The organism is Fusobacterium perfoetens ATCC 29250 (genome assembly GCF_000622245.1).
GTDB lineage: Bacteria > Fusobacteriota > Fusobacteriia > Fusobacteriales > Fusobacteriaceae > Fusobacterium_B > Fusobacterium_B perfoetens.
In genome coordinates this window covers 514322-571914 of sequence record NZ_KK211416.1, presented here as the reverse complement: position 1 = coordinate 571914, position 57593 = coordinate 514322, and the positions used below count along the sequence as shown (strand labels likewise).

Below are 57593 nucleotides of genomic sequence, written 5' to 3'. Positions count from 1 at the left end.
CATATTGGGATATGTATGCAAGAGGAGCCATAGTAGGCTTAACAAGAGGAGCTAATAAGAATCATATAATAAGAGCTACTTTAGAATCAATAGCATATCAAACAAGAGATGTATTAGAAGCAATGCAAGAGGATTCAGGCTTAAAATTAAATCATCTAAAAGTAGATGGAGGAGCAGCAGCAAATGATTTCTTAATGGAATTTCAAGCAGATATATTAGGAACATCAGTAAGAAGACCAGAAACTTTAGAGACAACAGGATTAGGAGTAGCTTATTTAACAGGATTAGCAGTTGGATTCTGGGAATCAAAAGAGGAAATAAGTTCACAATGGAAACTAGAGAAAGAATTTTTACCAACAATGTGTGAAGAGGAAAAAGAGAAGAAATATAGAGGATGGAAAAAAGCAGTAAAAAGAGCAATGGAATGGGATGAAGAATAAAAAAATAAAATATATAGGGAGGAAAAAGTTTATGGAAACATCAGGAAAAATCGAACTTAGAGGATGGGGAATAGTTATCATAGGTTGGGCAGCTTTTATGTTAGCTAATTTATCTAACTTTGCTTTTGGTATTATTCTCCCAGATATGAGACAAGAGATTGGATTTGGATTAGAAACTTCAGGATGGCTTAGTGCAGTAGCTTGGATAGGAAAAGGATTATTAACAATTCCAATTTCATTATTTATCACAAAAGCAAAACCAAAAAGAATTTTACAAATTATTTTCTTAGTACTTGGAAGTGGAATGTTGTTACAAGGTTTTGCAACAAATATTGTGATGTTATTTGTAGGAAGATTATTTGTTATGGGAGTAGCAGCAGGAATTTTGTCAGTATTAGTTTTATTTAAAATTCAATATATTCCTAAAGATAAAATGGGATTCATAAATGGAATTGAAACTTTTGCTGGACCAGCTGGACAAACTTTAGGAACAATAGCAATACCTTTCTTACTAGCTATAATGACTGGTTGGAGAAGTGTTATGATACTTATGGGATTTGTAGGAATAGCATTATCAATATTATGGACATTTGTATGTAAAGATAAAAACGAAAATAAAGTGGAAGAGGTTAAGAAAGAAAAAAAATCTATATTAGCTCCATTAAAAGAAGCTATAAGTCAAAAAAATGTATTATTACTAGCTCTTGGATGGCCTGGAACATCATTAACATGGATAGCAATCTATACATTTTGGCCAACATATGCAGTTGAAACTTTAGGATTAACATTAGTACAAGCAGGAATGGTATTAGGATTTTTACCAGTAGCTTCAATGATATCTTCATTATTATCACCAATAATTGCTAAAAAAATAGGATATGATAAACCAATAATTTGTTTATCTGGACTTGTATTACCAATTTCTTACTTTGCAATGTTACAAACATCAAATATACCATTATTATGTTTAGCATCATTTATATCTGGATATGCAGCTTATTCTTTTGTACCATTAGCATTTACAGTTTTATATAAAATACCAAATCTTTCTTCAGAAGCTGTTTCATTAGGAACTGGATTTATATTTACATTAGTTGGATTAGGAGGAGCTTTAGGAGGAAGTTTAGCGGGAATTTTAGGAAGTACATTTGGATTATATAAAGCAATAGCTCTTACATGTTTAGCACCATTTATATTCTTTATATTAACATTATTCTTAGATGAAACTGGTGAAAAAGCACAAATGAAAAAAGCTCAAGAGGTAGATAAATAAAATAAAAAATAATTTTTTATACTAAATATAAAAAAACAAATAGGAGGTATTAAAAATGGCAATATTATTAACACAAGAGGAAAAAGATTTGTATGAAAAAGCACTAAACTATGGGAAAGAAAAATTATATCCACTAACATTTGATGTGGACAAAAGTCCAGAATTAAACAGAGAAATGATAAAAGATATGGCAAAAAATGGATTTTGTGGAGTAGGAATTCCTAAAGAAATGGGAGGAAAAGGATATAACTATTTACAAACAGCTCTAATATATGAAGGACTAGCATATGGAGATGGAATGATGGCTTTCCAAATGCAATTACATAATAACATTTCTATGGAAATTGCTACATTCTATGAAGGAATAAGTGATGAAGTAAAAGCAATAGTTCCAGGACTTGCAGATGGAAGCAAATTAACAGCTTTTGCTTTAACAGAATCAGCTTCAGGATGTGACCCTTCAGCAACAACAGCTTATGCAGAATTAAGAGAAGATGGATATCATATTTTTGGTAAAAAAGATTGGATATCAAATGCTGAAAATGCTGACTACTATAACGTAATGATAAAAGATGGAAAAGATTCTAAAAATATGATTATGCTTTTAGTAGATAAAGGAACAAAAGGATTAAAATTCCTAAAAAATAGAGAACGTTTAATAGGAAATGGAATGTCTTGTGGAAGTCTTGAATTTGATGATTGTGTAGTACCAGTAAGTAGATTACTATCAGCTAACGGATTTAAAGAAGCTTTAATAGCAATAGACGTAGCAAGAGTATATACTCCAGCAATTGCAGTGGGAGTTGCTCAAAGAGCATTAGATATTACTGCTGAATATCTAGCAACAAGAGAATCTTTTGGAACACCTATTTTAAAAAATCAAGGAGTACAATGGGAACTTGCAGATTTAAGTGCAAAAATAGAAGCAGCAAGATGGCTAGTATATAGAACTGCTAGTGTTATGGATTCAGGGGAACCAGTAGCAATAACTGCAGCTAAAAATAAATATTTTGGAACAGAAGTTGCAATGGAAGTTTTAGTAAAATGTGCTCAATACTTTGGGGCAGAGGGATTTATGAAAGATTCAAGAATCAGTAAACTATTATATGTAGCTAAAATGCTTCAAATAGTAGATGGAACTACAGAAATTCAAAAAATAGTTATTGGAAGAGATATTGCAAGAAAATATTTAAAAAAATCTAAATAATAAAAATAAGGCTTGGGAAAAAATATAAAAAAGTTAACTATGATGGAGGAATATAATGAAAGTAGATAGAAAAATAATGACAGCTGATGAAGCTGTAAGATTAATAAAATCAGAAGATACAGTAGCAATAAATGGATTTGGTTCTTTAGTTTATCCAGAAGAAGTAACAGCAGCTTTAGGAAAAAGATTTTTAGAAACAGGAGAACCTAGAAATCTAAATTATATAGCTGGAGCAGGATTAGGAGAAGCTACAGAAGGAAGATTAATAGATGGAATCAGTTATGAAGGATTAGTAAAAAAAGTTATATGTTCTCACTTTATTAAAATGGTAGGATTAAAAACTCTAGCTAAAGAAAATAAAATAGAAGCTTATAACTTACCATATGGAGCAATTTCTCATATGTTTAGAGCTGCTGCAGGAAGAAAACCAGGAGTTCTTACAAAACTAGGATTAAAAACTTTTGTTGACCCTAGAAATACAAGAGGAGCTTTAAATGAAATTTCTAAAGATACTTTAGCTGAATTAATGGTAATAGATGGTGAAGAATATCTATTCTATAAAGCACCAAAAGTTGATGTATCTATCATAAGAGGAACAACAGCAGATATAAATGGAAATATCACATTTGAAAAAGAAGCATTCTACTTAGATCCATTTACAACAGCAATGGCAGCAAAAGCAAATGGAGGAAAAGTAATAGTTCAAGTTGAAAGAATATCAGGAACTAGAGCAAATCCAAGACAAGTAAAAATACCTGGAGCAATAGTAGATGCTATAGTTGTTGCACCAAATCAATGGCAAACAATGATTGAACAATATAATCCAGCTTATACAGGAGAATTAGTTGTACCTGATTCACAAATTCAACCTATGTTAGATGAAGTTACAAGACTAAGTGTAGGTGGAGGTAAAAAAGAAAGAACATTAGTTCATAAAATTATAGCAAGAAGAGCAGCTATGGAATTAAAAGAAAATGCTGTAGTTAACTTAGGAATAGGAATTCCTGAATTAGTACCAGCTGCTGCAAAAGAATTAGGGCTTTCTGGAGAAATGGATTTAACAATAGAAGCAGGATTAGTTGGAGGAACTCCTTCTGGAGGATTAAGTTTTGGAGCTGTTATAAATCCAGAAATGTGCCAAGATACAGCATATCAATTTGACTTATATGATGGTGGAGTACTAGATATTACATTCGTTGGAGCAATGCAAGTTGATAAAAAAGGAAATGTAAATGTAAGTAAATCAGGAGGAAACATCATAGGAGTTGGAGGATTTGTAAACTTAACTCAAAGTGCTAAAAAATGTGTTTATTGCTTCCCATTCTCAGGTGGAGGAAATAAAATGGAAATTGTAGATGGAAAAATGCACATTTTACAAGAAGGAAAATATCAAAAGTTCTGTGAAAAAGTTGATGAAATTAGTGCAAGTGGAGAATATGCAGTAGAGTCTGGTCAAGAAGTATTATATGTAACTGAAAGATGTGTATTCAAATTAACTCCTGAAGGACTAGAGATTATAGAAATAGCTCCAGGATTAGATATAGAAAAAGATATCATTTCATTAATGCCATTCAGACCTTTAGTATCTAAAGACTTAAAAGAAATGGATAGCAGATTTTTCTTATAATCTAAGTTAGGTATATTGAATTTATATATATTTAAGAGGGCCTTATTTACTTAAGACCCTCTTAAGAAATTTTATTTTAAATAAATAATTTAAATATATAAAATTATATATTTAAATCATTTATTTAAAAATAACTTTTAATTATATAAGGAGGAATAGATGGATTTTCAATTTACAAAAGCACAAGAAATGTTACAAAAAGTAGCTAGAGAATTTGCCGAAAATGAAGTAGGACCTTTAGCAGCTGAAGTAGATAGAACAGGAATATATCCAAAAGAAACTTTTGAAAAAATGGCTAAAATAGGATTTACTGGAATAGGAACACCTATTGAATATGGTGGGTCTGGAGGAAATGATATAGATAAAGTTATAGTAGTAAATGAAATTGCAAAAAAATGTGCAGCAACTGCAGCAATTTTATCTATTCATACAATCTTTGCTCAAGGAATTCTTAAATTTGGAACTGAAGAACAAAAGAAAAAATATTTACCAATGATGGCTGAGGGAGGATGTTTAGGAGCTTTCGCATTAACAGAACCTAATGCTGGTACAGATGCAGGAGCAGCAAAAACAACAGCTATTTTAGATGAAGAAACTGGTGAATATGTAATAAATGGTACTAAATGCTTTATCTCTGGTGGAGCTCAAGCTCAAGCTGTTTTAGTTTTTGCTCTAACAGAACCAGCAAAAGGATTAAAAGGAATGTCAGCAATTATTGTTGAAAAAGGAACTCCTGGATTTACATATGGAAAAATTGAGGAGAAAATGGGAATCCATGGTTCAGAAACTGCTGAATTAATTTTTGATAACTGTAGAGTTCCAAAAGAAAATTTAGTAGGAAAATTAGGAAAAGGATTTAATATAGCTATGACTTGTCTTGATGGAGCAAGAATAGGTGTAGCGGCCCAAGCATTAGGAATTGCAGAGGGAGCTTTTGAAGAAAGTGTAAAATATGCTAAAGAAAGAGTTCAATTTGGAAAACCAATAGCTGAATTACAAGGAATTCAATGGTATTTAGCAGAAATGGCAACAAAGATAGAAGCAGCAAGATGGTTAATATATTATGCAGCTAGTTTAAAAAATAGTGGAAAACCATTTACAAAAGAAGCAGCTATGGCAAAATTTAATGCTTCTACAGTAGCTAGAGAAGTTACTAATTTAGCTTTACAAATTCACGGAGGATATGGATATATGAAAGATTATCCATTAGAAAGAATGTATCGTGATGCAAAAATTACAGAAATTTATGAAGGAACATCAGAAGTACATAAAGTTGTAATTTCTAGAGCTGTTTTAAGTTAGGAGGAATAAATGAATATAATAGTATGTTTAAAACAAGTACCAGATACTAATGAAGTAAAAATAAATCAAGAAACAGGAACATTAATAAGAGATGGAGTACCAAGTATTATAAATCCTGATGATAAAAATGGTTTAGAAGAAGCTTTAAGATTAAAAGATGAATTTGGTGGAAAAGTGACAGTTATAAGCATGGGACCACCACAAGCAAAAGAAGCTTTGAAAGAAGCAGTGGCTATGGGAGCAGATGAAGTTTATTTAGTTTCAGATAGAGCTTTTGGAGGTTCAGATACTTGGGCAACAGCAACTATATTAGCTGCAGCTATTGAAAAAGTAGGAAATTATGACCTTATAATTTGTGGAAGACAAGCAATAGATGGAGATACTGCACAAGTAGGACCAGAAATAGCAGAGTTTTTAAATCTTCCTCAAGTAACATATGTAAAAAATATAGAAGTAAAAGGGGAAAAATTATTAGTAAGTAGATTTACAGAAACAGGAGATTATTTAATAGAAACAGAAATGCCTGTATTATTAACAGCAATAAAAGAATTAAATACTCCTAGATATCCAACTGTTAGAGGAATATATAAAGCATATGAAGAATTAAAAGATGAAGATATAAAAATATTAACATTAGTTGACTTAAATGTTGATACAACTCAAATAGGACTAAAAGGTTCTCCTACAAATGTATATAGATCTTTTGTTCCAACAAAAACTAAAGAAAGTAAAATTATGGAATGTAAAGATAAAAAAGAAGTTACAAATATTTTAATGACAGAATTACATAATTTGAATTTAATATAGGAGGATACAATGTCTAGAGCAAAAGTAAATCAAAATATAGACCTAAATAGTTATAATAATGTATGGGTTATTGGTGAACAAAGACAAGGAAAAATACAACCTGTAACTATAGAATTAATTGGTGAAGGAAGAAAATTAGCAAATCAATTAAATAAAAAATTAGCTGTTGTAATACCAGGAAATAATATAGATAATTTAGCAGAAGATTTATTACATTATGGAGTAGATATAGTTTATTATCTAAAACATGAATTATTAGAAAATTTCTCTACTCAAGGAATAACAATAGCTGTATCAGATTTAATTTTAGATAGAAAACCTGAAATAGTATTAGTTGGAGCAACTTCTATAGGAAGAGATATAGCTCCAAGAATTGCTGGAAGAGTTGGAACAGGATTAACAGCAGATTGTACAAAATTAGAAATAGATTTAACTGATAATAAAATATTACAAACAAGACCAGCTTTTGGTGGAAACTTAATGGCAACAATAATTTGTCCTAAAAATAGACCACAAATGTCAACAGTAAGACCAGGAGTAATGGAAAAAGCACCTTATACTGAAGAAGTAAAAGGAACAATAGAAGTAGTAACTCCAAACCTAAAACCAGAAATGATTCATACAAAATTAGTAGAAATATTAGAATTAAAGAAAAGATTGGTAAATTTAACAGATGCTAAAATAATAGTTTCAGGAGGAAGAGGATTAAAGAAAGCAGAGGGATTTGAACTATTAAGAAAATTAGCAGATAAATTAGGTGGAGAAGTAGGAGCTTCAAGAGCAGCAGTAGACAGTGGATGGATAGACCAATCTCATCAAATAGGACAAACTGGAACAACAGTAAGACCAACAGTATACATAGCTTGTGGAATATCTGGAGCAATTCAACATTTAGCAGGAATGAGCGAATCAAAATATATAGTAGCAATAAATAAAGACCCACAAGCTCCAATATTTAAAGTATGTGATTATGGAATAGTTGGAGATTTATATGATGTAATTCCAGAAATGATAGAGTGGATAGATAAAAAATAATAAAACTTAATAAAAAAGACTATTGTAAATTTGCAATAGTCTTTTTTTATAATTATTTAAAAGCTTTCGCTCTCACTTCTTCAACTTCTTCAGGAGATTTTACCATAGTTTCTCCAAGTCTAATATTACCTGTTTTAGTAACTAAGAAATCTCCCTCATATCTCATTCCACCGAAATTCATATATTTTTCAAGTTCTTCATAATTTATATATTCAGGGAATTTATTTTCATTTTTCCATTTTTTTATTAATTCAGGAATAAAGTAAATTCCAGGCTCAACAGTGAATACAAAATCTTCTTCTAACTCTCTACCAAGTCTTAAAGAGGCAAGTCCAAATTGAGTACTTTTAGCTTCTCCATTATATCCTACAATTACTTCTCCAATATTTTCCATATCATGTACATCAAGTCCTAACATATGTCCTAAACCATGAGGCATAAATAAAGCATGAACACCTTTTTCTACAATTTCATCAACATTTCCTTTTAATATATTTTTCTCAACTAAACCTTTTGCTAAAACTTTACAAACTTCCAAATGAATTTCTTTATAAGTTATTCCAGGTCTAATTAATTCACTAGCTTTATCAAACATAGAAATTAAAAGATTATAAAACTCTTTTTGTAATGGAGTAAATTTACCAGATACAGGGAAAGTTGTAGTCATATCTCCACAATATCCACTTTCTGTTTTAGCTCCAGCATCTATTAAAAGTAAATCTCCCTCTTTTAAAGTATTTCCATGATAATGGTTATGTAAAGTTTGACCATTGACAGTACAAATAGTTAAGAAAGAAAGAGTACAATTTTTACTTTTAGCTACATTTTCAAGAGCAGCAGCTACTTCATATTCTTTCATACCAGGTTTAGCAATTTTCATAGCTTTTAAGTGCATTTCTCTAGTAACATTAACAGCTTTTATAATTTCTTGAACTTCTTCAGGAGTTTTATAATTTCTTTGCTCTACTACTGCATAACTTAATTTTTCGGAAACATAATCATTTACTTCATTAGGTTTTATTTCAAGCCAATCAGCAATATTTATAATATTATTAGGTAAATATTGGTTGATATAATGGATTTTTCTACCACTGTGTTTTACTTCATATAGGAATCTTTTTATATCTTCATAAGGAAGAAGATTTTCAACACCGACTAATTTACATTGGTCACCTAAAGAAATTTGAGGACCAGACCAAATTATATCATCCATTGTAAGTTCATTTCCAAATATATATTCTTGTTCTTTATCTATATCAATAACTCCAATAAGATTTTCTTTGTTTAATCCAAAATAATAAAGAAAAGTAGAATCTTGAACAAATGGAAAAGTGTTGTCACGATAATTTGCTGGAGAAAGAGAATTTCCACAAATTAGGATAATTCCATCTTCAAAATTATTTCTTAAAGCCAATCTTCTTTTTTCATAAGTACGTCTAGCAAACATATAATCCCCCCTACTAAATTAATCTTTCTATAATTATAATCTTTTTAGATTAAAAAATCAATAAAATAAAAAAGAATGAAAAAATAAAACTATTGAAAATAAAGGAAAAAATCAAAAAATAATAAAAAGTGTTGACAAAAATTGGCTAATATAGTATACTTATTCTTGTCAGGAGGATGACAAATGCCTGGATGGCGGAACAGGTAGACGCACAGGACTTAAAATCCTGTGGTATCTTGATACCGTGCCGGTTCGATTCCGGCTCTAGGCACCACTTAAAAGATTAATCTTCTAGTTAGCTAGAAGATTTTTTTATGCCTAAGAAAATTATAAACAATTTTTTATCTGACATATTTGTGACATTGTTGCTAATTATAATTAATATATCATAATATTTTCCCAAATTAATTATCATAAAAAAGAAGCAATTTTCAATTTTGAAGATTACTTCTTTTTTATTTTATAAAAAAACTTTTTTAATATTGAAAAAATATAAATATATGATATAATAAAACACAGTTAAAGTAAAAAAAGGTGAAGAAGATGGATATTTTAATAATTATGTGTATAGGAGTTTTAGTAGGAAATAAACTTTTTCCACGTCAATATAAAAGTTTTAATGAGAAATTACAATTTATTTGTACTATTTTATTAATTTTTTCTATGGGTGTAACACTGGGAAAACGAGATAATTTTTTAGAAGAATTAACTACTTTGGGATGGCAAAGTTTTATATTTTGTATTTTTCCTTTATTATTATCATTGGTAGTTGTTTTTTTATTAACTTATTATTTTATAGAAAAAAAGAAATAGGAGGAAATAAATGGTTTATTGTGCAATGATAGCTTTATTTTTTGGAGTAATATATGGAGTTTATGGATTTGATATTCACTTTATTTCTTACATAACTAGTAGGTCAAATTTTATTTTATATTGTTTAATGTTTTTAGTTGGTATCAGTATTGGACTTCATAAGGGGATATTAAATGATTTAAAAAAATATCATTTAAAGGTATTTATTATTCCGTTTGGAATAGTAGTTGGGTCTATAATAGGTGGAATTTTTTGTAGTTGGATAACAGGTTTCACTTTAGGGGAAAGTACGGCAGTAGTAAGTGGCTTAGGATGGTATAGTTTATCAGGGGTTACAGTTGGGAAATTAGCAGGAGCTGAACTTGGAAGTATTACTTTTTTAAGTAATCTTATGAGAGAGATATTTTCATTCTTTTTAATACCAGTTGTAGCTAAATATCTAAATTTTTATAGTTGTATAGCCCCAGCAGGAGCTACAAGTGAAGATACAACTCTTCCAATGATGATAAAATATACAAATGAAGAAACTGTTGTGTTATCTGTATTTAATGGAATTATTTGTTCTGCGTTGGTTCCTATATTAATTTCTTTTTGTTATAATAATATGTAAAAATATAAAAACTGTTACATCTTTTAATTTAAAATTAAAAGTTGCAACAGTTTTTCTTTTATATAATATAATTTTGAAGTAAGTTAAAGAAATATCCAACTATTATAATTCCAATAGTACAAATTCCTACAAATATTTTTAATAATTTTGGTTTTATAGCTTTTCTTAACATTATTAAAGATGGTAGAGATAAAGTAGTTACAGCCATCATAAAGGATAAAATACTTCCTAAATTGGCTCCTTTAGAAAATAATGCTTCAGCAATAGGAATAGTTCCAAAAATATCAGCATATATAGGAACACCTATTAAAGTTGCTAATATAACTCCAAAAGGATTTTTACTTCCTAAAATACTAACTATCCATTTTTCAGGAATCCAATTATGAATTATAGCTCCAATTCCAACTCCTATTAAAATATATGGAAAAACTTTTTTAAAAGTTTCCATTGTTTGTTCCTTAGCATATATCAATCTTTCTTGTATAGTTAAATCTGGAATTTCGATATCTATATTACCGTTTGTTGAGGCTGCCCAGATAAAATCTTCTATTTCATTTTCAAGTTTCATTTTCTCTATAAGAGTTCCACCAATTACAGCTATTACAAGTCCTAAAATCACATACCAAAGGGCAATTTTACTTCCAAAAATACTCATTAATAAAAGTAAAGAACCTAAATCTACCATTGGAGAAGAAATTAAGAAAGAAAATGTAACACCTATTGGAAGTCCTGCTGATGTAAAACCTATAAACAAAGGAATAGATGAACAGCTACAAAAAGGTGTAACAGTTCCTAATAAAGCTCCAATAATATTAGCTGTCAATCCATGAAATCTTCCTAATATCTTTTTACTTTTTTCTGGTGGAAAATAACTTTGAATATAGCTTATAAAAAATATTAAAGTACAAAGTAAAATAGTTATTTTTATAACATCATAAAAGAAAAAATGTATTCCACTAAATAAGTGACTATTTTTGTCTAAACCTATTTTTATTAAAATATTTCCTACTAACTTATTTAACCATTTCATACCTAAAATTTGATTTTGTATAAAAGTCCAAATGTTAATTAAAAAATTCATAAACTCTCCTTGTATTGATAAATATCGATTTATTATTTTTATAAAAGGACTGTTGAAAATTAGTTATTATAAAAATACAACAGTCCCAATATTTTCTAATCTATTTTAATAATTCTTTTATTTGCTCTTTTGATAAAACTTTTCCATAAGAAACAATTTTTCCATCTATCCATAGACCTGGAGTAGACATTATTCCATATTTAGCAATTTCAGAAAAATCTCTAACATGTTCTAATTGAAATCCAAATCCTAATTCTTTTAGAGCTTCCAAAGTATTTTTCTCTAAAGTATTACAATTTTTACAACCAGAACCTAAAATTTTAACTAAAACTTTTTTATCAGAAGAGCTACCACAGTTACAATCACATGAACAAGAAGTTTTTTCCTTTTTAGTTTCTTCTATTTTTTCAGCAGAACAAGAACAACCACAATCTTTTTTAAATAATTTGTCAAATAATCCCATTTTTTCCTCCTTAAAATAATATTATATATTTAAATATATCGATATGTTAATGGATAAAAAATAGATAAATTATTATCTATCTTTCATTATATCATCTAAAATATTTTTTACATTTTTAAAACCTTCTATATCAAGAGAATAGTGCATCCACTTTCCATCTTTAAAACCTTTAACAATTCCAGCATCTATTAAAATTTTCATATGATGTGATAAAGTTGGTTGACCAATGTTTAATTGCTCTAATAATTTACAACCACATAATTCACCTGTTTGTAAAAGATGAATAATTTTAAGTCTATTAGGGTCACAAAAGGCTTTAAAAATTCTAGCATTTTTTTCATATTTATCCATAACTATCCTCCTTTTATAAATTAATTATAATATACATATTGATAATTGTCAATGTATCTTTTAAAAAATCAGAGTTGCTACAAAATGTTTATTATAAATGTAACAACTCTAATTTCTATCTATGTTAAATTTCTCCCAAAAACTTATTTAACAATTATGCTTTCTATGTCTATTGCTTTTTCTTGTAAACCATTAGCAATTAAGAAATCTTGAGTAGCTTTTAAATCTTTAATATCATCTTCTGTAATTGTAGTATTAAAATCATAAAGAGGGAACATAGTTCTAACTTCTTCAGGAGTATTTTCAACTTCTTTAGCTACTTTATCAACTATATCTTCAAAATTATTATTTATAATATTTAAAATTTCATCATTAGTTTTATTAAATTTTTCCATAGCTTTAGGATATTTTTCTAAGAAATCTCCTCTTACAGCAGTAACAACTAAACCTTGTACAAGACCTTCTCCTGTTGTAATAACTTTTGCTCCAGATTTTATAGTGTTAAGAGCTACAGGACCAGCTAAAAGGGCTATATCAACACTACCATTTAAAAGAGCAGACATTGCTCCAGGTAGTCCCATATTTAAAAAGTCTACATCATCAACATTTACATTTTCTGTGTTTAAGTAAGTTACTAAAAGTTGATGTAAAATAGTTCCCTTAGGACCAGCCACTTTTTTTCCAATAAAATCTTTTGGAGAATTTATATTTTTATCTTTAGTTAATATCATAAATACTTTTGGGGCTCTAGTATAAACTCCTGTAATTTTTAAATCCACTCCATTAGAAGCTCCAATAAGGGCAGATGTACAACTAAGAGCGTATAAAATATCCATTTGTCCAGAAGCTAAAGCTTGAATTTGTTCAGGTCCAGTTGTAAGTTCAGAAAATTTTACCTCTGTATTAACTTCATCAAAGGCCTTTTGGAAAAGTCCATCATTTCTACCTAAAATAGATGGAATATTAAGAGGTGCTTTAACATAAGTCATATTAAGTACCTTAGGATATTCTTCTACTCTTTCTTTACCACAACTAACAAAAGCAAAAACTACAAGTAACAAGATAGCAAATAATTTTTTTTTCATTTTAAAATCTCCTTATAAATATATTATTCTAATAATTTTTTTATTTCCTTTTTAATATCTAAAAATTTTATACTATCAATATCTCTATCTAAATTATTTCCTAAAGAAAATTCATAAAAGTTTTTGTGATTTATAACTAAAATTTTATTTGCAATAGCTAGAGCCTCATCTATATCATGAGTTACAAAAATAATTCCTTTATTTGTATTTTTAAAAACTTCAACTATAACTTTTTGTAAATTTTTTCTAGTAAAATAATCAAGAGCTGAAAAAGGCTCGTCCATTAAAAGTATATCAGGGTTATAAGAAAGAGCTCGAGCAATAGAAACTCTATTACTCATACCACCTGATAATTGATTAGGAAAAAGATTTTTACAATTTTCAAGAGAAACAAGAGATAAAAATTTATCTACATCTGAAGTAGAAATTTTATTTTCTTTATCATGAAGTTTTATATTTTTTTCTACAGTAAGCCAAGGCATAAGCCTACTTTCTTGAAAAACAAATCCTATTTTAAAATTAGAAACTTCTATATTATTTTTTAAAAAAGTAATATCTCCTGAAAAATCTTTATCTAAACTACCTAATATTCTAAGTAAAGTAGTTTTTCCACAACCACTTTTTCCTAAAATAACAGTAATTTCATCACTATTAATTTCTAAATTTATATTTTTAAATATCTCTTTATCTTGAAATTTTTTATTAAGATTTTTAAGTATAAATTTATTCATATCCTATAAAACCTCTCTTCTTTAAAAAGCTTCCAATAATTTTAGATAGAAGTTTATCAGTAATAATTCCAAAAATTCCAATGGAGATAATTCCAATAGCTACAATATCTATTCTTGATAAAAGTTGTCCATCTAATATTAAATATCCAAGTCCAGAAGAGGCAGCTATCATTTCAGCTCCTATAATAGACCTCCATGAATATCCAATAGAAAGTTTTACTCCAAGAAGTATATCAGGAATAGAATTTGGAAATATTATTTTTTTAAAAATTTCCCATTTATTAAGTCCAAAGACTTGTCCAACTTCAATGAGTTTTTTATCACAACTTCTTATCCCTTTCAAAGTATTTAAAAAAATAGGGAAAAAAGAAGCCAAAACTATAATCACTATTTTTGAAGTTTCTCCAATTCCAAACCATAAAATAATAAGAGGCATAAGTGATAGTGGTGGGACATTTCTAAAAAATTCTAATATTCCTTGAAAAAAAATATATACTTTAGGAAAAGTTCCAAATAAGATAGCAAGAGGAACTCCTAGAGAGAAAGCTATAATAAAACCAAAAAAAACTCTTAAAAAACTTGTAAAAAGATGGTGGAATAGTTTTCCATTTTCAATGAATATAATAAAAGTATTAAAAACTTTCCAAGGAGTTGGAACTAAAAAAGTATTCCACATTTTTAAATAGGAAGTTATACACCAAAATATAAAAATCCCTAAAAATAAAATATGTTTTTTAAAAATATTTTTATTATCCATAATTTTGCCTTTCTAAATTATTTATTATATAATTTTAACATAGGAAAAAAATAAAAGCAAGTAAAATAAAAATAAGTGGAATAAAAAAGGATGTTATAAAATAATTAATTATTTTATAACAATCCTTTAAAAAAATTATAATATTTTTTTAATTTTAGCTTAAATTTTTATTAAGCTTTTTTCTTACCATATAATCCGTTAAGAATCATAGTTAATGCTCCGTCACCTGTTACGTTACAAGCAGTTCCGAAACTATCTTGAAGAGCAAATACAGTAAGCATTAAAGCAACTCCTGTATCATCAAATCCTAAAACAGAGATGATAATTCCAATTGATGCCATAACAGTTCCACCTGGTACTCCAGGAGCTCCAACAGCAAATACTCCTAATAATACTACAAATAATAACATTGTTCCAAAGCTAGGAATGCTTCCATATAATATTTTAGAAACAGTCATAACAAAGAAAACTTCTGTTAAAACAGAACCACAAAGGTGAGTAGTTGCTCCTAATGGTACACCGAAGTTTACGATATCTTCATCTAAAACTTTAGATTTTTTAGCACAAGATAAAGCAACTGGTAATGTAGCAGCAGAAGACATTGTTCCAACAGCTGTTAAGTAAGCTGGACCATAATATTTTAATACTTCCATAGGGTTACATTTATTAACAATTCCACCGATTGTATAAAGGATAGCTAACCAAATATAGTGTCCAACTAATACAATTACAATAACTTTAGCAAATACTGGGAATTGTTTTGTAATTCCACCTTCATAAGCAAGAGTTGCAAATGTACAAGCAATGAAAGCTGGTAAAATAGGAATTACTATTCTGTTAACAACTGCTAACATGATGTTTCCAAATTCTAATAATAGTTCTTCAGTTCTTTTTGAACCAGTCCATACAACAGCAAGTCCTAAAATTATAGCAAGAACTAAAGCTGTCATAACTTGCATTACTGGAGGGATTTCAACTTTAAAAATTAATTCAGGGATAGATTTTAATCCTTCAGCATTGTTAACAATATTTAATTTAGGAATTAAAGCATATCCAGCAATCATAGACATAACTGCAGCTCCAACAGAAGAGAAATATGAAAGTCCTAACATTGTAGCAAGCATTTTACTAGCGTTAGATTTCATTTGTGTTATAGCAGGAGCTATAAATCCAAGAATTATTAAAGGAACTGTAAAGAATATAATTTGTCCTAAAATAAATTTAACAGTATTAATAAGTCCAATGGCACTTTCACCAACATAAAGACCTACAACAAGTCCAACAATTACTCCAATAATAAGTTTTATTATTAGAGAATCTTTCATTTTTTCCATAAAAAAGACCTCCTAAGAAATAAATAAATTTTAGTTACTAATAGAGTATAGCTCAATAACAACTAAAAGTCAAGAAAAAATGAAACAAATAAAAAGAAAATGAGTTAAAATAGTTCATTTTTAATAAAAAAATAAATGTCTTTTATAAAATAATAAAGTATAGTATAATTTAATAGATGATAAATGGTAGAAAAGAGGCTAGAAATGAAATTTTTGATAAGAGAAACTTTTTTTAAAGATATAAAAAAGGAAAAGATAAATTATATAGAAAAAAATCTTTTATATTTTTATGAAGAAATTTTAAAAAATATAAATAATATAAGGGAAATTCCAAAAGGATTTTGGATAAAAAAATTAAAAGGTATAGAAAATAGATTTGAATTTAGAATAAATAATGGGGATAGAGTATTTTTTTCTTTAGATAAAAGAAAAGATGAAGAGGAAAAAATAACTTTTATATTGTACTCTTCCCACGATAGAGGAGTAAAAAAAGGAAAAAATGCAGAGATTAATAATGTGGAAGAATTTTCTATAAATAAAAATGAATTTATAGAAGAAAATGAGGAAATACCTCAAGAAGTGTATTTAGATTATAGCCAAGTTATAAGTTACGAAGTAACAGAGGATGGAGAATTTTCTAAAGTTGGAAGTGATAAAAATATATATTACTATTATTACTTAAATGATGAACAATATGAAGCTTTAAAAGAACCAACTCCTTTACTTGTAGCAGGAAGTGCTGGTAGTGGAAAATCTACAATTACAATTAGAAAAATTTTAAATCTTGAGGAGTATCAAGAATTTTATGGAATAAAAAAGATAGGATATTTTACAGGAAATGCTCTTTTAAAAGATACTATTAAGGAGCAATACCAAATATTTAGAAAAAAAGATTTACCAAAAATAACTGATTTTTATACACCAAGAGAATATTATAAAAAAACTTTGGGGATAGATACTAGAAAAATAGTTCGTTTAAAAAAATTTAAAGAATTTATTTCTTTTTCATTTCCAAATAGAAAAAAATTAGGAGTAGAAGATTTTAATATCTATTTTGAAATAATGGGGATATTAAAAGGACTTATGAGTAAAGGAAGTACAGACAATTGGGATAAAGATTTAACTTCTAAACTTATGTCTTTGGAAAATTATTTAAATTTAAATAAAAATTATTCATTATTAGATGATGAAAGTAAAAAAGCTATATATAAAATAGCTGAAAAATATGAAGAATGGAAAGATGAAAATAATCTTTATGATATGAATGATTTAGTTGTTAGAGCTATAAAAAATCAACCTCAATATGATTTTATAATAGTTGATGAAATTCAAGATTTTACAGAAGTAGAGATATATTTTATGTTAAGTCTTTTAAAAGATAAAAGAAATATATTGTTAGCTGGAGATATACATCAAATGATAAACTTTAATTCTTTCAGTTTTGAAAGACTTAGAAATTATTATTTTAAAAATAATCTTCAAAATACAGAGATTGTCCTTAGTAAAAACTATAGAAACTCCAAAAGTATAGTTGAACTTGCTAACTTTTTGACAGAGCTTAGAAAAGAGTACATAGGAAATTTAGGAGTAAAAGATTATAAAGAAAACTTTATAGTAGATAGAGGAAGTATAACAGTTATTCCTCCAGATTATGAATTATTAAAAAAGGTTCAAACTGATGTTAAGTTTGTTATAATAGTTTCTTCTAAAGAGGAGAAATATAAATTGGATAAATTTTCTGATATTCATATGAGGGTTTTTAGTGTAGATGAAGTAAAAGGATTAGAATATGATAATGTGGTTTGTCTAAACTTAGCTACTACAAATCTTTTTGCATGGGAAAAAATATTTAATAAAGATGTAAAAAGAGACCAAAGATATAGAAAATATTTTAATCTTTTTTATGTGGGTATTACAAGGTCGAGAAAAAATCTTATTATTATGGAAGAAAAAATCTCTGGAAATAAACTTTTAGAGAAAATAAAAGATTTTATAACAATATCAGATAATAATGATAAGGAAAAAATAAATAGAAAGATAAATAAAGAGATTCATCATTCAAATAAAGAGGAATGGTTACAAGAGGGAATTAGATTATATAATGTAGAAAACTATGAAGAAGCTCAAAAGGCTTTTGAAATGGCTGGATATCCTACTTGGATACTAGAAAAAAATATAGAGGAAGATATAGAAAATGGAGATTATAAACTAGCTTTAGAAAAGATTAATAAAAATAATCTTGATAAAAAGAAAAAACATTATGAAAATTTAATAGTTGATACTTTATTAAAGAAAGAAGAATATATAAAAACTCTTATATATATAGTAGAAATTTTAGATACTCTCTATAAATATAATGAAGTAAAAAGAATATTTACTGAAAAATTAGAAGAGGGAGTATTTAGTAAAAAAGAGTTAGATAGAGCCATAGCTATTTTTAGTAAAAAGCAAGAGAATAACATATTAGGGGATATATATAGTAAACAGAATAATTATTTATTAGCTATAAATTTTTATAAAAAAGCTTCTAACTTTATTGGAATTAGTAAGATGAGAAAAAAAATCTTAGAAGAAAATTTTAAAAATATAGAAAATTCATCTGAAAAAATAGATATAGTAGAAAATTTATTAGGTAAAAAGGATATAAATTCTTTTGATAAAAATAAACTTACTCCAATTTTTAATAGTTTAAAATATCAAAATATAGATATTTTAGATATGCTTATATATTTAGGAGCTAAATATAATGGAAAAGTACAAGGAAAGTATGATATTTTAACTTATATTTCTAAAGAGAATTATCCTAAATCTATAGAATTGTATAAATATTTTTTAGATAAAGGGTATGAATATATATTTGATTCTAAAGTAGAAACTCCTATGGAATTTTCCTTAAAAAATAAAAATAGGGAGCTAACTGAGTTTATTTTAGAATCAAAAATAATAAAAGATGATTATAGTGGCCTAGATACTAACCCTATTGATTTATGTGCTGAATTATATGAGATTAAATATTTTAAAATTTTTATGAAAAAGCTTGATTTAGAAAAAATAAGTGATAAAATAGTAGAAAGACTATTTCAATTTATAATAAATTTAACTCCTACTACTAATATACAAATAAGAAAAAAAGAGTTAATGAAAAAAATTTATATAAGAATAGTTGCTACGAAATATCCTGATTTAAAAGAAAAATTAAAAAAAATTTTAAAAGAGAAAGAAGAAGCTGAAAAAAACCTTGACAAAAAATAGAACTTATAGTAAAATGTTTTTCGAAAAATAATTAAGGAGGAGAAAATGAAGAGGAAAAATGTTATATTAAACAATATAAAATCAATATTTTCTATTCAAAAGGGACTCCTTTTTAATTTTTCTATTTTTTTAAATTTGTTATTAATTTTTTATATTTTATATATATAGATATAACTTAAGTGTTATATCTTTTTTTTTAAAGGAGGATATATGAAAGGAAAATTGATTCTTGAAAACGGACAAGTTTTTGAGGGAAAAATTTTTGGAGAGTTAAAAGATACTGTAGGAGAAATTGTTTTTAATACTGGAATGACAGGATATCAAGAGCTTTTAACAGATCCTTCATACTGTGGTCAAATTGTTGTAATGACATATCCAATGATTGGAAACTATGGAATCAATTTAGAGGATATGGAATCTGATGTATCAAGATTAAAAGGATTTATCATCAAAGAAGATGCTAAATTACCAAACAATTTTAGATGTGAAATGACTCTTGATGGATTTTTAAGACAAAACAATGTAGTTGCATTTAAAGGTGTAGATACAAGACAGTTAGTAAAAATTATAAGAGAACAAGGAGCTATGAAAGCTATAATAACTCCTGAAGATTTAACAGCAAAAGAGATACAAGAAAAATTTGATAATTTTTCAAATAAAGAAGCAGTAAAAGAAGTAAGTACAAAAGAAATCTATGAAATTCCTGGAGATGGATTAAGAATAGGAGTTATGGATTTCGGTGTTAAAAGAAATATATTAAGAAACTTCTCAAAAAGAGGATGTCACTTAGTAGTATTCCCTTGGGATACAAAAGCTGAGGAAATATTAAGTTATAACTTAGATGGGGTATTCTTATCAAATGGACCTGGGGACCCAGCAGATTTAGGAAATGTAATAGAAGAAATTAAAAAATTAGTTGGAAAATTACCAATTACAGCAATATGTTTAGGACATCAATTACTTGCTTGGACATTAGGAGGTTCTACTACAAAATTAAAATATGGACACAGAGGTGGAAATCATCCAGTTAAAGATTTAGATAGAAATAGAATTTATATCACTTCTCAAAACCACGGATATGTAGTTGATAAAGTTCCAGCAGATATGAGAGTTACTCATATAAACTTAAATGATAACTCTGTAGAGGGAATGAAAAGTGAAAAATATAATATAATGTGTGTTCAATACCATCCAGAAGCATGGCCTGGACCACAAGATTCTGAATATTTATTTGATGAATTTGTAGAATTAATGAAAAAAGGAATGTAATTAAGGTTTGTGTTATTTTTTAATTTTTAAATAGATGAAAGGACTAAAAAGATGTTAGATAAAAGTATAAAGAAAACATTAGTAATAGGTTCAGGACCAATTATAATAGGACAAGCTGCTGAGTTTGACTATTCAGGAACTCAAGCATGTGAAACATTAAAAAAAGAAGGGATTGAAGTTGTACTTATTAACTCAAACCCAGCTACAATAATGACAGATAAAGCTGTTGCAGATAGAATATATATAGAGCCAATCACAGCTGAATTTATAGAAAAAGTAATTGCAAAAGAAAGACCAGACTCAATTCTTGCTGGAATGGGAGGGCAAACAGCTTTAAACTTAGCTGTTGAATTAGAAGAAAAAGGAATTCTTGAAAAATATGGAGTAAGAATTTTAGGAACACCTATCCAAGCAATAAAAAGAGGAGAAGACAGAGAACTATTTAGAGAAGCAATGGAAAAAATAGGAGAGCCTATCATTGAAAGTAAAATAGTTGAGTCTTTAGAAGAGGGATATCAAGTTGCTAGAGAAATTGGATATCCAGTAGTTGTAAGACCTGCTTATACTTTAGGAGGAACAGGTGGAGGATTTGCTCATAATCCAAAAGAATTAGAGGAAATCTTATTAAAAGGATTAAGTCTTTCAAGAGTTGGACAAGTATTAATAGAAAAATCTATACTTGGATGGAAAGAGATAGAATATGAAGTAATAAGAGATAAAAATGGAAATACAATTACAGTATGTAATATGGAAAATATCGACCCAGTTGGAATACATACAGGAGATTCAATAGTTGTTGCTCCATCTCAAACTTTATCAGATAGAGAATATCAAATGCTTAGAACTTCAGCTATGAAAATAGTAAATGAAATTGGAGTTGTTGGAGGATGTAACGTACAATTTGCTCTTCATCCAAAATCTTTCAAATATGCAATAATTGAAATTAACCCAAGAGTATCTAGATCATCAGCTTTGGCATCAAAAGCTACAGGATATCCAATAGCAAGAGTTGCTACAAGATTATCATTAGGATATTTATTAGATGAGGTAAAAAATGAAGTAACTGAAAAAACTTTTGCTTGTTTTGAACCTACATTAGACTATATAGTTGTAAAAATTCCTAAATGGCCATTTGATAAATTCAAAAATGCTAAGAAAACTTTAGGAACAAAAATGATGGCTACTGGAGAAGTTATGGCAATTGGAAATAACTTTGAAGCAGCTTTCTTAAAAGGTGTTAGATCTCTAGAAATTGGAAGATATAACTTAGAGCATCCAGCTGTTAAGAAAATGACTATGGAACAATTAAAAGAAGCTGTTGTTAAACCAGATGACATTAGAATTTTCATAGTTGCTGAAATGTTAAGAAGAGGATATATAAAAGAAAAATTACAAAAATTAACAGGAATAGACAAATTCTTCATGGAAAAAATCGAATGGCTTGTAAGACAAGAAGAGATTTTAAAGAAAATGAAATATGGAGAATTAGATTATAAATTCTTGAAAAACTTAAAGAAAAAAGGATTCTCAGATAAGGGAATTGCTGAATTAATGGGTGTTACAGAACACGACATTGAAAAGAAAAGAAAAGAATTAGGAATTAAACCAGTTTATAAAATGGTTGATACTTGTGCAGGAGAGTTTGCTGCAGATTCATCTTACTATTATTCAACTTATGATGAGTTTGATGAAGTAGAAGTAGAAAACAAAAGAAAAGTTATAGTTATAGGTTCAGGACCAATAAGAATTGGACAAGGAATAGAATTTGACTATTGTACAGTTCATGCTGTAAAAGCTTTAAAGAAATTAGGAATTGAAAGTATAATTATTAACAATAACCCAGAAACAGTTTCAACAGACTTCTCTACAGCTGATAGATTATATTTTGAACCATTAATATTAGAAGATGTTATGAATATAATTGAAAAAGAAAAACCAGAAGGAGTTATACTTCAATTTGGAGGACAAACTGCTATAAAATTAGCTAATGACCTTGCTAGAAAAGGAATAAAAATCATAGGAACTTCAGCTGAAAAAATAGACGAAGCTGAAGACAGAGAAAAATTTGAAGCTATGATGGAAGAATTAGATATAAAAAGACCAAAAGGAAGAGCAGTTTGGGATGTAGCTCATGGAATTGAAATAGCTAATGAAATTAAATATCCAGTACTTGTAAGACCTTCTTATGTATTAGGAGGACAAGGAATGGAAATTTGTCATGATGAATACAACTTAGTAAAATACTTAGAGTCATCTTTTGATAGAGACCCTGAAAATCCAGTATTAATAGATAAATACTTAAATGGTATTGAATTAGAAGTAGACGCAATCTGTGATGGAGAGGAAGTATTAATTCCTGGAATTATGGAACACTTAGAGAGAGCTGGAGTTCACTCTGGAGACTCTATCACAATCTATCCTCAACAAAACTTATATGAAGGAACAGAAGAAAAAGTATTAGAAATCACTAAGAAAATTTCAAAAGCTTTAGAAACTAAAGGGATGATGAATATCCAATTTATAGCATATGAAAATGAATTATATGTTATAGAAGTTAACCCAAGATCATCAAGAACAGTTCCATACATTTCTAAAATTTCTGGATTACCTGTTATAGAAATAGCTACAAGAGTAATTTTAGGAGAAAGCTTAGAAAGTATAGGATATGGAACAGGAATTTATAAAAAACCTAACTTAATTGCTGTAAAAGTACCAGTATTCTCTACAGAAAAATTATCAGAAGTAGAAGTATCATTAGGACCTGAAATGAGATCAACAGGAGAAGTTTTAGGAGTTGGACATACCGTAGATGAAGCAATTTATAAAGGATTATTAGGTGGAAAAAGAGTTAATAAAGTTTCAGGAAGAAAGATTTTATTAACAATAAGAGATAAAGATAAAGATGAGTTCTTACCTATTGCTAAAGAGTTATCTGAACTTGGTTGTCAATTATTTGCAACAGCTGGAACTAATAAATATTTACAAGAGCATGGAATTAAATCAGAAGTTGTAAGAAGAATAGGAGAAGAAGAGCCAAATATCTTAACTATCCTTATGAATAAGAAAGTTGATTTATTAATCAACACTCCAACTAAAGCAAATGATGCTCAAAGAGATGGATTTAAAATGAGAAGAACAGCTACAGAATACGGTGTAGAAGTATTAACTTCTATTGATACATTAAAAGCTGTTATAAAAATGGAGAAAAAACATCTTGAAGAAGATAAATTAGAAGTGTTTGATATTTCTAAAATTTAGTAAAAAAATAAAAAGAAATTTAAAAGGGTGTTACATATTTTGTAACATCCTTTTTCTATATAATAAAATTTTTAGTTTTTATAGACTAATTATATTAAAATAGGTTATAATTATTTTAGATTAAATAATTATAAGAGGGTGAGGAAAATGAAATTATTTAAGAATGGTAAAATTTATACAATGGATAGAGAAAATAGAATAGTGGATTCTATTTTAGTAGAAGAGGGGAAAATTGTTGAGGTAGGAAATGAAAGTGAATTAATAAAAAAATTAAATGGTGGGGAAATAATAGATTTAGAGGGAAAAACTGTTATACCTGCTTTTAATGATAGTCATGTTCACTTTGTAAATTATGGATATAATAAGAAAAAAATTCCTTTATATTCTTGTAGAAGTGTAGAAGATGTAGTAAAAATTGGAAAAGAGAAATTTACTGTATATGGTGGTTGGGTATTAGGAAGAGGATGGAACCAAGATTTATTTATTGGCGAAAAAAGAATGCCAACAAGGGAAGATTTAGATAAAATATCAACAGAATATCCAATTTGCTTTACAAGAACTTGTGGACATGTGGCAGTAGTAAATACAAAAGCTTTAGAAGTGTGTGGAATTACTAAAGATACAAAATGTAGTGGTGGAGATGTAGACTATGAAAAAGGGACTTTTAGTGAAAATGGGTTATATTTAGTTTATTCTCATATTCCAAGTCCATCATTAGAAGAATTAAAAACTATGTTAGTGGAAACTCAAGAGGAATTTTTCTCTATGGGAATTACTTCTGTACAAACTGATGACTTTGAAACTTTCCCAGATAAAGATTTTGAAAAAATTATAAAAGCTTATACAGAATTAGAAAAAGAGGGAAAATTAAAAATAAAAATTACAGAACAATGCCTTTTCCCAGAACTTGAAAAAATAAAAAAATTTAAAGAATTAGGTTATAATTTTGGATATGGAAGTAAAAATTTTAGAATAGGACCTATAAAACTTTTATTAGATGGTTCTTTAGGAGGAAAAACAGCATTTTTACAAAAGCCATATATAGATAATGATAAAAATTATGGAATAGCAACTTATACTGTAGAAGAGTTTGAAAAAGTTGTAACTCTAGCTGATTCATTAGGCTATCAAGTTGCTGTCCATGCTATAGGTGATGGAGCTATAAAAATGTGTGTTGATGCTTTTGAAAAGTTACCAGACTTAAATAATAAAAGACATGGAATAGTTCATTGTCAAATTACTACAAATCAATTAATGGAGAGAATGCAAAAATTAAATATTTTAGCATACATTCAACCAATATTCTTAGATTATGATTTACATATTGTAGAAGATAGAGTTGGGTATGAGAGAAGTTTGGAAACTTATGCTTGGAATACTATGAGAAAATTAAATATCCCAATGGCATTTGGTTCAGATTCTCCTGTAGACACAGCTGATGTAATAAAGGCTTTACATTGTGCTGTAAATAGACAAGATATAAGTTTTAGACCAGCAGAAAAATGGTTGCCTAATGAAGCATTACCTATAGTTGATGCTATTAAATATTATACAGCTGGTGGAGCTTTTACATCTTTTGAAGAAAATTTAAAAGGAAATCTTGAGGTAGGAAAGTTAGCTGATTTTATTGTACTTAGTGAGGATATTATAGAAATTAATTCTGAAGATATTTTAAAAGTAAAAGTTGATACAACAGTTGTAGAAGGAAATATAGTTTATAATAGAAAGTAATATAAATAAAATAAAAACTACATCTATTATTTTAAGAAATTAAAATTTTAGATGTAGTTTATTTTTATATTTTATAAAAATTTTAATTTTGTAATTTTTTATTTCTTATATATTGGAAACCTACAATAAATAATAATATAACAAATCCAATTACATCTTGAATTCTATTAGCATTAATTAACATAATTGAAGCAACTAATGCTAAAACTCTAAATATAATATTTAAATTAGTAAATAAATATCCTTCAACAGATATACCTATTAAAAATACTCCTAAAGTAGAAGTAATAGCTACAATTAATGCTCCTATAGCAGAAACATCTAGTAACAATAACCCAGAATTATATATAAACATATATGGAATAATAAATCCTGCTAAAGAAAGTTTAACAGAAGCTAACCCAGTTTTCATAGGATTACCACCAGAAATTCCTGCAGCTGCAAATGAAGCTAAAGCAACAGGTGGAGTTATATTAGCAAACATTGCAAAATAGAATACAAATAGATGAGCAGCCATATCTTTAATTCCAAGTTGAACCAAAGCAGGAGCAGCCATAGTTGCTGTAATTAAATATGCAGGGATACTAGGAAGTCCCATTCCTAATATCATACAAGTTACCATTGTTAAAACTAATGTAGAAAATAAACTTGCATGTCCTAATTCAATAATAGCATCAGCCATATTTAATCCAAAACCAGTTAAACTAACAACTCCTATTATAATACCAACTATTGCACAAGCTATTGCAACAGATACTGTTGAACGTGTAGCTTCAGCAAAAGCATCTAATATATCTTTAAGTGTCATTCTAGTTTCTTTTCTAAAGAAACTTACAATAATTGTTAAAACTATTGTCCAGAAAGCAGAGAATATAACAGTTCTTCCACTTAGAAGTAACATGTATAATAAGAATATAATTGGAATTAATAAATGTCCTCTAACTTTTAATACATCTCTAGCTTTTAAAAGATTTTCTTTAGGAATTCCAACAAATCCTTCTTTAGAAGCTCTAAGCTGTACTTGAACTAAAATTCCTATATAATATAATATTGCTGGAATAACAGCACTTTTTATAATTACACTATATTTAACTCCTAAAGTTTCAGCCATTATAAATGCAGCAGCTCCCATTACTGGTGGTAATAATTGACCTCCAACAGAAGCAGTAGCAACAGCAGCTCCAGAAAATTCATCAGAATAACCAGTTTTTTTCATAAGAGGAATAGTGAAAGCTCCAGTAGTAACAACATTTGCAACAGCAGAACCATTTATAGAACCCAAAAGTCCACTAGCAATAACAGCAACTTTTGCAGGTCCACCCTTTGAATTTCCAGCAATAGCTAAAGCAATATCGTTAAAGAATTGTCCCATTCCAGATTTATTCATAACAGAACCAAATAATATAAATAGAAAAATATAGCTTGAAGCAACACTTACAGAGGTTCCATAAATTCCTTCTGTATTGATGAAGCAATGGTTTACAACATTTGCCCAAGTATATCCTCTGTGCATAAAAATAGATGGCATACTTCTTCCAACTAATGCATAAATTATAAATAAAATACTTAGTATAACTAAAGGCCAACCAGATATTCTTCGAGAAGCTTCCATAACTAATAGAATAAGTAATGTACCTAAAATAACATCAGTAGTATTAGGAGTTCCCATTCTATTTATAAAATTTTCCCAATCTATCCAAATATATGCTGCTATACTTAAGGATAAAATAATTAAAATATAATCATACCATGGGATTTTTCTTTTAGGAGATTTTTTTCTCATAGGATAAAAAACAAAAGCCATTGAAAGCATCATAGCTACATGTAAAGATCTATGCATATGAGTAGCAGGATATCCAAGAGCTGATGTCAAAAAATGATATAAAGCTATTATTATTGCAATCCAGTAAAGAGATTTTGTTAAAATAATACTATCAAATTTTCTTGTTTTTGTTTCTTTATCAAATTTTTGTATTAATTCTTCTTGCTTTTTTTCATCTAATATTTTTTCTGTCACAGTGATAACCTCCTTCTAATTTCTAGTTTCATTAATTCATGATGAGGTAAGGAATAACCATTTATTAAAATTTTATTATTTAAAGAAATATATACTAAAGCTGTTTTGGAATTAATCCATTGGATATTTTCAAATTTTTGATTAATATTTGTCATATGAATTAAACCATCTTTTTGTATTTCTACTTTTCCTTTATTTTCAGGAATACCAGCTCCAAATCCAGCAACAGAAATTTCTTTTAAAATAAGTGAATTATCTTTTTGAATTTGAAACATTTCTTTCCAAGGAATATGTTCAAAAGAATGAATCCATTTATATTCAATGAAATCATTATTCTTTACTTTTTCTTTTATATAAATTTGGTTGGTTTTTATATTATATATTAATAAAATTTTTTCATTATAAAGTTTTAATGAAAAAAGGATTCCAAAAATGATTAATCCCAAAAACAGTTTTTTCTTTTTCATAGTTATTTAATTATTCCTTTTTCTCTGTAGTATTTTTCAGCACCTGGATGGAAAGGAATTTGTACTCCTATTTGAGAATTTTCTAAAGAAATATGTTTTTCAGAAGTAGCATGTGAAGCTTTAATTCCATCTATATTTTCAAAAATTCCTTTAGTTATATCATAAACAACATCTTCAGGTAATTCTTCTCTAATTAACATAATATTTCTAACTGTTGCAGTTTGAATTGGACCATCTGTATCATAAATATCTGCAGGAATTTCAGCAGCTACGAAGAATGGATATTTTTCTTGTAATTTTTTAAATCCTTCACCTTCAATTGGAACTAAAACAGTTTTTGCAACAGTACCTAGTTCCATTATAGTAGCATTAGGAATTCCGCTTGTTACAAATACAGCATCAACTAAACCATTTTTCATTTGGTCAATAGCTTCACCATAATTTAAATAATCTATTTTACTATCAGCATAAGTCATTCCATGAGCTTCATACATCATTCTAGCATTTAATTCAACACCAGAATTAGGTGCTCCAACTCCAACTCTTTTACCTTTTAAATCTGTAAATTTCTTAATACCAGTTTTAGTAGTAGTAACTAATTGAACATAATTAGGATATAATCCCATTAAACATCTTAAATTTTTAGCAGGTTCTTTACCTTCATAAGCACCGAAAGCATCATAAGCTTGAGCAACAGAGTCAGACATAGTAATAGCAAGGTCTGCACCACCATTTAATATTAGGCTTATATTTTCTACAGAAGCCCCAGTTGCTTGTGCAGATGATTTATATCCTAAATCTTTTATAACTTTAGAAAAAGCTCCACCTATTGGATAATATAGTCCACTTGTTGGACCAGTAGCAACAGTTATAAAATGTTTACTTCTATCCAAATCACCATTAGCTTCCTTTTTTTCTCCACCACAACCAACAAGCATTCCTAACATTATTGTTCCTGTTATAAGTTTTAAAATGTTTTTTTTGTTCATATTAACCTCCTTAAAGTAAAATAAAAATAATAAATGTAACATAATAGCTCATAATTAAAGTATATCATATTTTATTTAAATGTCAATTTTTTTATAAATAATTTAAAAATGATATATATAATAAATAACAAATAAAAGAGGTTAGTAAATAGTTACTAACCTCTTTTACAAAACTTAATTACAATTTTATTATTAATCATGTTTACAATTACAGTTCGAATCTCCACAGTTACCACCGCAACTGCATCCACCATTTTTTTTATCATGTCCACAAGAAGCACATCCATCTTTTCCTGTGAAATTTCTATAAATTCCTCTAAAAGAATATATAGCTAATAAAATTAATATAGCGATTAATATGTAAGTTTTCATAAAATTCACTTCCTTTCAATAGAAAGTTAGATAAATAAACGACCAATTTGGAAAACGAGAGTAGAACAAATATATGGAATAATTAACATCATTGCTGTTAATTTTAATAAATATTTTATTCCAAATTCTTGTTTAATAGCTCCTAAAGTAACGGCACAAGGAACAACAGTTAAAATGAAAATCATAAATGAGTATGCTCTAAGTGGTGCTAAATCATCAGTCCATAGATTTCTAGTAGCTTCAACTACTCCTTGTCCCTCTTCTTCAACTTCCTCTCCAGAAGGGGCTGTAAATAATCCACTGATATTGAAACTTAATATTCCTTTTACAGAATCAACAACAGCTCCACCAAGTCCTGCAACTTGTTCCATTAAATCTTCTTTGAAAGTTGTAACTTCTTCTTCACCTTCATCAGATTCTGGTAGTTCTAAAACTTGAGCCATAAATCCAACAACAACTTCTTTAGCAGCAATACTAGGAATTACAGCAGCAACAGGTTCCCATCTATCAGCAAAACCAGTAGGCTTTAAGACAGGAGCTATAACTTTTCCAATTGAAGCCATATAAGATTTTTCAGCATTTCCATTGTTAGGGAAATATGTTAAAGCCCATAGAAGCATTAAAATTCCAAGGATGATACTACTAGCTTTTTTCAAATATCCACCTGTTCTTCTACCAGCAGATTTCATTATAGTTTTTAAACTAGGAATACGATAAGGAGCAAGTTCTATAAGTAAAGCTTTATTTTCACCTTTAAACTCTTTAAATCTTTTTAAGAATAATCCTACAATTATAGCCATTACAATTCCAAACATATATAATGACATAACTATAAGTCCAGCTTTTTGACCAAAGAATGCAGCAGTAAATAATCCATATACTGGAAGTCTAGCTCCACAAGACATAAATGGAGTAAGAGCTGCTGTAAGTTTTCTAGAATTTTCATCTTCTAGTGTTCTTGTAGCATAAATAGCTGGTACAGTACAACCAAATCCAACAACCATAGGAACGAAAGATTTTCCATTTAGTCCAAGTCCTCTCATAATTTTATCCATTAAGAAAGCAACTCTAGACATATATCCACTTTCTTCTAATATTGATAAGAAGAAATATAATAAGAACATCAAAGGAACGAAAGTTAAAACTCCTCCAACTCCTCCAATTATTCCATCAACAACAAGTGATTGTAACCATTCTGGAGTTCCTTCTACTAAAATACCAGCATATTTTCCAACGAAACCACCAATAAATCCATCTATCCAATCAATAAAAGGAGCACTTCCATTGAATACAATAGTCATTAAAAGTCCAATTATTAAGAAGAAAATAGGGAGACCTAAAACTCTGTTTAAAAGAATTTTATCGATTTTTTCAGAAAAATCTAATCTTGATTTTAATGAAGTTCTTAAAGTATCAGCTAATATCCCTTTAATTTCGCCATATCTTCTTTCTGCTAAAATAGTATCAATATCATCTTCATATCTATCTTCAATAATTTTTATATTTTCATCTAAATAATTTTCAATATCAAGCCCAAAATTATCTTTTGCTTTTTGTAAGAAATTACTATCTTTTTCTAAAAGTTTGATAATAACAAAATTTATTCCGTATTTTTCCACTACTTTATCAAAAGTTTTGTCAGAATTGATTTTAGCCTTGATAATTTGATATTGTTTATCAATAAAAGAATCAAAAGTAATCCTAAAATTAGGAACTTCTTTTTTCTTTGCTACTTCAATGGCTTTGTTAAGAAGTTCAGTAAGTCCAGTCTTTTTAAGAGCAGAAGTTTTAACAACAGGCATTTCTAACTTTTCAGAAAGTAATGATAAATTAAGACTATGATTTAAAGCTTCAAATTCATCATAAAAGTTTAAAGCCATAACCATAGGTTTTCCTAACTCTTTTAAAAGCAATGTAAGATATAAGTTTCTTTCAATATTTGGAGCTTCAATAACATTTATAATAACATCTGGTTTTTCATCAGTTATAAAATCTCTTGTAATATTTTCCTCTAAACTTCTAGGGCTAAGACTATATACCCCTGGTAAGTCAACCATAGTAATTTCTTCACCATTATGAGTGAAAGACGCTTCTTTTTTTTCAACAGTAACCCCTGCCCAGTTTCCAACTTTTAAATTAGAACCGGCAATGGCATTTATTAATGCACTTTTTCCAACATTTGGATTCCCAGCAAATGCTATTTTAATCATAAGACACCACCTTTATAAAAATTTAAACTTATTTGACTAATTCAATTTCAATATTTTTTGCATCTTCTTTTCTTATAGAAATACCATTTTCTTTAACTAAAAATTCTTGAGGGTCACCTAATGGAGCATTTCTATCAAATTTTATAATTTCTCCTGGAGTTATTCCCATTTCTATAAGTCTTTTTTTTAATTCGCCAATTTTTCCTATTTTAATAATTCTAGCTGTCTCTCCTTTTTTTAGTTCTGTTAAATTCATAATTCCCTCCTACTATAAAATAAATTTATAAATTAAATATTTTGCAAAGCAAAGTTTATAGACAAAAATTTTTACAGCCCGAAAGCTGTAAAACTACTCAACTAATATATTTTTAGCATAACCGAAACCTAAAATATATTGACATCCATTAATGTCAACAATAAAATTACCACAAGAACTATTTTTTAAAATGATTTCTTTACCAGAACAAAATCCTTTTTCCAAAAGTGATTTTTTATTTTTACATTTATCTGAAATTTCTATAATTTTTAAAATTTTATTTTCTTCAGCAAAGGCTAAGGGAATAACCATCACAATCCTCCCTACTTTTTTATAAGATAATTATACAGCAAAGAGAAATAATAGTCAAGTAAAATTTTGATAATTAAAATATTTTTTTTACGATTATATATCTTATCTTATTCTTATAATTTAAAAATTAAAACGTTTTAAAATAAATCTTCAATACTATTTAAAATAATACTTCTCACATCAGGATTTTCTAAAGAAATATCCTTAATAATATTTTTGATTTTTAATCTTTTTGAATCTGCACTACTTTCATAAGGACATTTTTCTTCTAATATAGGTAAAGAAAGTTTTTTAGAATAACTAATTATATTTTTTTCTTCTACAAAAGCTAGAGGTCTTATTATTTGAACTTGATGTTCTTCAGAAAAATAACTAGGCTTCATAATATTTCTATTTCCTTGATAAATTATATTTAATAGGAATGTTTCTACTATATCATCTTTATGATGTCCAAGAGCTAATTTATTTAGATTTTGGTTTTTCATAGTAGTGTATAATATTCCTCTTCTTATTCTACCACAAAGAAAACAAGGATTTTTTTCTTTTGTTTCTCCAACAACTAAATTTTTTAAATTAGTTTCTATTACTTGTAAATTATAACCAAACTTTTCAATATATTTTTTTAATTCTGTGAGGTCAGATGTATCTTCTTTCATGTGAATATGGATAGGAACTATTTCAAAATCTATATTAGCAATTTTTTTAATTCTAATAAGTGAGTTAAAAAGAACAAGACTATCTTTTCCCCCAGATATTCCCACAGCAATTTTATCTCCAGATTCTATCATATTAAATTTATGCATGGCTTTACCAATAGAATTCCATAGTGTTTTATTAAAGCCTTTACTTTCTATATAAGATAAAATTTCTCTCTCTTGAAATTTATCAAGAGAGATTTTAATTTCAGTAAGTTTTTTAATCGTTTCTAATGTAGAAATAATATTATCATTCCTATAATTGATATTTATTTCATATTTTTCTTTTTTATTAGAAATTTTTATTGTATTTTCTAAAACTTCAAAATAATAATTATCTATTTTCATAGAATTAAGTTCTTTTATATTATTAATTTTTATCATTTTTATTTCCTCTAGTATAACCCATAATAAAATCAAGATTAATATTTTTTAATGAATTAAATATACTTTGTTTTATATTTTTATTTTTAGACTCCAATTCTTTTAAAAGATTTTTTATCTCTTTTCTTTTAGAATCAGTTTTTCCAGATTCTACAGGACATCCACAACCCATAGCTTGAATATTATTTCTTTTTGTATAAGAAATAATATCTTCTTCTTTTATATAAGCCATTGGTCTAATAACTGATAATTTTCCACTTGTTGATGGAACTTTAGGAACCATAGTTTTTATAGTTCCGGCATAGAACATATTAATAAGAGCAGTCTCTACAATATCATCAAAATGATGTCCAAGGGCTAATTTTGTAAATCCTAATTCTTCAATTTTATTATAAAGAACTCCTCTTCTCATTTTGGCACATAAAAAGCATGGATTTTCAGGGTCTTCCCTAAAAGCAATTTCCCAAACATCTGAATTAAAAATATGACAAGGGATATTTAAAATTTCAAGATTTTTTTTAAATTGTTCAATATCCATAGCTTCAAAACCTGGATTCATACTTATGAAAGTAACTTCAAAATTTTTGCTTTTATCTCTTTTTAATTCTTGGAAAAGTTTACAAAGTAAAAGACTATCTTTTCCCCCAGAAACTCCAACAGCTATTTTATCTCCATCTTCGATTAAATCAAAATCATTTATAGCTTTTACAAATTTAGACCAAATTTTTTTTCTGTAACTAGTTCTAATACTTTCTAAAAAAGTATCTTCTTTTAAATTATTTTCTCTAAGATTTACTTTTATTTCTTTCATTTACACCTCCAAAAAATTACAATATATTATATCATATATTATCTATTAGAGAAAATACTTTTAATATACATTGACACAAAATAGATAATAAAGTATAATCTAATTATAAAAATGTAATTGTTTCATAAAAATAGGAGGAAATATGACTGATATAGAAAGAAAAATAATGGAGTTTTTAGTTACAGGAAAAACTTATAGTGATGAAGCTATTATGAAAAATTTAGGTATTAATCAAGAAGAATTAGAAAAAGCTTTTGATTCTTTATTAAAAGATGGATATATAGAAACATATGAAGATTATTTAAAAAGAATGGGTGGAGAAGAAGAACATCATTCTTGTGGTATAGATGGATGTTGTGGAGGTGGATGTTCTGGTTGTGGGACTCCTATAACAGACAAGAAGAATGTAAAAGTAATTACAGCAAAAGCTTTAATAGAGTTTGAATTATAATTATACCTTAAAGTAAAAAAGAGTTACTCAATTAACTCTTTTTTTATTTATTCTTTATTTTAAAAATGAAATTATTACAAAAAACTATTGACTTTTAATTAAATATATGATAATATTTAGGTATAAAAAATAATTGATAAAAAAATTATTAAAATAAAAATATTTTGGAGGGATAAATATGAGTATGGAAACAAATTTAAAATATATGAAAGATGAATATAAAATGGAAGTTGAAAAATTAGCTAGGTTGGAAGAATTTGTTAAAGGAAAAGAATTTGAAGAGAAAACAAATGATATACAAAAAAGAATAATTAAAGAAAAGTTAGAATTATTAAAACAATATATAGCTAAATTAAAAGAGCAAATAGAATATGGTGAAGCTCTTTTAAAAGATAAAGTATGTTATGCATCTGAAGATGGAAGTTATGATGAATTAGAAGGAGCTTGTGTAGAAGAAAAGCCAGAAATAAAAATTAATGCTTTATAAGATAAAAAAGGTTCACTACATTATAGTGAACCTTTCTTTATTTTATAATGATTCAATAAATCTATCAAATCCTTTTTTTCCTTCTTCGGTTTGTTTATAAACTCCAGCATCCTCTAATACTTTTGAGAATGTAATACCAACTTCTTCTTTTAATATTTTTCCCACATTATTAGAATTTATATTAGAATGTTTTTCTAAAATATTTTTACACCAATCTAAATGTTTTTGAACTTTTTCATTTTTTTCTATAAATTCAAGAGAATTTTCTTTTACTAATAAATCTTCTAGTATTGAAAGTTCCTCTTTTAATCTTCCAGGTAATACTGCAAGTCCCATAACTTCAATAAGACCTATATTTTCTTTTTTGATATTATGTAATTCTTTGTGAGGATGGAAAATTCCTAATGGAAATTCTTCAGTAGTTCTATTATTTCTTAAAACTAAATCAATTTCATAGTCATTTCCTTTTCTTCTTGCTATTGGAGTTATAGTATTATGAGGAGTTTCTCCTGAGAAAGCTAAAATATCACAAGATTCATCAGAATAGTTTCTCCATTTTAATAAAATTTTATCAGATAATTCAACCAATCTTTCTTTTGAATTTCCTCTTAATCTTACTACTGACATAGGCCAATATACTTTTTCAACTGTTATATCTTCATAACCTTTTATAGTATAAGTTTTTTCAGCTTTAGCTAAAGCCATTGGGAATTCATGACAACCACCTTGGAAATGGTCATGAGTTAAAATAGAACCTCCAACTATTGGTAAATCAGCGTTAGAACCAACAAAATAGTGAGGGAATATATCTACAAATTCTAATACTCTTTCAAAACTTCCTCTGTCAATTTTCATAGGTCTATGTTCTCCAGAGAATAATATACAATGTTCATTATAATAAACATATGGAGAATATTGCAAGAACCAAGGTTCATTAGTTAATGTTAAAGGAATTATTCTATGATTTTGTCTTGCTGGATGATTTATTCTTCCTTGATATCCTTCATTTTCTTTACATAATAGACATTTAGGATAAGAAGATTGAGGGGCAAGTTTAGCTTTTGCTATATCTCTTGGGTCTTTTTCTGGTTTAGAAAGATTTATAGTTATTTCTAAATTACCATACTCAGTATTTGAATACCAATGAAGATTTTTAGCTATTCTATCTACTCTAATATAATTTGTATTTTGAGAGAAAGCATAATAATTATCAGTTGCTTTTTTAGGAGATTCTTTATAATCTGTAAAGAAATTTTTAATAATTTCACTAGGTCTAGGGATTAATTCTCCTATAACTTTTGTATCAAGTAAATCTCTTTCGTCAAAAGTTCCTTCTATTAAATGATTTTCAGTAGCCCAATCACAAATTCTGTTAAGAATATCATAAGAATTTTCTATTGGAAGATTTTTTACATTTTCTTCAGTTTCTTCTATATTTTCATAAGAATCTATATTAAGAGAAGCTAAAAGTTTATTTCTAAAATATATTTTATCTTCTTTTTCTATAAAATTATGAAAAATAGCATAGTTTAATAATTTTTCAATTTCTACATAGATATTTGTCATTATATATCACCTAACTTTTTAGAACCATCTCCAACATTAGCTACATAGAAAGCTGGAACAAGTCCTGTTTCTTTTGTATATTTTTCTTCAACAAATTTAATAAAGTCATTAATAGACTCATTTTTAACAAGAGCTACAGCACAACCACCAAATCCAGCTCCAGTCATTCTAGCTCCTACTGTTCCTGGTGCTTCCCAAGCAGCATTAACTATAGAATCTAATTCTTTTCCTGTTACTTCATAATCGTCTCTAAGAGAAACATGAGAAGCATTCATTAATTTTCCAAATTTTTCAATATCATTTTCTTGTAAACTTTTTACACTTTCTAATACTCTTTGATTTTCAGATACAGCATGTCTTACTCTTACTAAAGCTTCTTCAGATTTTATAAAATGTTTAACTTCTTCAAATTTTTCTAATGTCATATCACAAAGAGCATTTATTTTTACACCATTATCTTGTAAATCTTTTAAAGCACTTTCGCAAGAAGCTCTTCTTTCATTATATTTTGAATCAGCAAGTCCTCTTCTTTTATTAGTATTCATAATAACTATAGAGATACCATCTAATTTGAAAGGAACATACTCATATTTTAAAGTATTACAATCTAGAAGAATTGCGTTGTCTTTTTTACCCATTCCAACAGCGAATTGGTCCATAATACCACAACTAACTCCAATAAATTGATTTTCAGCTATTTGACCAACTTTAACAATTTCAACCATATCAATATTTAATGAATTGATTTCGTTGACAATAGTTCCCATTAAAACTTCTAAAGAAGCAGATGATGAAAGTCCAGCACCATTAGGAATATTACCAAATAAAAGAATATCAGCTCCTTTTGAAATTTTATATCCTTTTTTAATTAATACATCTACAATTCCTTTACAATAATCAGCCCAAACATTAGTTTTTATTAGAGAATCTGTGGTAAATTCAATAATTCCATCTTTTTCAAAATTCATAGAATACATTCTAAAAGTATTGTCTTCTCTTCTACTACAGATAGCATATGTACCAAAATCTAGTGCACAAGGGAAAACAAAACCTCCATTGTAGTCAATATGTTCTCCAATTAAATTAACTCTTCCAGGAGTGAAAAAATATTCTTTATTATTTTTTTCTCCAAAAACTTCTATGAATTTTTTTAACATAATTTCTTTTATATCCATTTTGCCCTCCTATGAACTTTTGTATTTTAATTATACTTTAAGATTGAAAAAAAACAATTTATTTTATAAAAAATATATAGAACTTTTTTAAAAAAGTTAAAAAAGTAAAATAAAAAGATTAAAAAAATTTTGACAAATCGAAAAAAATGTATTAAATTTAATAATGATGAACATAGGAGATACAAAAATTATGAAAGAAAATATTAGAGAAGAAGAAATTTTAAAAATAATTAAAGAATCTGGAGAAATATCAAGATTAGAACTTTCTGAAAAATTTGATTTAACTTTAGCTAGAATTTCTAAAGTTGTAAAGAAACTCCTAGAGAAAAAAATGGTAATAGAAAAAACTGTTGGAGAATCAACAGGAGGAAGACCACCAGTTTATCTTTCTATAAATAATGAAAATTTTAAAAATATTTTGGGTATCAATTTTACATCAAATCAATATTTATATATTACTCATGGAACAATAAGTGGAGAAATTATAAGAAAAAGAAAAATTATTTTTGATAGTCAAGAGAGTGAAGATGCTTTAGAGTTTATAGATAAAATAATAAAAAAAGAAATGAAAACCTCTAGAAATATTGGAGTTATTTCTATAGTAATGACAGGAGTAATAGATGAAGAAAAAGGACTTTCAGTTATGGCTCCTCATTATAAATTAAAAACTCCAAAAATAGTTGAATATTTTGAAAGAGAGTATAATATACCAGTTCTCCTAGAAAATGATGTTAGAGCAATGGCACTTGTAGAAAAACAAATAGGAAGTTGTAAAAATACAGAAAATTTTGTTATTCTTAATATTTGTGAAGGAATTGGAAGTACTAGTTGTATAGAAAGAAAAGTTTATAGAGGATACAATTCTATGGCTGGGGAAATAGGACATATAGTTATAAACCCTAGTAGTATTAGAAAATGCTCTTGTGGAAAAAGAGGTTGTTTAGAAGCTGAATCTTCAGAAAAAGCTATTATAAAAAAAATAACTTCTGAAATAAAAATAGGAAAATATAGTATATTAAAAGATATATTAAAAGAAAGAGAATTAAATATAAGAGATATTTTATTTGGAATAAAGAAAAAAGATTTTTTAGTTATACAAGTTATGACAGAAGCTATGGAACATATAGCTAGAGGGCTTAATATATTAATTTCTATGTTAGACCCTGAAAAAATTATACTTGTGGGAGAGATGTTTTCTAGCAAATTTTTAATGGATACTTTAAAATTTGAACTAAATAAAATATCTTTAGATATACAAAAATGTGGAATAGAACCTACTAAATTAGGAGAAGATTTATATTTTTATTGCCCAATAGCAGTAGTTGTAGAAAATATTTTTGAAAATAAAATTTTTACTGAAAAATTTATAAAAAATTAGGAGATAAAAATGGAAATTACAGAAAAATATTTTGGAATTACTAAAAAAAATGAAGAAGTTAAAGCTTACACTTTAAAAAATGAGTTTTTAGAAGTTGAAATTTTAAATTATGGAGGAATTATAAGAAAAATAATGACTCCTGACAAAAATGGAAATTTTGAAAATGTAGTATTAGGTTTTGATAATATAGAAGATTATGAAAAAAAAGTTGGAATTCATTTTGGAGCTATAGTTGGAAGAAATGCTGGAAGAATAAAAGATGGATTACTAATAATAAATGAAAAAAAATATGAACTTGAAAAAAATAATGGAAATAATAATTTACATGGTTATCCAGAGCACTATGCTGCAAAAGTTTGGAATGTAGAAAAAAAACAAGATAAAGATAAATCAAGTTTAGTTTTAACAAGAGTTTCTCCTCATTTAGAGGCTAATTTCCCAGGAGAGATAAATTTAAAAGTAGTTTATACTTTAAATAAAAATGTTTTAGAAATAAGTTATGAAGGAATTCCAGATAGAGATACTTATATAAATCTTACAAATCATTCATATTTTAATTTAAGTGGAGATTTAAAAGAAGTAGTGGATAATCAAATAATAGAACTTCATTGTGATGAATATGTAGAAGTTGATGAAGTTACATTACCTGTAAAAATATCTAAAGTTGATAACACTATAATGGATATGAGAAAAGGTAAGAGATTTTCTGAAATATTTAATTCAAATGCTGAACAAATAAAAATAGTTGGAAATGGTTTGGACCATCCATTTATATTTAATGGAAGAGATGAAATAGTTGCAAAATTTACAGATGAAAAATCTGGAAGAATTATGGAGGTTATTACAGACCAACCAGTAGGAGTTATATATACAGGAAATTATGTAAAAGGAGCTGAAGTACTATCAAATAATATAAAAGCTGAAAATCATATGGGATTTTGTATAGAAACACAAGATTATCCAGATGTTATAAAATTTTTACCAGAAAAAGCAAAAATATATAATAAAAATAATGTTTATAAACAAAAAACAAAGTTTATTTTTAGCTTGAATAGACAAAAATAAATAAAAATACATCTAAAAAAATAAAAGTTTTTAAAATAAAATAAAAAAGAAACAAAAAAACTTAGGAGGTAGTTTGTTATGAAAAAAACAGGATTATTATTAGGAGCTATTGTACTAGCTGCAGGATTAGTAGGATGTGGAGGAGAAAAGAAAACTGAGGAAGCACCTAAATTAAGAGTAGGGCTTACAGCTTATAAATATGATGATAACTTTATAGCTTTATTTAGAAAAGTAGTTTCTGAAGAAGCTGGAAAAGTAGCAGATAAAGTAGACCTTCAAATGAATGACTCTCAAAATAGCCAAACAACTCAAAATGAGCAAATAGATGTTATGTTATCAAAAGGAGTAGATGCTTTAGCTATAAACCTAGTTGACCCAGCTGCTGGTGAAGTTGTTATAAATAAAATAAAACCTACAGGAGTTCCAGTAGTATTCTACAACAGAAGACCATCTGAAGCTGTAATGAACTCTTATGATAAAGCTTATTATGTAGGAATTGACCCTAATGCTCAAGGAATAGCTCAAGGAGAATTAGTAGCTAAATTATGGAAAGAAAATCCAGCTTTAGATTTAAACGGAGATGGAGTTATTCAATATGTAATGCTTAAAGGAGAACCAGGACATCCAGATGCTGAAGCAAGAACAATTTATTCTATAAAAACTCTTAACGAAATGGGAATTAAAACAGAAGAATTACACCTAGATACAGCTATGTGGGATACAGCTATGGCTAAAGACAAAATGGATGCATGGTTATCAGGACCTAATGGAAATAAAATAGAAGTTATTTTATGTAACAATGATGGAATGGCTTTAGGAGCAATTGAATCTCAAAAAGCATTTGGAAAATCATTACCAGTATTTGGTGTTGATGCATTACCAGAAGCTTTAGTTAAAATAGAAGCTGGAGAAATGGCAGGAACAGTTCTAAATGACGCTAAAGGACAAGGAAAAGGAACATTTGATATAGCTGTAAACTTAGCAGCTGGAAAAGATGCTGTTGAAGGAACAGATTTAGTTCTTGAAAATAGAGTATTATTAGTTCCAAGTATTGGAATAGATAAAACAAATGTTGCTGAATATAAATAATAAAAAATAGAAACATCTTTAAATTTAAAGAGAGAGTGGAAACACTCTCTCTTATAAAATAAAGGTACTGTATCAAAATTAATAAATATAAATTTTTATAATTTTAAATTTAGTGAGGGCTGAATTTAAAATTTTAAAAAATTATTTGAAGGAGATAAAATGGTAGATGGAAAATATTTATTAGAAATGGAAAATATTTCTAAAGAGTTTCCAGGAGTAAAAGCTCTTGATGGGGTAAATTTAAAAGTAAGACCTAGTAGTGTTCATGCTCTTATGGGTGAAAATGGAGCAGGAAAATCAACTCTTATGAAATGTTTATTTGGAATTTATAAAAAAGATGGTGGAAAAATATCTTTAGATGGAAAAGAAATAAACTTTGTATCAGCTAAAGATGCTTTAGAAAATGGAGTTTCAATGGTTCATCAGGAATTAAACCAAGTAACTCAAAGAAATGTTCTTGATAACATTTGGCTTGGAAGATTTCCTATGAAAGGTTTATTTGTAGATGAAAAGAAAATGTATGATGATACAGTAAGAATCTTTAAAGATTTAGAGATAAATGTAGACCCTCGTATGAAAGTTGCTGATTTATCAGTTTCACAAAGACAAATGATAGAAATAGCAAAAGCTGTGTCATATAATTCAAAAATAATAGTTATGGATGAACCAACTTCATCTTTAACAGAAAATGAAGTAGAACATTTATTTAAAATTATAAATAAATTAAGAAAAGAAGGATGTGGAATAATTTATATTTCTCACAAGATGGAAGAAATAAAAAAAATATCTGATGATATAACAATAATGAGAGATGGAAAATGGGTTGCTACAGAATCTGTTAAAAATTTAACAACTGACCAGATAATTAATATGATGGTTGGAAGAGATTTAACAAATCGTTTTCCTAAAAAAGACAATAGTGTAAAAGAAGTTATATTAAAAGTAGAAAATTTAACTGCATTAAATCAACCATCAGTAAAAGAAGCTTCTTTTGAATTACATAAAGGAGAAATTTTAGGAATAGCAGGACTTGTAGGTTCAAAAAGAACTGATGTAATAGAGACTATATTTGGTGTAAGAGAAAAAGCTTCAGGAAGAATAATCATAAATGGAAAAGAAGTAAAAAATAAAAATCCTAAAGAATCTATTAAAAATGGATTTGCTCTTGTTACAGAAGAGCGTAGAGCAACAGGAATATTTGGTATGCTAGATATTAAAGTAAACTCTATAATTTCAAATCTTGATTCTTATAAAACTAAAGTTTTAGGACTTTTAGATAATAAAAAAATGATAGAAGACACAAAATGGGTTATAGATAGTATGAGAGTTAAAACTCCAAATCAAGGGACACAAATAGGAACTCTTTCTGGAGGAAACCAACAAAAAGTTATATTAGGAAGATGGCTTTTAACACAACCTGATGTATTAATGTTAGATGAACCTACAAGAGGAATTGACGTAGGAGCTAAATATGAAATTTATCAATTAATGATAGAGTTAGCTAAAAAAAATAAAGGGATAATAATGGTTTCATCAGAAATGCCTGAACTTTTAGGGGTTACAGATAGAATTTTAGTAATGAGTAATGGAAGAGTTGCTGGAATAGTTAAGACAAGTGAAACTACACAAGAGGAAATTTTAACTCTTTCTGCAAAATATTTATAATCAAAATTTAATAAGGAGATAATCATGAATTTACCAAGAACAAAAGAAGGAACAGTAGATATCAAAAAAGTTTTAATCCAAAGTGGATTATATTTAGTTTTATTTGCAATGCTTGTTTTAATAATTATAAAAGAGCCATCTTTTTTAAGTATTAGAAACTTTAAAAATATTTTAACTCAATCATCAGTAAGAGCAATTATAGCTTTAGGAGTAGCAGGACTTATTGTTACAACTGGTACAGACTTATCAGCAGGAAGACAAGTTGGATTTGCAGCTGTTATATCAGCAACACTTTTACAAGCTTCAACAAATGTTCATAAAGTTTATCCTGAATTAGGAGAGTTACCAGTATTTGTTGTTATTTTAGTAGTAGTTATTGTAGGAGCAATAATAGGAGCTTTTAACGGAACTGTAGTAGCATTTTTAAATCTACATCCATTTATAGTAACTATGGGTTCTATGACAATAGTTTATGGATTAAACTCATTATATTATGACTTTGCAGGAGCATCTCCAATATCAGGATTTAGTAGAAACTATAGTAGTTTTGCTCAAGGTTCATTTAATATATTTGGGTTTACAGTACCTTATTTAATAATTTATGCAGCTATTTGTACAGCTATAATGTGGACATTATGGAATAAAACAAAATTTGGTAAAAACTTATTTGCTGTTGGAGGAAATCCAGAAGCAGCTAGAGTATCAGGAGTAAATGTTGCAGCAACTTTAATTATTATATATGCATTATCAGGAGTTTATTATGCTTTTGGAGGATTTTTAGAAGCAGGACGTATTGGATCAGCAACTAATAACTTAGGATTTATGTATGAAATGGATGGAATTGCAGCTTGTGTTATTGGAGGAGTTTCATTCTACGGAGGAGTTGGAAGAATTTCTGGAGTTATCACAGGAGTTATAATTTTAACAGTTATTAACTATGGATTAACTTATGTAGGAGTAAGTCCTTACTGGCAATATATCATAAAAGGAGCTATAATAATAGCAGCAGTTGCATTTGACTCTATGAAATATGCTAAAAAACACTAAAATTAAATAAATATAAAAATAGTAAAGGCTGTTATAAATTTTTAATTAAATTTATGGCAGTCTTATTTTTTACACTAAAAGGAGATATTGTGATTTTAGAAGTTAATAGAAAAATACTAGAATTTAAAAAAATAGATTTAATATTTATAAAAAAAGATTTAAATAATTTATTTTCATTAAAAAATAATAAAACTTTATTTGAAACTTTACAAGAAAAAAAGTATAAAAAATTAAATTTAGAGGAATTTATAGAGTATTATAATTATCCATTAGGAAAATTTTTAGAAAAATTAAAACTGATAGGAAATAATAAATTTGAATTGTTTTTAAATAAATATGGAGATAGAGAATATTGTAAATTTAAGATAATAGATAAAGAAGTATTAAATTTAAAAGGCTTATATTTATATTGTTTAGATGATGAAATTGTATATATTGGAAGATGTTTAGATTCATTTTATAAGAGAATTAATATAGGGTATGGAAATATAACTCCAAAGAATTGTTACAAAGATGGACAACAAACCAACTGTCATATAAATAGTTTAATAAATAAAAAATTTAATAAAATTACTTTTTGGATTTGTTCCTTAGAAAATGTAGAAGAAATAAAAAAATTAGAAATAGAGTTAATAAAGAAGTACAATCCTCAATGGAATGAAGCTTTAAAAGATAAGTAATTTTTATATTATTAAGTTTTATAAAAAAAATATATATAAAATAAATTTTTTTATAAAAAAGTATTGACAAAATAAAATTTATGAGGTATAAATTAGTAAATAAAAGATATGGAGGTGAGTCCAGTGGGACAAGTAAATTAGAAAATAACATATAAAGTTATATGATTATTTTCAGAGGACAAGAAAAAGTATTCTATATATTTAATAATTTTTGAGATTATCATCAAATAAAAGCTAATATTCGTGGGACCTTATTATAATAAGGAATATTCTCATTTTTGGTATTGGTGGTAAGAAAGAAAATTATTTTAAGATAATTCTATATAACAAAAACAAAAAAGTTCTTAATAAATTTATTATTTTAGAAAAAAGTATTTGATAGAAAAAGAAATGTATATAGAAATAGTCGTAATAGAATATGAAAAAATTGATTATAGATAAAGGAAATTGTAAAAGATAACGATTTATTTTATAAAAATTAAAATATTTCGATGGAAGGAGTAGATGACCTACGATCGATATAATATAGGGGGCTATTTGAAGATAAAAATTATTTTCAAATAGCCCTTTTAATATATTAAAAATTATAATTACAAAACAGATATAAAATGAATATTTTATTAAATGAATAAAAAAATATTATAGTATAATAAAAATATATGAAAGTTAAAAATAATATTTAAAAAAATTTATTTAAGATTTTTGTATATTTTTAATTTGATGAAAAATAATTTATAAAAGGAGCTAATATTATGAAAAGAGTTATTATTACAGGTGGAGCTAAAGGAATAGGAAAAGCTCTTGTTGAGGGTTTTGCTCAAAAAGGATATGATGTTTTTGCTTTAGATATATTGGAAAATAATTTTGAAAATAAAAATGTACATTTTTTTAAAATGGATTTAAAAAATGAAAAAGAAATAAAAAATATTTTTCAAATGATTAAAGAAAAATTTGGAGAAGTACATATTTTGATAAATAATGGAGCTATCAGCAAATTTAATAAATCTATAACTGAAATAGAAATTAATGAGTTTGATGAAGTTATAAATACAAATTTAAGAGGAAGTTTTATTTGTTGTAAAGAATTTATAAAAATAAATAATGGAGCTAGTTTTGGAAGAATTATAAATATAGCTTCTACAAGATTTAACCAAAATGAAGCTGGATGGGAGGCATATGGAAGTTCTAAAGGAGGAATAGTATCTTTAACTAATACTCTTTGTGTTTCTCTTAGTGGAACTGGAATAACAGTAAATGCAATAAGTCCTGGATGGATAGAAGTAGAAGATTATGAAAGTCTTAGAGAGAAAGACCATAGCCAACATCCCTCTGGAAGAGTTGGAAAACCTAAGGATATTGTAAATCTTTGTTTATTTTTAAGTAATGAGGAAAATGATTTTATAAATGGAGCAAATATTTTAGTTGATGGTGGAATGACTAAAAAAATGATATATTTAGATTAGAATAAAAAAGGAAATCTTTTATTTTTTATTGCGAAAAGCTTGGTTTTTATAGAAATATTTTTTAATTCTTTTAAATTTCTAAAAAACTAGAACAAATATTGTTAAAAATCCGTCAATATAATATAATTATAAAAAAGATTTATTGTGGAGGTAGTTATGAGCAAAATTTTAGAGAGCAAACAATATGAAACAATAAAATTAGTTTTTTTAAAAGCCATGTGGAAATTATACCCTGATTATGATGTGGAGATTCAAAATTCTTTAAATAATGGTTCTTATGGAGAAGTTTATTTTGATGGAAAGTTAATTTCTTTAACTAAAAAAGAGTATGAGAAAATAAAAAATGAAATGAAGAAAATAATAAATGATGATATTCCAATAGAAATGATAACTGATAATATAGAAGTTTTAAAAGAAAAAGGAAAAAATATTTTAAGAGAGGATATAAAAGAACTTTTAAAAAATTGTGGTTGGGCAAAAATTAAAGAATATAAAGTGGGAGATTATACTGATTATTTTTATTTAATGCCAGAAAAAAGAACTGGAAAAATAAAAGATTTTGATTTATACAAGTATAATAATGGATTTATACTAAAAACTCCAATGGAAATATATAATTGGGAAATAGCTCCGATGAAAGATACTCCAAAAATAGCAAAAGCTTTCCAAGAAGGAAATACTTGGGAAAAAATAATGGGAATCAATTTTGCAGGAAGTATTAATAAGAAAGTATTTAACAGAGAAATTGCAGAACTTATAATGCTAAATGAAACATTACATAGTAAAAAAATAAATAAGATGTCTAATGATATTATAAAAAATAAAAATATAAAAATAGTTACAATAGCAGGGCCATCATCATCTGGAAAAACTACTTTGTCTAAAAAATTAAGACTACATTTACAAACTTGTGGAATACAAACTTTAGCAATATCTTTAGATGATTATTATGTAGGAAGAGCAAATGTTCCACTAGATGAAAATGGGAATAAAGATTTTGAAACTATTTATGCTTTAGATATTGAGCTTTTAAATAAAAATTTAAAAGATTTGATAGATGGTAAAGAAACTGAGTTACCTTTATATGATTTCTTTACAGGAGAAAGAAAACCTAAAGGTCATAAAGTACAGTTAGAAGAGGGGGGAATAATTATAATAGAAGGAATTCATGGATTAAATGATGAGCTTACTAAATATATTCCTAGAGAAAATAAATATAAAATTTATATTAGTTGCTTAACACAAACTAATATGGATAGACATAATAGAGTACATACAACAGATGTTAGAAAAATAAGAAGAATTGTTAGAGATAGTTTATCTAGAGATACAGAAGGAGAAGAAACATTAAAAATGTGGAATTCTATAAGAAAAGGAGAAGAAAAATGGATATTTCCTTTTCAAGAAGATGCTGATGCCATTTTTAATTCAAGTTTAAGTTATGAATTAGGTATATTAAAACCATATGCTATAAGAGAACTTATAAAAGTTGATATAGATTCACCACAATATGAAGAAGCTAAAAAATTAGTAGAACTTTTAAGTTGCTTTGTAGATATAGAGTCTTCTTTAGTACCAAGTGATTCAATATTAAAAGAATTTATAGGTGGAAGTGTATTTTATAATTATTAATGAAAAGGGTGGAGAAATTGGAAAATAATATTAATGAAGAAGTTGTGGAAAAACAAGAAGAAAAAAAAATATCTAAAAAAAAGAGAGGAAAGAAAATTTTTAGAAAAATAAAAAATTTAATTAAATTTTTATTGGTAGAACTTTTTAAATCAATGTTTAGGTTAATTATTTTAGGATTAGCAATTTTTGTAATAAGTAAACTTATAAAAATAGATAATAGAAAACCAGCAATTCCTGAAAAAGTTTATTTAGAAATTTCATTAGATAATAAAGTTTTAGAAAATAAAATAAAAAATCCTTTTGATATAGATAATAAAATTAATTTTTATGGACTTTTAAATAAATTAGATAAAATAGAAAAAGATAAAAGAGTACAAGGGATTGTCTTAAAATTGGGAAATACTGGATTAAATAGAGCTCAGATTGAAGAGTTAAAAGAAAAAGCTAGTGAGTTAAAGGAAAAGGATAAAAAAATTTATGTTTATTCTGAAGGATTAGATAATCATAATTATAATTTAGCTCTTATTGGAAATGAGATAATAATGCCAAACAATAAATGGGCTCATTCATATATAAGTGGATATTCTGCTCGTTATCCATATTATAAAAATTTAGGTGATAAATTATTTATTGGAGCTAATGTTATTCATATAGGGGATTATAAATCTTTTGGAGAAACTTATGTTTCTTCTGAAATGAGTCAAGAATTTAGAGAAAATACAACAAGATTATTAGATAAGCTTTATAATAATTATATTTCAAATATAAAGGAAACTAGAGGTATAAAAGATGAAAAATTTAATGAAAAGATTTTAAATGGAGAGTTTGTAATGGTAACTCCAGAGATTTTGAAAGAAAATAAAATTATAGATGAAATAATGTATTATGAAGAATTTTTAGAAAAAAGAGAGATAAAAGAATTAATAACAATAGATGATTATTTCCAAAGATTAGCTGAGGAAATTGATTATAAAATTATAGAAAATAAAGATAAGATAGCTGTAATTTATGCTGAGGGAAGTATAACTTCTGGTGATAATCCTCAAATAGAAAATAAAATTGAACCAGATGTAATAAAAGATAAATTATTGAAGGCTGATAAACTAGCAAATGTAAAAGGAATTGTATTAAGAATAAATTCTCCTGGAGGGTCGGCTCTTGCTTCAGATATAATATATGAAGCTATAAGAAAGGTAGAAAAACCTGTATATATTTCAATGGGTGGAGCTGCTGCTTCTGGAGGATATTATATAGCTTCAGCTGGAGATAAAATATATGCTAATAAAGAAACAATTACAGGTTCTATAGGTGTTGTAAGTATAATTCCAGATGTCTCAAAATTAGTAGAAAAAATGGGAATTAATTATGAAGAAATTACTAATGGGAAGTTTACAAATTTATATGATATAACAAAACCTTTATCTAAAGAGGAAAGAGATAAGATATATTATTCTAGTTTAGAAGGATATGAGGAATTTATTTCAAAAGTTGCTTTAGGTAGAAATATGAAAATAGAAGATGTTCAGAAAATAGCTCAAGGAAAAGTATGGTTAGGGGAAGAAGCAAAAGAGATTGGGCTTGTAGATGAGATTGGGGGATTAGAAAAAACTATATCAGACTTAGCTAAAGATTTAGAGCTTAAAGATTATACAGTTATAGAAAGTTTAGAAAGTAGAAAATTAGAAGAAATATTTAGAAAATTTCTTCCTAAATATATTTTTTCAAAGCTTTCTTTAAATATTGGTGTAGAAAAAATATTACAAAAAGATGAATTTTTAGAAGAATTTTTTTATAAACCTGTAGTTTATGCTCCAAATTTAGAAATTTACTATTGAAATAATTTTTAAAATTATGTATAATGTCTTGTGTGAGACAAATTATTTAGGAGGATTTTAAAGTGGTAAGAAAATTAAAAACAGCTAAAACTGGAGCAAATCAAATGGATATAATAAAACAAGCACAAGCTATGCAACAAGAAATGTTAAAAATACAAGAAGAATTAAAAGGAAAAGAAGTTGAAGCATCTGTTGGTGGTGGAGCTGTAGTAGTAAAAGCTAATGGACAAAAAGAAGTTCTTAGTATTTCAATATTAGAAGAAACTATAAAAGATGCAGTATCAGATAAAGAAATGTTAGAAGATTTAGTACTTTCTGCAGTAAAAGAAGCAATGAGACAAGCTGAAGAATTATCTGAAAAAGAAATGTCAAGAGTAACTGGTGGAATGAATATTCCTGGATTATTCTAGTCTAAAATAAATAAAAAGCTATTATCTTAATTTGATAAAAGATAGTAGCTTTTTTTGTAAATTCTTAGGATAGTTCCTATAATTCTTGCAAATTGTTTTTTTTGATGATATAATCGAAATATAAATATGGGAGAAAATAATGTATAGATTTTATGGATTATTAGTCTATTATTTCATTATGTTAATAAAATTAACTCTTAAGATAGAAATAATAGGAAAAGAAAATATAGAAAATGATAAAAATTATGTTTTAGCTTTATGGCATAATAAAGTAGTATCTACAGTATTAGCTTTAGGATTTATAAAAAAGAGAGCTGGGCTTGCCAGTCCTTCAGCTGATGGAGAATTAATTTCTGTTCCTCTTGAAAAATTAGGATATAAAATGATAAGAGGGTCTTCTGGAAAAGATTCGGTAAAAGGTCTAGTTCAACTTATTAAAGCAGTAAAAGAAGGTTATACAATAGGAACTCCTTTAGATGGACCTAAGGGACCAGCTTTTGAAGCAAAGCATGGAATGATATATGTTGCTCAAAAATCACAAAAACCAATGGTTTTTATGGGAGCTGCTTATAGTAAGAAATGGGTATTATCAAAAACTTGGGATAAATGTCAAATTCCAAAACCTTTTTCAAAAGTAATTTGTATAATAAGTGAACCAATGGAAATATCAAAAGATATTCCAGTAGAAGAATATCAAAAAATTGTTGAACAAAAATTAAATGATATAAATGAATTAGCAGAGAAAAAAATAAAGGAGAGATAATGGAAAGTAAAAACTTTTATATAACAACACCGATATATTATGTAAATGGAGACCCACATGTAGGAAGTGCTTATACAACTATTGCAGCTGATGTAATGGCTAGATACAAAAGAACAATGGGTTATGATGTATATTTCTTAACAGGAACAGATGAACATGGACAAAAAGTAGAAGAAACTGCTAAGGCTAAAGGAATGACTCCTCAAGAGTGGACAGATTTAATGGCTCCTAGATTTGTAGAAATGTGGAAAGCTTTAAATATAAAAAATGATGATTTTATAAGAACTACAGAAGAAAGACATAAAAAAGCAGTAAAGAAAATTTTACAAACTGTTTATGAAAAAGGGGATATTTATAAAGGAGAATATGAAGGAAAATATTGTGTTTCATGTGAAACTTTCGTTCCTGAAAATCAGATAGTTGGAGAAGACCAATGTCCTGACTGTGGAAAAAAATTAAGAATGGTTAAAGAGGAATCTTATTTCTTTAGAATGTCTAAATATCAAGATGCTCTATTAAAACATATAGATGAACATCCAGATTTTATTTTACCTCGTTCAAGAAGAAATGAAGTTATATCATTTATAAAACAAGGATTACAAGATTTATCAATTTCAAGAAATACATTTGAATGGGGAATACCTATTGAATTTGCACCTGGACATATAACTTATGTTTGGTTTGATGCATTAACAAACTATTTAACAGCAGTGGGATATGAAAATAATCCTGAAGAATTCCAAAAAAGATGGGAAAATGGAGAAGTTGTACACCTATTAGGAAAAGATATAGTTAGATTCCATGCTATAATTTGGCCTTGTATGTTATTATCGGCAGGAGTTAAATTACCAGATAAAATAGTTGCTCATGGTTGGTGGACTTCTGAAGGTGAAAAAATGTCAAAATCTAAAGGAAATGTTGTAGCTCCGTTAGAAGAAGTAAAAAAATATGGAGTAGATGCATTTAGATATTATCTATTAAGAGAAGTTTCTTTTGGAAACGATGGAGACTATTCAACAAAAGCAATAGTTACAAGAATAAATTCAGACCTTGCTAACGACTTAGGAAACTTATTAAATAGAACATTAGGAATGTATAAAAAATATTTTGGAGAAGAGATTGTAAAAACTGGAGAGTATGAAGCTATAGACTTAGAAGCTCAAAAATTATTTGATGAAATTTTAGTCCAAGTGGAAGATATGATGTCAAGATTAGAGTTTTCAAGAGCTTTAGAAACTATTTGGAAATTTATCTCTAGAATGAATAAATATATAGATGAAACTACACCATGGTTATTAATAAAAGATGAAAGCAAAAAAGAAAGACTTGCTACAGTAATGAATATGTTAGTTGAATCTTTATATAAAGTAGCAGTATTAGTAGCTCCATATATGCCAGAGGCTGGACAAAAAATATGGAATCAATTAGGATATAATGATGATATAGAAAAAGCATTAGTTGAAAATATAAAACCTTGGAATATATTAGAAGTTGGACATAAATTAGGAAATGCTTCTCCAATATTCCCAAGATTAGAAGTAGAAAAAGAAGTTAAGGAAAAAAATCCTGTAAATAAAGATTTAAAAATAGAAAATCCTATTAATATAGATGAATTTTCAAAAGTAGAAATAAAAGTTGTAGAAATATTAGAAGCTGACAAAGTAGAAGGTTCTGATAAACTTTTAAAATTTAAAGTAAATGATGGAAAAAATATTAGACAAATAGTATCAGGAATTGCTAAATATTATCCAGAATATAAAGAGTTAGTTGGGAAAAAAGTATTAGCAGTTGTAAATTTAGAACCTGTTGTTTTAAGAGGAGAACTTTCTCAAGGAATGCTTTTAAGTTCAGAAGAAAAGAAAAGAATTAAATTAGTAGAAGTAGACTCATCAGTAAAAGTTGGTTCAAAAATAAAATAATAAATTTTTGGAGGTATGGGGATGAAAAAAGTTACAAAAGCAGTAATACCAGCAGCTGGTCTAGGAACAAGAGTTTTACCAGCTACAAAAGCTCAACCAAAAGAAATGTTAGTTATAGTTGATAAACCTTCTTTACAATATATTGTAGAAGAATTAGTTGAATCTGGAATTAAAGATATAGTTATAATTACAGGAAGAAATAAAAATTCTATAGAAGACCATTTTGATTATTCTTTTGAATTAGAAGAGACATTAAAAGAAGAAGGAAAAGAAGATTTATTAGAAAAAGTAAAGCATCTTTCAAACTTAGCGAATATATATTATGTTAGACAAAATCATCCATTAGGACTTGGACATGCTATTTTAAAAGCAAAACCATTTATTGGTGATGAACCATTTGTAATAGCATTAGGAGATGATATTGTATATAATGATAAAACAGCTACATCACAATTAATGGATGTTTATGAAAAATATAGGGCTAGTGTATTAGGAGTTCAAGATGTTCCTGAAAAAGATGTTTCTAAATATGGAATAGTAAAACCATTTTTAAAATTAGATGATAAGACAGTAGAGGTAGAAGATTTTATAGAAAAACCAAGTATAGAAGAAGCTCCTTCAACTCTAGCTTGTTTGGGAAGATATTTATTAGATGGAAAAATTTTTAAATATTTAGAAGAAACAAAACCAGGAAAAGGTGGAGAAATTCAACTTACAGATGCTATTTTAAAAATGTTAAAAGATGGAAACAAAGTTGTGGCACATAATTTCCAAGGAAAAAGATATGATATTGGAAATAAAATAGGTCTTTTAAAAGCAAATATTGAATTTGGTTTAAGAAATGAAGAAACAAGAGAAGACCTTATAAAATATTTAAAAGAAGAATTAATTATAAAATAAACTAACACAATAAAGGGGGACAAGTATGGATGAAAAAACTTTAAAAGGGTATAACCTTTGGTTAAACTCACCTTACATTGATGAAGAGGACAAAAAAGAATTAAAAGAGTTAGAAGGAAACGAAAAAGAAATACAAGAGAGATTTTATACTAATATAAGTTTCGGAACTGCTGGAATGAGAGGAATAAGAGGAGTTGGAACTAACAGAATAAACAAATATATGGTTAGAAAAGCTACTCAAGGATTAGCAAATTATTTAATAGCAACTACTGGAGAAGAGGGAATGAAAAAAGGAGTTGCTATTGCATATGACTGTAGAATAGGTTCATATGAATATGCAATAAATTCAGCTCTTGTATTAGCAGGAAATGGAATAAAATCATATCTATTTGAATCTTTAAGAACTACACCTGAATTATCTTTTGCAGTTAGAGAATTAAAAGCTCAAGCTGGTATAATGGTAACAGCATCTCATAACCCACAAGAATATAATGGATACAAAGTTTACTGGGATATCGGAGGACAAATAGTAGAACCTCAAGCTTCTGGAATAATTAATGCTGTTAATGCAATAGAAGATTTTGCAGAAATAAAAATGGTTACAGAAGAAGAAGCTAAAGCAAAAGGACTATTAGAAATAGTTGGAGAAAAACTAGACAATAGATTTATAGAAGAGGTTAAAAAAGAAGCTATTCATGTAGATATTCCTGGTAAAAAAGATTATAAAATAGTATATTCTCCATTACATGGAACAGCAGGAAGACCTGTAAAAAGAATATTAGCTGAAATGGGATTTGAAAGTATATATGTAGTAAAAGAACAAGAACAACCAGATGGAATGTTCCCAACTTGTTCTTATGCAAATCCAGAAGATACTACAGTATTTGCTCTTTCAACAAAATTAGCTGATGAAGTTGGAGCAGATTTATGTATAGCTAACGACCCAGATGGAGATAGAACAGGAATAGCTGTAAAAACAAAAGATGGAAAATGGTTCTATCCAAATGGAAACCAAATTGGAATGTTATTTATGGAATATATTTTAAAAATGACAAAACCTCTTCCTACAAATGGAGCAGTTGTTTCAACAATAGTTTCTACTCCTATATTAGATGAAATAGGAAAAGCTTATGGAGTAAAAGTTTACAGAACTCTTACAGGATTTAAATATATTGGAGAAAAGATAGAAGAGTTTAAAAATAAAGTATTAGACGGAACTTATCTATTTGGATTTGAAGAATCTATAGGATATTTAAAAGGAACTCATGTAAGAGATAAAGACGCTGTTGTAGCTTCACTTTTACTTGCTGAAATAGGAGCTTACTATGCTAGTCAAGGAACATCTATAGCTAATGAAATAGAAAAAATCTATGAAAAATATGGATGGTATGGAGAATCAACAGTTTCTGTTACTAAAAAAGGAATGGATGGAGCAAAAGAAATTGCTCATATAATGGAACAATTAAGAGAAAGAGAAATAACAGAAATTTTAGGTAAAAAAGTTCTTACATTAAAAGATTTTGAAAAACGTGTAGAAATCAATTTAACAAAATGTGAAAGAAAAACTATAGAACTTCCAAAATCTGATGTATTACAATTTATCTTAGAAGATGATACTATGATAACTGTAAGACCTTCTGGAACAGAGCCAAAAATTAAATACTATATTTATGTAAAAGCAGATTCTAAAGAAAAATCTGAAGAGAAATTAGAGGCTGTTAAAGAGGGGTTTGTAAAATTTGTAGATAGCCTATAGAATTTAATAAAATATAAAAATAAAAGTTGGAAAATTTTATTTTCCAACTTTTTTTATTAAATAATTGAAATAAAAAATAACAAATTGGAAATAATATGATATAATATTATTCTATTGTATGATATAATAAAAAAGTACAGGAGGAAAATTTTGGTAGATGCAATATATATTCATATTCCTTTCTGCATAAGAAAATGTGGGTATTGTGATTTTTTATCTTTTCAAAGTAATGAAATTGAAAGAGAAAAATATATAAATAAACTAATAAATGAAATAAAATTATATCCTAAAATAAAATATGATACAATATATTTTGGTGGAGGGACACCTTCTATATTAAAAATAGAAGAGATAGAAAAGATTTTAAAAGAGTTATCTTTTGATGAAAATAGTGAAATAACTTTAGAAGTGAATCCCAAAACTGTAGATAAAGAAAAATTAAAAGGATTAAAAAAAATTGGAATAAATAGACTTAGCATAGGAATTCAGACTTTTAATCAAGAATTTTTGAAAAAATTAGGTAGAATTCACAATATTGATGATGGAATAAATACTTATAAAATGGCTAGGGAAGTTGGATTTAAAAATATATCTTTAGATTTGATGTTTTCATTGCCAGGACAAAATATAGATGATGTTGAAAAAGATTTAGATAAATTATTTTTGTTAAATCCAGAACATTTTTCTATATATTCACTTATTTGGGAAGAGGGAACTTTATTCTATGAAAAATTGTTAAAAGGTGAATATAAGGAAACTGATAATAGTTTAGAAGCTGATATGTATCAAATGATAATAGAAAAAAGCAAAGAACAAGGCTATATTCATTATGAAATTTCTAATTTTTGTAAAGAGGGAAAAGAAGCAAAACACAATACTAAATATTGGAAAAATCAAGAATATATAGGTGTTGGTTTGGGAGCTTCAGGATATTATCAAAATATAAGATATAAAAATTTTTCTAATTTTGAAGATTATTATGATAGAATAGAAAAAGGTCTTTTACCAAGAGAAGATATAGAAAAAGTTTCAGAAGATGAAAAAGAAGAATATAGACATTTAGTGGGGTTAAGACTTCTGAAAGAGGGAATTTTAGAAAGTAGTGACAAAAAATTTTATAAAATATATAATAAACTATTAAAAGATGGATATTTAAAGAAAATAGAATCTAATGGAGAAATTAGATATATTTTGACAGAAAAAGGTCTTTTTTTAGCTAATGAAGTTTTTGAGGAATTTGTATAAGAGGTGACAAATATGAGTTCAGTAACAAAAAATGTTCAAGAGGTATTAGAGGATATAAAAAAATATTCTATCTATCCTGAAAGAGTAAAACTTGTAGCAGTAACAAAATATCCTGTTGTAACAAGAGAAAAAATGTTAGAATTAATAGAAAATGGAGTTTTTTCTTTTGGAGAAAATAGAGTACAAGTATTAGAAGAAAAATTAGAAATACTTGGAGAAGAAAAAAATAAAATAAAATGGAATTTTATAGGAAATTTACAAAAAAATAAAGTCAAATATATAGTTGATTTTATAGATATGATTCATTCTATAAATAAATTGTCTTTAGCAGAAGAAATTGATAAAAGAGCTGAAAAAATAGGGAGAAAAATAGATGTTTTAATTGAAATAAATCTTTCTGGAGAGGATTCTAAAGAGGGATATCAGTTAGAAGAATTTTATAAAGATATAGAGGAATTAACAAAGTTAAAAAATATAAATATATGTGGACTTATGACAATGGCTCCTAATACAGAGGATGAAAATCTAATAAGAGGAAGTTTTAGAAAATTAAGAGAAATTAGAGATGAAGTTAATGAAAAATTTGGTAATAATTTGAAAGAACTTTCTATGGGTATGAGTGGAGATTATAAAATTGCTTTGGAAGAGGGAGCAACTATAATAAGAATTGGTAGTAAGTTA

Annotated in this window: 50 protein-coding genes and 1 tRNA gene (1 of these 51 cut by a window edge); 32 read left to right on the top strand and 19 right to left on the bottom strand. The window is 27.0% G+C overall.

Going from position 1 to position 57593, the window contains the following annotated elements:
• The 7 genes from T364_RS0109620 to T364_RS0109590 all read left to right on the top strand — a co-directional run.
• Positions 1-440 (top strand): FGGY-family carbohydrate kinase (locus tag T364_RS0109620; protein WP_027128399.1); only part of this gene is annotated, 440 nt, incomplete at its 5' end.
• Between the two features lie 31 nt (positions 441-471).
• On the top strand, positions 472-1713 hold the full coding sequence (locus T364_RS0109615; RefSeq protein WP_027129408.1) for an MFS transporter: 1242 nt from the start codon (positions 472-474) through the stop codon (positions 1711-1713).
• Positions 1714-1768: 55 nt separating this feature from the next.
• Entirely contained in the window at positions 1769-2920 is a 1152-nt protein-coding gene (locus T364_RS0109610) for an acyl-CoA dehydrogenase family protein (RefSeq protein ID WP_027129407.1), read from the top strand.
• A gap of 55 nt (positions 2921-2975) precedes the next feature.
• Positions 2976-4547, top strand: a complete 1572-nt coding sequence (locus T364_RS0109605) for an acyl CoA:acetate/3-ketoacid CoA transferase (protein ID WP_027129406.1) — start codon at positions 2976-2978, stop codon at positions 4545-4547.
• A gap of 159 nt (positions 4548-4706) precedes the next feature.
• The gene (gene acrC, locus T364_RS0109600; RefSeq protein WP_027129405.1) at positions 4707-5849 is read left to right on the top strand and encodes an acryloyl-CoA reductase; all 1143 of its coding nucleotides are present in this window, start codon (positions 4707-4709) and stop codon (positions 5847-5849) included.
• Positions 5850-5858: 9 nt separating this feature from the next.
• Complete coding sequence (locus tag T364_RS0109595; RefSeq protein WP_027129404.1) at positions 5859-6656, top strand: electron transfer flavoprotein subunit beta/FixA family protein; 798 nt, start codon at positions 5859-5861, stop codon at positions 6654-6656.
• A gap of 9 nt (positions 6657-6665) precedes the next feature.
• Complete coding sequence (locus tag T364_RS0109590; protein WP_027129403.1) at positions 6666-7691, top strand: electron transfer flavoprotein subunit alpha/FixB family protein; 1026 nt, start codon at positions 6666-6668, stop codon at positions 7689-7691.
• Between the two features lie 52 nt (positions 7692-7743).
• Here the strand turns inward: T364_RS0109590 and T364_RS0109585 are convergent, their stop codons facing one another.
• Positions 7744-9138: an aminopeptidase P family protein gene (locus T364_RS0109585; protein ID WP_027129402.1), complete on the bottom strand. Its 1395-nt coding sequence runs from the start codon at positions 9136-9138 to the stop codon at positions 7744-7746.
• Between the two features lie 185 nt (positions 9139-9323).
• On the opposite strand from T364_RS0109585, the gene T364_RS0109580 reads away from it, so the two are divergent.
• From T364_RS0109580 to T364_RS0109570, 3 genes are all read left to right on the top strand, one after another.
• Positions 9324-9412 (top strand) — tRNA-Leu (locus tag T364_RS0109580).
• Positions 9413-9681: 269 nt separating this feature from the next.
• Positions 9682-9951, top strand: coding sequence for a LysO family transporter (locus T364_RS0109575; protein WP_027129401.1), 270 nt, complete (start codon positions 9682-9684; stop codon positions 9949-9951).
• 10 nt (positions 9952-9961) lie between these two features.
• Positions 9962-10561: a LysO family transporter gene (locus tag T364_RS0109570; RefSeq protein ID WP_027129400.1), complete on the top strand. Its 600-nt coding sequence runs from the start codon at positions 9962-9964 to the stop codon at positions 10559-10561.
• A 58-nt stretch (positions 10562-10619) separates the two neighbouring features.
• Here T364_RS0109570 and T364_RS0109560 read toward each other — a convergent pair whose 3' ends face one another.
• The 7 genes from T364_RS0109560 to T364_RS0109530 all read right to left on the bottom strand — a co-directional run bounded on the left by T364_RS0109560 (position 10620) and on the right by T364_RS0109530 (position 16363).
• Entirely contained in the window at positions 10620-11642 is a 1023-nt protein-coding gene (locus T364_RS0109560; protein ID WP_027129399.1) for a permease, read from the bottom strand.
• Positions 11643-11742: 100 nt separating this feature from the next.
• Complete coding sequence (locus tag T364_RS0109555; protein WP_027129398.1) at positions 11743-12105, bottom strand: thioredoxin family protein; 363 nt, start codon at positions 12103-12105, stop codon at positions 11743-11745.
• A 72-nt stretch (positions 12106-12177) separates the two neighbouring features.
• On the bottom strand, positions 12178-12456 hold the full coding sequence (locus T364_RS0109550; RefSeq protein ID WP_027129397.1) for an ArsR/SmtB family transcription factor: 279 nt from the start codon (positions 12454-12456) through the stop codon (positions 12178-12180).
• A 143-nt stretch (positions 12457-12599) separates the two neighbouring features.
• Positions 12600-13541 carry an NrtA/SsuA/CpmA family ABC transporter substrate-binding protein gene (locus T364_RS0109545; protein WP_027129396.1) on the bottom strand — a complete coding sequence of 314 codons (942 nt, stop codon included), beginning with the start codon at positions 13539-13541 and terminating at the stop codon, positions 12600-12602.
• A 23-nt stretch (positions 13542-13564) separates the two neighbouring features.
• Complete coding sequence (locus tag T364_RS0109540; protein WP_027129395.1) at positions 13565-14272, bottom strand: ABC transporter ATP-binding protein; 708 nt, start codon at positions 14270-14272, stop codon at positions 13565-13567.
• Positions 14265-14948 (bottom strand): ABC transporter permease, encoded by a 684-nt coding sequence (locus T364_RS0109535; protein WP_245596699.1) that lies wholly within the window; start codon positions 14946-14948, stop codon positions 14265-14267. The genes T364_RS0109540 and T364_RS0109535 overlap by 8 nt, the downstream gene beginning before the upstream one ends.
• Positions 14949-15199: 251 nt before the next feature.
• The gene (locus tag T364_RS0109530; protein ID WP_027129393.1) at positions 15200-16363 is read right to left on the bottom strand and encodes a dicarboxylate/amino acid:cation symporter; all 1164 of its coding nucleotides are present in this window, start codon (positions 16361-16363) and stop codon (positions 15200-15202) included.
• Between the two features lie 204 nt (positions 16364-16567).
• Between T364_RS0109530 and T364_RS0109525 the strand changes: the two genes are divergently transcribed.
• The 4 genes from T364_RS0109525 to T364_RS0109505 all read left to right on the top strand — a co-directional run bounded on the left by T364_RS0109525 (position 16568) and on the right by T364_RS0109505 (position 25873).
• Positions 16568-19615, top strand: a complete 3048-nt coding sequence (locus T364_RS0109525) for a UvrD-helicase domain-containing protein (RefSeq protein ID WP_027129392.1) — start codon at positions 16568-16570, stop codon at positions 19613-19615.
• Between the two features lie 210 nt (positions 19616-19825).
• Positions 19826-20884, top strand: coding sequence for a carbamoyl phosphate synthase small subunit (locus T364_RS0109515; RefSeq protein WP_027129391.1), 1059 nt, complete (start codon positions 19826-19828; stop codon positions 20882-20884).
• A 51-nt stretch (positions 20885-20935) separates the two neighbouring features.
• On the top strand, positions 20936-24142 hold the full coding sequence (carB, locus tag T364_RS0109510; RefSeq protein ID WP_027129390.1) for a carbamoyl-phosphate synthase large subunit: 3207 nt from the start codon (positions 20936-20938) through the stop codon (positions 24140-24142).
• 147 nt (positions 24143-24289) lie between these two features.
• Positions 24290-25873 carry an amidohydrolase gene (locus tag T364_RS0109505; RefSeq protein ID WP_027129389.1) on the top strand — a complete coding sequence of 528 codons (1584 nt, stop codon included), beginning with the start codon at positions 24290-24292 and terminating at the stop codon, positions 25871-25873.
• A gap of 82 nt (positions 25874-25955) precedes the next feature.
• Here T364_RS0109505 and T364_RS10855 read toward each other — a convergent pair whose 3' ends face one another.
• The 9 genes from T364_RS10855 to T364_RS0109460 all read right to left on the bottom strand — a co-directional run bounded on the left by T364_RS10855 (position 25956) and on the right by T364_RS0109460 (position 34386).
• Positions 25956-27890: a TRAP transporter permease gene (locus T364_RS10855; RefSeq protein WP_035945635.1), complete on the bottom strand. Its 1935-nt coding sequence runs from the start codon at positions 27888-27890 to the stop codon at positions 25956-25958.
• Positions 27887-28357 (bottom strand): DUF1850 domain-containing protein, encoded by a 471-nt coding sequence (locus tag T364_RS0109495; protein ID WP_027129388.1) that lies wholly within the window; start codon positions 28355-28357, stop codon positions 27887-27889. Before T364_RS0109495 ends, T364_RS10855 begins: the two co-directional genes overlap by 4 nt.
• A 2-nt stretch (positions 28358-28359) precedes the next feature.
• Positions 28360-29346: a TAXI family TRAP transporter solute-binding subunit gene (locus tag T364_RS0109490; protein WP_027129387.1), complete on the bottom strand. Its 987-nt coding sequence runs from the start codon at positions 29344-29346 to the stop codon at positions 28360-28362.
• Positions 29347-29538: 192 nt separating this feature from the next.
• On the bottom strand, positions 29539-29718 hold the full coding sequence (locus T364_RS0109485) for a hypothetical protein (RefSeq protein ID WP_027129386.1): 180 nt from the start codon (positions 29716-29718) through the stop codon (positions 29539-29541).
• A gap of 26 nt (positions 29719-29744) precedes the next feature.
• The gene (feoB, locus tag T364_RS0109480; RefSeq protein ID WP_027129385.1) at positions 29745-31928 is read right to left on the bottom strand and encodes a ferrous iron transport protein B; all 2184 of its coding nucleotides are present in this window, start codon (positions 31926-31928) and stop codon (positions 29745-29747) included.
• Positions 31929-31956: 28 nt separating this feature from the next.
• The gene (locus T364_RS0109475; RefSeq protein WP_027129384.1) at positions 31957-32184 is read right to left on the bottom strand and encodes a FeoA family protein; all 228 of its coding nucleotides are present in this window, start codon (positions 32182-32184) and stop codon (positions 31957-31959) included.
• Positions 32185-32277: 93 nt separating this feature from the next.
• Complete coding sequence (locus T364_RS0109470; protein WP_035945634.1) at positions 32278-32496, bottom strand: FeoA family protein; 219 nt, start codon at positions 32494-32496, stop codon at positions 32278-32280.
• A 137-nt stretch (positions 32497-32633) separates the two neighbouring features.
• Positions 32634-33575, bottom strand: a complete 942-nt coding sequence (locus T364_RS0109465) for a tRNA 2-thiocytidine biosynthesis TtcA family protein (RefSeq protein ID WP_245596698.1) — start codon at positions 33573-33575, stop codon at positions 32634-32636.
• The gene (locus T364_RS0109460) at positions 33562-34386 is read right to left on the bottom strand and encodes a tRNA lysidine(34) synthetase (protein ID WP_027129381.1); all 825 of its coding nucleotides are present in this window, start codon (positions 34384-34386) and stop codon (positions 33562-33564) included. The genes T364_RS0109465 and T364_RS0109460 overlap by 14 nt, the downstream gene beginning before the upstream one ends.
• 142 nt (positions 34387-34528) lie before the next feature.
• On the opposite strand from T364_RS0109460, the gene T364_RS0109455 reads away from it, so the two are divergent.
• The gene (locus T364_RS0109455; RefSeq protein WP_027129380.1) at positions 34529-34837 is read left to right on the top strand and encodes a hypothetical protein; all 309 of its coding nucleotides are present in this window, start codon (positions 34529-34531) and stop codon (positions 34835-34837) included.
• 178 nt (positions 34838-35015) lie between these two features.
• Positions 35016-35324, top strand: coding sequence for a hypothetical protein (locus tag T364_RS0109450; protein WP_027129379.1), 309 nt, complete (start codon positions 35016-35018; stop codon positions 35322-35324).
• Positions 35325-35366: 42 nt separating this feature from the next.
• Here the strand turns inward: T364_RS0109450 and galT are convergent, their stop codons facing one another.
• Both galT and T364_RS0109440 read right to left on the bottom strand, forming a co-directional pair.
• Positions 35367-36890: a UDP-glucose--hexose-1-phosphate uridylyltransferase gene (gene galT / locus T364_RS0109445; RefSeq protein WP_027129378.1), complete on the bottom strand. Its 1524-nt coding sequence runs from the start codon at positions 36888-36890 to the stop codon at positions 35367-35369.
• Positions 36890-38059 (bottom strand): galactokinase, encoded by a 1170-nt coding sequence (locus T364_RS0109440; RefSeq protein ID WP_027129377.1) that lies wholly within the window; start codon positions 38057-38059, stop codon positions 36890-36892. Before T364_RS0109440 ends, galT begins: the two co-directional genes overlap by 1 nt.
• 196 nt (positions 38060-38255) lie before the next feature.
• On the opposite strand from T364_RS0109440, the gene T364_RS10850 reads away from it, so the two are divergent.
• From T364_RS10850 to T364_RS0109360, 16 genes are all read left to right on the top strand, one after another.
• Positions 38256-39443 (top strand): ROK family protein, encoded by a 1188-nt coding sequence (locus tag T364_RS10850; protein WP_051532723.1) that lies wholly within the window; start codon positions 38256-38258, stop codon positions 39441-39443.
• Between the two features lie 9 nt (positions 39444-39452).
• Complete coding sequence (locus tag T364_RS11240) at positions 39453-40508, top strand: aldose epimerase family protein (RefSeq protein WP_035945633.1); 1056 nt, start codon at positions 39453-39455, stop codon at positions 40506-40508.
• A gap of 78 nt (positions 40509-40586) precedes the next feature.
• Positions 40587-41597, top strand: coding sequence for a galactose/glucose ABC transporter substrate-binding protein MglB (gene mglB / locus T364_RS11235; RefSeq protein ID WP_027129375.1), 1011 nt, complete (start codon positions 40587-40589; stop codon positions 41595-41597).
• A gap of 159 nt (positions 41598-41756) precedes the next feature.
• Complete coding sequence (gene mglA / locus T364_RS0109420) at positions 41757-43262, top strand: galactose/methyl galactoside ABC transporter ATP-binding protein MglA (RefSeq protein WP_027129374.1); 1506 nt, start codon at positions 41757-41759, stop codon at positions 43260-43262.
• Between the two features lie 24 nt (positions 43263-43286).
• Positions 43287-44309 carry a galactose/methyl galactoside ABC transporter permease MglC gene (gene mglC / locus T364_RS0109415; RefSeq protein WP_051532722.1) on the top strand — a complete coding sequence of 341 codons (1023 nt, stop codon included), beginning with the start codon at positions 43287-43289 and terminating at the stop codon, positions 44307-44309.
• A gap of 89 nt (positions 44310-44398) precedes the next feature.
• Positions 44399-44989: a GIY-YIG nuclease family protein gene (locus tag T364_RS11005; protein WP_051532721.1), complete on the top strand. Its 591-nt coding sequence runs from the start codon at positions 44399-44401 to the stop codon at positions 44987-44989.
• Between the two features lie 752 nt (positions 44990-45741).
• Positions 45742-46452, top strand: a complete 711-nt coding sequence (locus T364_RS0109405; RefSeq protein ID WP_027129372.1) for an SDR family NAD(P)-dependent oxidoreductase — start codon at positions 45742-45744, stop codon at positions 46450-46452.
• 156 nt (positions 46453-46608) lie between these two features.
• Positions 46609-48084, top strand: coding sequence for a nucleoside kinase (locus T364_RS0109400; RefSeq protein WP_027129371.1), 1476 nt, complete (start codon positions 46609-46611; stop codon positions 48082-48084).
• 17 nt (positions 48085-48101) lie between these two features.
• The gene (gene sppA, locus T364_RS10840; RefSeq protein ID WP_051532720.1) at positions 48102-49919 is read left to right on the top strand and encodes a signal peptide peptidase SppA; all 1818 of its coding nucleotides are present in this window, start codon (positions 48102-48104) and stop codon (positions 49917-49919) included.
• A gap of 62 nt (positions 49920-49981) precedes the next feature.
• On the top strand, positions 49982-50329 hold the full coding sequence (locus tag T364_RS0109390) for a YbaB/EbfC family nucleoid-associated protein (protein WP_027129370.1): 348 nt from the start codon (positions 49982-49984) through the stop codon (positions 50327-50329).
• A gap of 139 nt (positions 50330-50468) precedes the next feature.
• Positions 50469-51092 carry a lysophospholipid acyltransferase family protein gene (locus tag T364_RS0109385; protein WP_035945631.1) on the top strand — a complete coding sequence of 208 codons (624 nt, stop codon included), beginning with the start codon at positions 50469-50471 and terminating at the stop codon, positions 51090-51092.
• Positions 51092-53011: a methionine--tRNA ligase gene (gene metG / locus T364_RS0109380; RefSeq protein ID WP_027129368.1), complete on the top strand. Its 1920-nt coding sequence runs from the start codon at positions 51092-51094 to the stop codon at positions 53009-53011. Before T364_RS0109385 ends, metG begins: the two co-directional genes overlap by 1 nt.
• A 21-nt stretch (positions 53012-53032) precedes the next feature.
• Positions 53033-53911: a UTP--glucose-1-phosphate uridylyltransferase GalU gene (galU, locus tag T364_RS0109375; protein WP_027129367.1), complete on the top strand. Its 879-nt coding sequence runs from the start codon at positions 53033-53035 to the stop codon at positions 53909-53911.
• A gap of 25 nt (positions 53912-53936) precedes the next feature.
• Entirely contained in the window at positions 53937-55667 is a 1731-nt protein-coding gene (locus tag T364_RS0109370; RefSeq protein ID WP_027129366.1) for a phospho-sugar mutase, read from the top strand.
• A 150-nt stretch (positions 55668-55817) separates the two neighbouring features.
• Positions 55818-56912: a radical SAM family heme chaperone HemW gene (gene hemW, locus T364_RS0109365; RefSeq protein ID WP_027129365.1), complete on the top strand. Its 1095-nt coding sequence runs from the start codon at positions 55818-55820 to the stop codon at positions 56910-56912.
• A gap of 12 nt (positions 56913-56924) precedes the next feature.
• Positions 56925-57593 carry the 5' portion of a YggS family pyridoxal phosphate-dependent enzyme gene (locus tag T364_RS0109360; RefSeq protein ID WP_027129364.1) on the top strand. Its footprint extends 9 nt past the window's final position, so the window shows 669 of its 678 coding nt (coding positions 1-669); it begins with the start codon at positions 56925-56927; its stop codon lies beyond the right edge, outside the window.

Excerpts from the sequence above, each read along its gene's own strand:
- T364_RS0109615 (WP_027129408.1), top strand. The coding sequence starts at position 472 with ATGGAAACATCAGGAAAAATCGAACTTAGAGGATGGGGAATAGTTATC.
- T364_RS0109610 (WP_027129407.1), top strand. The coding sequence starts at position 1,769 with ATGGCAATATTATTAACACAAGAGGAAAAAGATTTGTATGAAAAAGCA.
- T364_RS0109605 (WP_027129406.1), top strand. The coding sequence starts at position 2,976 with ATGAAAGTAGATAGAAAAATAATGACAGCTGATGAAGCTGTAAGATTA.
- acrC (WP_027129405.1), top strand. The coding sequence starts at position 4,707 with ATGGATTTTCAATTTACAAAAGCACAAGAAATGTTACAAAAAGTAGCT.
- T364_RS0109595 (WP_027129404.1), top strand. The coding sequence starts at position 5,859 with ATGAATATAATAGTATGTTTAAAACAAGTACCAGATACTAATGAAGTA.
- T364_RS0109590 (WP_027129403.1), top strand. The coding sequence starts at position 6,666 with ATGTCTAGAGCAAAAGTAAATCAAAATATAGACCTAAATAGTTATAAT.
- T364_RS0109585 (WP_027129402.1), bottom strand. The coding sequence starts at position 9,138 with ATGTTTGCTAGACGTACTTATGAAAAAAGAAGATTGGCTTTAAGAAAT.
- T364_RS0109575 (WP_027129401.1), top strand. The coding sequence starts at position 9,682 with ATGGATATTTTAATAATTATGTGTATAGGAGTTTTAGTAGGAAATAAA.
- T364_RS0109570 (WP_027129400.1), top strand. The coding sequence starts at position 9,962 with ATGGTTTATTGTGCAATGATAGCTTTATTTTTTGGAGTAATATATGGA.
- T364_RS0109560 (WP_027129399.1), bottom strand. The coding sequence starts at position 11,642 with ATGAATTTTTTAATTAACATTTGGACTTTTATACAAAATCAAATTTTA.
- T364_RS0109555 (WP_027129398.1), bottom strand. The coding sequence starts at position 12,105 with ATGGGATTATTTGACAAATTATTTAAAAAAGATTGTGGTTGTTCTTGT.
- T364_RS0109550 (WP_027129397.1), bottom strand. The coding sequence starts at position 12,456 with ATGGATAAATATGAAAAAAATGCTAGAATTTTTAAAGCCTTTTGTGAC.
- T364_RS0109545 (WP_027129396.1), bottom strand. The coding sequence starts at position 13,541 with ATGAAAAAAAAATTATTTGCTATCTTGTTACTTGTAGTTTTTGCTTTT.
- T364_RS0109540 (WP_027129395.1), bottom strand. The coding sequence starts at position 14,272 with ATGAATAAATTTATACTTAAAAATCTTAATAAAAAATTTCAAGATAAA.
- T364_RS0109535 (WP_245596699.1), bottom strand. The coding sequence starts at position 14,948 with ATGTGGAATACTTTTTTAGTTCCAACTCCTTGGAAAGTTTTTAATACT.
- T364_RS0109530 (WP_027129393.1), bottom strand. The coding sequence starts at position 16,363 with ATGGAAAAAATGAAAGATTCTCTAATAATAAAACTTATTATTGGAGTA.
- T364_RS0109525 (WP_027129392.1), top strand. The coding sequence starts at position 16,568 with ATGAAATTTTTGATAAGAGAAACTTTTTTTAAAGATATAAAAAAGGAA.
- T364_RS0109515 (WP_027129391.1), top strand. The coding sequence starts at position 19,826 with ATGAAAGGAAAATTGATTCTTGAAAACGGACAAGTTTTTGAGGGAAAA.
- carB (WP_027129390.1), top strand. The coding sequence starts at position 20,936 with ATGTTAGATAAAAGTATAAAGAAAACATTAGTAATAGGTTCAGGACCA.
- T364_RS0109505 (WP_027129389.1), top strand. The coding sequence starts at position 24,290 with ATGAAATTATTTAAGAATGGTAAAATTTATACAATGGATAGAGAAAAT.
- T364_RS0109495 (WP_027129388.1), bottom strand. The coding sequence starts at position 28,357 with ATGAAAAAGAAAAAACTGTTTTTGGGATTAATCATTTTTGGAATCCTT.
- T364_RS0109490 (WP_027129387.1), bottom strand. The coding sequence starts at position 29,346 with ATGAACAAAAAAAACATTTTAAAACTTATAACAGGAACAATAATGTTA.
- T364_RS0109485 (WP_027129386.1), bottom strand. The coding sequence starts at position 29,718 with ATGAAAACTTACATATTAATCGCTATATTAATTTTATTAGCTATATAT.
- feoB (WP_027129385.1), bottom strand. The coding sequence starts at position 31,928 with ATGATTAAAATAGCATTTGCTGGGAATCCAAATGTTGGAAAAAGTGCA.
- T364_RS0109475 (WP_027129384.1), bottom strand. The coding sequence starts at position 32,184 with ATGAATTTAACAGAACTAAAAAAAGGAGAGACAGCTAGAATTATTAAA.
- T364_RS0109470 (WP_035945634.1), bottom strand. The coding sequence starts at position 32,496 with ATGGTTATTCCCTTAGCCTTTGCTGAAGAAAATAAAATTTTAAAAATT.
- T364_RS0109465 (WP_245596698.1), bottom strand. The coding sequence starts at position 33,575 with ATGATAAAAATTAATAATATAAAAGAACTTAATTCTATGAAAATAGAT.
- T364_RS0109460 (WP_027129381.1), bottom strand. The coding sequence starts at position 34,386 with ATGAAAGAAATAAAAGTAAATCTTAGAGAAAATAATTTAAAAGAAGAT.
- T364_RS0109455 (WP_027129380.1), top strand. The coding sequence starts at position 34,529 with ATGACTGATATAGAAAGAAAAATAATGGAGTTTTTAGTTACAGGAAAA.
- T364_RS0109450 (WP_027129379.1), top strand. The coding sequence starts at position 35,016 with ATGAGTATGGAAACAAATTTAAAATATATGAAAGATGAATATAAAATG.
- galT (WP_027129378.1), bottom strand. The coding sequence starts at position 36,890 with ATGACAAATATCTATGTAGAAATTGAAAAATTATTAAACTATGCTATT.
- T364_RS10850 (WP_051532723.1), top strand. The coding sequence starts at position 38,256 with ATGAAAGAAAATATTAGAGAAGAAGAAATTTTAAAAATAATTAAAGAA.
- T364_RS11240 (WP_035945633.1), top strand. The coding sequence starts at position 39,453 with ATGGAAATTACAGAAAAATATTTTGGAATTACTAAAAAAAATGAAGAA.
- mglB (WP_027129375.1), top strand. The coding sequence starts at position 40,587 with ATGAAAAAAACAGGATTATTATTAGGAGCTATTGTACTAGCTGCAGGA.
- mglA (WP_027129374.1), top strand. The coding sequence starts at position 41,757 with ATGGTAGATGGAAAATATTTATTAGAAATGGAAAATATTTCTAAAGAG.
- mglC (WP_051532722.1), top strand. The coding sequence starts at position 43,287 with ATGAATTTACCAAGAACAAAAGAAGGAACAGTAGATATCAAAAAAGTT.
- T364_RS0109405 (WP_027129372.1), top strand. The coding sequence starts at position 45,742 with ATGAAAAGAGTTATTATTACAGGTGGAGCTAAAGGAATAGGAAAAGCT.
- T364_RS0109400 (WP_027129371.1), top strand. The coding sequence starts at position 46,609 with ATGAGCAAAATTTTAGAGAGCAAACAATATGAAACAATAAAATTAGTT.
- T364_RS0109385 (WP_035945631.1), top strand. The coding sequence starts at position 50,469 with ATGTATAGATTTTATGGATTATTAGTCTATTATTTCATTATGTTAATA.
- metG (WP_027129368.1), top strand. The coding sequence starts at position 51,092 with ATGGAAAGTAAAAACTTTTATATAACAACACCGATATATTATGTAAAT.
- galU (WP_027129367.1), top strand. The coding sequence starts at position 53,033 with ATGAAAAAAGTTACAAAAGCAGTAATACCAGCAGCTGGTCTAGGAACA.
- T364_RS0109370 (WP_027129366.1), top strand. The coding sequence starts at position 53,937 with ATGGATGAAAAAACTTTAAAAGGGTATAACCTTTGGTTAAACTCACCT.